Here is a 54151-nt window from a genome sequence, read left to right on the forward strand (position 1 = left end):
ACGGCGCGGAAATTCAGCAGGCAGTGGACAAGGTCGGTTCTCTCGACATCTTGATCAACAATGCCGGTCTGGCGCTTTACGATGATTTGAGCGATCCTTCCGCGCTGCAACGGCACCTTGAGCTGAATCTCTTCGGCACGTACGCCGTGATCCAGGCATTCCTGCCGGCGCTGGCTCACTCCGGGGGATCGATCGTCAACAACCTGTCGGTAAATGCGTTGGCCCCCTTGCCACTTATTCCGGCCTACTCCATCTCCAAGGCTGCCGCGTTCTCCCTGACGCAGTCGTTGCGTGTCATCCTGGCCGGACAGGGTGTCCGGGTCCATGCGGTGCTGACCGGTCCCGTGGATACGGACATGACTCGCGGGCTCGAAATCCCCAAGGCCACTCCACAATCCGTGGCGCAGGGCATCTTCGACGGGGTGCAGAACGACGACGACGAAATCTTCCCCGATCCGATGTCGCGGTCCTTGGTGCAGAGCTGGCGCGATGGCGCCGCCAAGGTGCTCGAGCGCCAGTACGCGGCGCTACTCGCGCAGGCAGAATCCGTCGCCGGCTAGGCCTCCGTGCCGAATTCCACTCCGCCCCTTGTCAACGTCACGCGTCTTACGACACGTCAGCTCGCCAGCTGATCGCGTTGTACGAAACGGCCGTCGTGGTCGAACTCGGCGCGGTTGGCGTTGACATAGTCGGCCACGGTCATCGGTTTGTGGCCGCCGATCACCTCGACGAGATTGTTCTCACCGGAGAAGATGCCGTCTTGGTAGTCCTGGGCGACGCTGCTGATGTGTTGCACAAAGAACTCCGGCCTGCCCTGGGCGGTGAGCTCGGCGGCAAAGCTGGGGATCGTGATCGGCTCGTAGCGGACCGACATGCCGAGTGTCTCGGCGATTTCGTCCGCGATCGCGTAGTGATCGAGCTCCCGGGCGCCGACGAGCGGGTAGATCTGGCGGTCGTGGGGTGCGGGGTTTTGCAGGACGGCGGCGATCACCCGGGCCTGGTCGTGTCCGGAGATGGGGGCGTGGCGTCCATTGCCGAAGGGCAGCCGCAGCACGCCCTCGGTGTCGTCGCGCTGCCATTGCCATTTCAGCCATTCAGCGAAGAAGGTCGGGCGCAGGTGGGTGGTGCGGAACGCGTAGCGGTCCAGCAAGCGTTCGGCGATCCAATGGTGCAGTGCAGCATTACTTTTCGCCTCGCGCCGAGCCGATATCTGGGACATGTTGACCACCGCGTCGACACCGGCCTTACTCGCGGCCTGGGCGAAGATCGCGGTGGCCGGTAGCAGGGTGCCGGGCGCGATCGGGTAGCAGAAGTAGGCGGCGCTGATGCCGGTCATCGCGGAGCTGACAGCACGGAAATCCAGCAGGTCGCCCTGGACGACCTCGGCGCCGAGGGCAGCAAGTGCCTCGGAGCGGTGATCGATGCGGTGCACGAAGGCGCGTACCCGGTGGCCGGCGTCGCGCAGGATCTTGACGGTGGGCGCTCCGGTGTTGCCGGCTGGCGCGGTGATGAGAAACAGCTTGTCGGTCGACATCTCGTCTCCTTGCAGTTTGTCGGGGCGAGCATCGCTGGGCGGGACGGTGACGCCGCCTCTAGCTGACTAACGATGTCGTTAGTAAGATCAAAGCACGGTATGCTGACTAACGCAAGCGTTAGCCATAGGAGTTTGGATGGAGTTCGAGAAGCGGCTGCAGGACCGCCAGCAGTGGTCGGTCACCGATCGCTGTTCGATGTCGAGGGTGCTCGAATTGTTCAGCACCAAAACCACGTTCCAGGTCCTCCGCGAATTGTTCTTCGGCACCACCCGCTTCGAGGACTTCGTCGAGCGGATCGGGACCTCGGCGCCGGCGGTGTCGCGGGCGCTCAAGCAGCTCGAGTCGGCGCAGATCGTCACCCGCGTTCCGTATCAGGAGCCGGGAAGCCGCGCCCGGGACGAGTACCGGCTGACCGAGGCCGGGGAGGATCTGTTGCCGCTGTTCATGTCGCTGGTGCAGTGGGGCGACACCTACCTGCAGGACGGACCGGCGCCCCTGTCGTTCGTCGACGCCGACACCGGCCAAACCTTGGCGGTTCGCGTGAGCCCCGAAACCGACGCCCCGAAGAAGCGGTCGGCGGACATCCAGATACGAGGCCTTGCTGCCCCACGACGGCGTTAACCTGGCACCATGACTCTGGTGGCCGGGCGTGGTCCGCTCAGCAGCGATCCGGCCGGGCGGTTCTCTCCCGCGCTGCCCGACGACGTCGTCTATATCGAGCCACACCCGCGCCGCGTCGAGGCGTTCTTGGCCGGGCACCGGGTGATCGACACCGAGCAGGTGCTGATGGTGCATCGGCAGGGCCACCCCCTGAGTTACCTGTTCCGGGCCGACGAGGTGGGTAACTTGCCGGCCGAACCCGAGCCGGAAGCACCCGGCTTCGTCCACGTGCCGTGGGATGCCGTCGATACCTGGCTGGAGGAAGGCCGCGAACTCGTTCACTACCCACCGAATCCGTATCACCGCGTCGACTGCCGACCCACCGCGCGCCACCTGCGCGTGTCGGTGGCGGGCAGCACGCTGGTGGACTCACACGACACAGTCATACTTTTCGAGACCGCCTTGCCGCCAAGGCTTTACGTCGATCCCGCGCAGGTGCGCACCGATCTGCTGCGGCGCTCACAGACATCGAGTTATTGCAACTACAAAGGCTTCGCCACATATTGGTCCGTCGCCATCGACGACCACATTGTCGACGACATCGCCTGGAGCTATCCGGACCCGCCCCCGGAAAGCCTTCCCATCAAAGGCTTTCTGAGCTTCGACGACACCCGGGTGAACGTGCTGGCCGAACTGCCGCTCACCCGCACTAGCTAGGGCGCCCGAGCTTGTGCTGGCCGAGTTGGCGGCGTGTGGTGACGTCAAGTTTCGTGAACACCTTGCGCAAGTGGTAGGCGACCGTATTGGGGCTGATGAACAGCTGCTCGCCGATCTCGGCGTTGGTTGCCCCGCCGGCGGCGAGCGTGGCGATCTGAGCCTCGCGCGGAGTTAAGCCGGAATCCGTTCGTACTGGTGGCTTTTCGGGTACGTGTTCACCGCTGGCCTCCAGCTCGAGCCGAGCCCGCTCAGCAAAAGCCGCCATACCGATGCCGGTAAACGCTGCATAGGCTGGCCGCAGCTGGGCACGGGCATCGAGCGGCCGCCGTTCCCGACGCAACCACTCTCCGTAGACAAGCCGCGCTCGGGCGGCAGCCGGTCGCAGGTTGGTGTGATCAAGGCGCTCAATCGCCTCGCGATAGAGCCGTTCGGCGGGCTCGCCGCTGCTGACAAGCGCTCGCGAGCACGCGTAAGTCCCCAGGGCCCAATCGGTTCCAGCAGCCTGAGCGCTCCCGGCCAGCAGGCCCACCGCGTATTGCGCCTCGCCCGGTTGCCCACAATGCGTTGCCGCCTCGACCAACTCGGGTAGCAAAAAGTTCATCCACAGCTCTTGCGGGTGCTCGATGCCTTTTCGAGCCGCATCGAGGGCTTGGTCATATCGACTGAGCCCATTGCACAGCAGCGCCGTCGCCAAATCGATAGAGGCCAGACCCATTCCCTCACCCCGCGCGACCGCCCAGTGGGTGCCGGCCTGGATCAGGCGCTGCGCCTCGGCTTCCTCGCCCCGCCATGCCGCCAGCGGAAGTGCCGCGTAGGGAAATACCGTCGTCGCCGTCGCGGCAGTGATCGAGTTTGCCTCGGTGATCAGGTCGCCAGACGCCGCGAAGTCGCCGCTCCACGTCAGCGCCGCCGCCAACGAGTGCAGAGCGACCGGCAGCACCCGTTGATCCTCTGCCTCGCGAGCAAGCGCAATTTGTCGGGCGGTGAGGTGCTGCCATGCCCGATGATCCCAAGCGATGATGGCGGCGTGGCAGGCCAGCCACAACCATCGCGTCCCTTCGTCGAGACCCAGTTCACCCGCGTTGCAGAAAGCATCTACCGCTTTTCGGACACGCCCCACACCTGCGCGGCTGCCGTCGATAATCAGGGCCGTCAATCCGTCCAACAAGAGATCCGTTGGGCGTCGAGGGTGCAGCGGGGGTGCGGTTGCCGCGGCGATGGCCACTTCCAGAACGCCGCCGCCGCCGGCCAGGCGTCCGGCGAACAGGACCGTCGACAGCGCCTCCAGATACAGTTCGCGCGCCAGCTGTGGATCACCCGGCGCGTGCTCCTGGGCCAGCTGTATCAGTGCTGCTGCAGCGTCGCTGCCGCACTTCGAGGTGAACATCATCTCGCCACGCAGCGCATAAGGTAGGGCGCCGCTTCGCGCGACTGGTGACGCGTGCTCCGCGGGAACCATCAGTGCCCGCGCTGGGCGCGATCGCGCCCGCCGCAGCTCCGGGCGTAAATCATGTCGGAAGTGTATCGGCCGGACAGTACGAACCCCGCGAGTCGACTACCAGGTCTTGAGGATTCTGATTGGGGCCACGGCGAATCATCATCTAGGTGGGCCAAGTGCACAGGGCCTACCCGTCGTTCGCCGGAGCGGAAGGGGCAACGCAGATGGTGACGCCGGAAATCGCCGAATGGTTGGAGGCATTATGACCACCGTCCGCAACGCAATCCTCGATCTGCTCCGCGCCCACAATTTGACGACCTGCTTTGGCAATCCGGGTTCGTCGGAATTAGCTCTTCTGCAAGACTTTCCAGATGATTTCCGCTATCTGCTAGGACTGCAAGAGATGGTGCCCGTCGGAATGGCCGACGCATATGCGCAAATCACCCGCCGACCCGCGTTGGTCAATCTGCACACCGCCCCGGGTATGGGCAACGCTCAAGGACAGCTCTACAACGCATTCGTCAACAAAACCCCGCTGATTGTCACCGCCGGAAACCAGCGCCGCACGATGCAGAACCAGTACTGCCTGCTGACCAACATCGAGCCCACTTCGGTACCCAAGCCGTTCGTGAAATGGGCAGCCGAACCCGCCATCGCCAGTGAAGCCCCCGCCGTGCTTGCTCGCGCGATCCATCTGGCCACGACGCCACCGATGGGACCCGTGTTCGTCTCGCTACCGATGGACGACATGCCGATCGAACTCGACGATGCACAAGCCACCGATGTTGGCGCCGTGCGTGCCCGCTCAGTAACCCACGCTGCAGGCTTCCCCGCTGCACTCGCCGAACAGATCTGCGGCCGATTGGAGGCCGCGAAGTCGCCGGCGTTGATCGTCGGCGGCGACGTCGAACGCTATGGCGCATGGGAGGCGGTGATCGGATTGGCCGAACGGACCCAGTCGGCCGTGTGGACCGCACCGCTGACCGGGTGGAGCGGATTCCCCGAGAACCACGCGTTGTATCAAGGCATCTTGCCGCCCGGTGCCGGCTGGATTTCCCAGATGCTGGCCGGACACGATCTGCTGCTGGTGATCGGAGCCCCGGTCTTCCGTTACTACCCCCGAGTGCCCGGACCGTACATACCCGAAGGCGCAAGCCTGATCCACATCACCAACGATCCCGACGAAGCCGCCCGCGCGCCGGTCGGGGACGCCATCGTCGCCGACCTGGCCAGCGCCGCCGAGGCGCTGCTCACCGCCGCCAAACCAACCCAGCGGTCCACTCCCACGGCCCGGGCCCCGGTCCCCGACCTGCAACACGCGCAGGTACCTCTGAAGCCGGAAGCACTCTGGACGGCGGTCGGCCGAGCCGCACCCTCGGAAACGCTGTGGGTCAGCGAGGCCGGCAGCAACGAGGTCGCTATCACGAACAGCATTCGACCCAATCACCCGTTCTCACACCTGTCGTCGGCCGGGGGCGGACTCGGCTACGGACTGCCCGCGGCCGTCGGTGCCCAACTGGCGGCCCCAGACCGTCCGGTTGTCGCCTTGATGGGCGACGGCTCAATGCAGTACGCGATCACCGCGTTGTGGACCGCATCGCAGCACCAGATCCCGGTGACCATCGTGGTCGCGTCCAACGCCGAATACGGCGTGGTCAAGGAGTTCGGTGTGTGGGAGAAGACCCCGGGTGTTCCCGGACTCGACGTGCCCGACCTCAACATCGTGGCAACCGCTGCCAGCTACGGCGTTGACGCCCACGAAGCACACACCACCGACGAGGTGGTCGAGTTGGTAAAAGCCGGCATCGCCGATAGGCAACGCCCCACCCTCATCAACGCGCGCACCACTGCGGTCGGCACCTGAAAGCACGAAACCCTTTGCGGCGTAACGAACTGCCGCTCACCCGCCGTAACTAGGTCGCCCGAGCTTGAGCTCGTGCTGGGCGATCATGTTGCGGAAGACCTCCATGGTGCCGCCATAGATGCCGGCCGGCACGCCGTGCCGGAAGATGAACTCGACAGCGCCGTCGTCCGCGGAACCCGTTGTGTCGGTGGGCAATGCCGATGCCGCCCCCAGCATGTCCATCAATTCGGGCGAGACGTCACGCATGGTCTGAATGAGCGCCACGCGTCCATACATTCCGGGAGTCGACACCGCCGCCTCGATGCGGGCGAGGCTGCGTCCCAGCCGGTATTTCATCGACTCGTCATCAATCGGGCGCCGCCCGTCCGTATCCGGCGTGGACAGGATCGCCGCGACTCCGTCGGCCGCCTCGGCCATCAGCTGGCCGTGCTCCGACATCATCGAAATATTCTGCAGGCCTTGGTCGTCGGGATCGGTGATGCCGTGTTCGGCGTCGAGGGCGAACCGCATCACCGCCCAGCCGCCGTTGACCTCACCGATGCGGTAGCGGTCGTCGACGCGTACGTCGCTGTAGTACACGATGTTGGTGCGATCGCCGTCGAGCGTGCGGATGCCCTGGATCTCGACGCCCGGGGAATCCAGCGGCACCAGAAACATGGTCAGGTTCTTGTGTTTACGTCCGTGCGGATCGGTGTTGGTGAGCAAGAAGACATACTTGGCGTTCTGTGCGTTGGAGGTGAACATCTTGGAGCCATTAATGACCCAGCTCGATCCATCCGACTCCCGCACCGCGCGGGTCTTGCAGGTGGCGACGTCGGAGCCGCCCTCGGGCTCGGTGTAGCCCAAGCACAACCGGATTTCACCGGACAGCACACCCGGCAGTACCGCGTCGACGAGTTCCGCCGGCCCGAATTGCTGCACCAATTTCGCGACGACCGCCGTGGTGCCCCAGTGGAACCACGGCGTGTGCGCACGACCGATCTCGAGGTGGAAGATGCGCCGGCGCACCGGAGTGAATCCCCCTTCGGACTCCAGCTTGAAATCCGAGGTCAGATAACCCTCTTCACCCAACGCCAAATGCACTTGCTCACTGAAGTTTTCGCCCGTCTCACGATCACGCCTAAGGACATCCTCGGTGACGTGTTCAGCGACGAACGCCCGGGTCTGCTCGCAGAAGGCCTGATCCTCGAGAGAAAGCGCGACACGGGAAAAGTCCATTGATCGTGGCCAATCCAACTAAGCCGCGTCGACCACGAGCGTACGGAATCGGTCGAGAGTCTCCAGTGCGTGCGTCATGCTGTCGCCGGGCAGGTGCACGCTCACCCAGGTGACCCCCAGCTTGGCCAGATTGTCCAGACCTTCGAGGTAGGCGTCGGCGTTGAACGCGTCGTCGGTAGGACTGCCGCCTTCGAAGTTCGTGAAGGTGACGTCGATCGCCGACCAGTCTCTGCCCGCCGCATCGCACCGGCGCCGAAGATCCTCGATGCCGTCGGTGAGCTTCTGCACCGAGTCGATGACGGCCGTGCCGGCGGTCTGCGCCAGTTGGGGCGGGGCGGGGAAGGGACACCAGCCATCGCCGTACTGCGCCACCCGCTGGCGGGAAGCCGTGGTGTTACCGCCGATCCAGATCGGTGGATGCGGGCTGCTGACCGGCCGGGGATGCGCGGTGATACCGCGGGCGCTGAAATGCTTTCCCTCGAAGGAAATGTCGTCGCCGGTCCAGACCGCCCGAATCACCTGCAGGGCTTCCTCGAACAGCTCGGCGCGCTCGTCGTAACTGACACCCAACGCCGCGAACTCACGCTTGAGGTAGCCCACGCCCACCGCAAGCGTGAAGCGGCCGCCCGAGAGCAGGTCCAGGGTCGCGCCGGACTTGGCTACCACGAACGGGTTTCGATACGGCAGCACCACGATGTTGGGGATCAGCCGCAATGTGGACGTGGTGGCCGCCGCGAAACCCAGTGCGACGAAGGGATCTAACGCGTCATGCCCGCCGGCCTCCAGCCACCGCTGCGAGGGTGCGGGGTGATCGGTGAAGCCGAAACCATGGATGCCGGCCGCTTCGGCGGCCGCGGCCACCTTCCCGATGCCGTCCCCGCTGACCAGCTCGGGGTTGTAGGGATGGCTGTGCATCGGGTGCGTGATCGTGAAGTACATAGCTGTTAGAACCGTGCGCGCGAGTCGATCGACGTGTCGGTGGTGCGCAGCGGACGAATCAGCGCTTCCTGGGCAAAGGAGGCCAGTAGCCCGCCTTCCTCCGCGTGCACGGCGCCGCGTACATACGACATGCCGGCGCCGACCTGCGTGCTCTCATGCGTGTAGAGCAGCCATCCGGCCCAGCGCACCGGTTCGTGGAACGCCACGGAGATGCTCATCGGCGCGGTCGACACGGTCAGGTGCGCCTGGCTGGTGCCGATACCTGGGTGCGCCCGCATGGTGGTGGAAATCCCCAAGTGGCCGGTGAAGTAGGCGAGCAGCGCCTTGGCCAGATCGTCCCGGGCCGGGATCGGGTCGTAGTGCAGCCACGCGTAGAGCTCCGGCGGTCCGACCTCGTCGGGGCTGTTGACGTCGACGACGTCGACCAGGCGCAGCTCGCGCCCGATCATCGGCATCGCGGAGTGGTTGGCGTCGGCGGGCGCCGCCACGTCGGGTCGCGGCAGGTGGTGCCGAATGACATCGCCGGTCGGCACGTCGGCCAGCACCGTGATGCTCAGGCAGCGCCGCCCGTTCTGATGGACGGCGACGATCGCGGTCGCGGTGGACCGGCCCTCGGACACGACGTCGAGGACGAGTTCGATCGGCGGGCCGACGACCACGGCGCGGGAGAACACCGCGTGCGCCGAGCGCACCGACTTGTCCGGGAATCGCTTGGCCACGGCGACAATCGCCTGGGCGAGCACCTGGGTGCCTTCGACCACCTGGCGTTCGTCGTCGCCGGCGATGCCGGTGACGCCGGTGACGCCGGTGAACCGGTCGTCCCCGTCGGCCTGCACGTCAAACAGATCCAGCAGGCCCTCAACCGTCCACTCAGTCTGCTCAGATTCCGTGGTCAAAATCCGCTCCGTCTCTCGCACTAGCAGCTTCCGGCTCAGCGTGACACTTTGAGTAAGATTTGTAAAGCTTGGCTAACAAGGCTACGGCCAGCAATCCGGTCAGCTCCCGAATGGACCAATGAAAAGTGCGGAGAGGCAACGTCATTCGGCATCGATACGACCCATCAGCGACCGCCTTCGCTCAGCCCGCCGAGACCGGGTACGACTTTGTCACCACCCCGCAAAACTCCGACGCCTAGCACACGGCGGTCGCACGTGAGCTGGGCCAGATTGACACCAGTGCGGCCGTTGCATGACACTTTTGCGGTGTTTTGTAAAGGCGTGAGGCGATGATCCCCGAGCCGCTGGCCAACGGGTTCTGCTTCGGCGAGGGCCCGCGCTGGTTCGAGGGCCTGCTGTGGTTCTCCGACATGCTGGGCGAAGCGGTACACACCTCGACCCTCGGCGGGTCGCTGACCACGTTGCCGCTGCCCGGGCACTGCCCGTCGGGCCTGGGTTTCCGCCCCGACGGATCGTTGCTGATCGCCTCGACCGAAGACCGGAAGGTGCTGCGGTACGACGGAGAAACCGTCGTGGAGATCGCCGATCTCACGCCCCTGGTTCCGGCCAGCCTCGGCGATATGGTCATCGACGACGCGGGACGCGCCTACATCGGGTCCCAGGCATCCTCCGCCGGCGTCATCGTGCGCCTTGATCCGGACGACAGCGCCACCGTCGTCGCCGAGGACCTCGACTTTCCCAACGGAATGGTGATCACGCCGGATAGAAAAACCTTGATCGTCGCCGAATCGATCGGCCGGCGGCTCACCGCGTTCACCATCGACGACCATGGCGCGCTGGGTGACCGGCGGGTCTTCGCCGACGGTCTGGACGGACCGCCCGACGGCATCGCCCTGGACGCCGAAGGCGGCGTGTGGACGTCGATGACGCTGGCCCACCAATTCGAGCGGATCGTCGCGGGGGGCGCCGTGACCGACCGCATCGACATCGGCGAGCGCATCGCCGTCGCCTGCGCCCTCGGCGGTCCCGAACGCCGCATCCTGTTTCTGTTGTCGAGCACCGACGCCTATCCTCAACGCCTGGTGGGCACCCGGCTCTCGCGGCTGGACGCCGTGCAAGTTGCCACGCCCGGCGCCGGGTTGCCCTGAGACACCCGAGAGGTAGACACGTGACCGACTCCTACTACGAGCTGATCGACCCCGACGACGACTTGGGTGAGAAGTTCCGGGCGACCGACCTGGCACGCGGCACCTGGTCGGCGGCGATCCAGCACGGCGGGCCGGTGTCGGCGCTGCTGGCCCGGGCACTGGAACGGTGCGAGCAGCGTGCGGACACCCGCCTGTCCCGGGTCGTGATCGACCTGCTGGGCGGGGTGCCGGCCGAGGGAGACCTTTGGGTGCGCGCGCAGCTGCAGCGCGGCGGCAAACAGATCGAGCTGGTCAGCGCCGAGATGCTGGCCCTGGGTCCCGATGGCCAGCCCCGCCCGGTCGCCCGCGCCAGCGGTTGGCGGCTGCAGCAGCAGGACACCCAGGCGGTCGCCCACGCGGCAGCGGAGCTGCCCCGGCCGAGGACCGACGCCCGCAACCGCAACCTCAAGGCAAGGGAGTGGGACCGCAACTACGTACACAGCCTGGAATGGCTCTGGCTGACCGAACCGCTGAGCCCGGGCCCCGGCGAATCGTGGATCAAGCCGGCCGTCGACCTGGTCAAAGGCGAGAGCATGACGCCGCTGGAACGGCTGTTCGCAGTGGCCGACTGCGCCAACGGCATCGGCAGCAAGCTCGACATCACCAGGTGGACGTTTTTGAACACCGATCTGGCGGTCCATGTGTTCCGCGTCCCCGACGGTGAATGGGTCGGCATTCGGGCGGAAACCAGCTACGGGCCGGACGGTATCGGGACGACGATCGGCACGCTTTTTGATGAGCAAGGCGCAGTCGGCGCCATCCAACAGTCGGTGCTGGTGCGCCGGCGGTCCGGGTCAGCCTGACGTGGGGGCGGAAGAAACATGGCTAGTTCGGCAATACTTCGTAAAGTTTCAGACATGACCCAGCCGGCGCGGGCAATAACCATGACCGAGACTGACACCTCGACACGTCAGCGGATTCTCGTGGCGACCGCCGAGGTGCTCGGGCGAAACGGCAAAACCAAACTCAGCCTGTCCGAAGTCGCCACCCAAGCCGGAGTCTCGCGCCCCACGCTCTACCGCTGGTTCGCGTCCAAAGAGGAGTTGCTGTTGGCGTTCTCCCAATACGAGCGCCAGCTCTTCGAAAGCGGCCTGGTCAAAGCCACCGCGGGACTCAAAGGTATCGACAAGCTCGACGCCGTGCTGCGATTCATCGTGGAGTACCAGCATTCGTATTCGAGCGTGCGCATGGTCGATGTCGAACCCGAGCACACCATCGCCCAGTTCGGCCACGTCATCCCGCAGATGCGCGACGGACTGCAGAGGCACCTGCCCGGACCCAACGCCGCGGTCAAGGCGGCGACGGTGATCCGGATCGCCATCTCGCACTACATCGTCCGTAGCGACGACGCAGACCAGTTCCTGGCGCAACTGCGGCACGCGGTCGGGATCAAGCCATAGGGCTAGTTCCTTCCCGCAGAGGGCTAGTTCCTTCCCGCGAAACTGTATTCCGCTACGCATTTCCCGAGAGGACCCGTCGTGGAATACAGTTTCGCGGCGAAATAAGTCAGTCGAACAGCACCGCCGCGTTGAGGTAGCCGGTCGGGTCCAGCGCGGTTTTGACCGTTTGCATGGCGGCGATATCGGTTGCCTGCCTTGACATCCCGAGGTAGGAACGCTTGCGGCTGCCGACCCCGTGTTCGGAGCTGACGTTGCCCCCGCACTGCGCGATCAAGTCCATCATCGGCCCGTACAGCGCCTGCTCCTGCTCGAGCGGCACGCGCAGCACGTTGAGGTGCAGATTGCCCTCACCGATGTGGCCGAACAACAGGGGTAGGGCGGCGCTGACCCGCTCGCCAATCAATGCGACCGCATCCGCGGCGAACCCGGCAATCGCGGCCAGGGGCAACGACACGTCGAACTTCAGCGGCGGCCCATAGACGCCGAGCACCTCGGCCAGCGATTCTCGAACACGCCATAGTCGTTGCTGCGAAGCAGCATCCACGCCCACCGCCGGCTCGGCACACATCGGCGCGCCGTCGAGCAGCTCGGCGAGCCGATCGGTCTGATCGTGATCGGCGGCCAGCTCCACCAGCAGCAGCCAGTCCGCCTCGACCGGTGCGCCGACGCCGAGATGCTCGGCGGTGAGCCTGCCGGCGCGGCCGTCGATCAGCTCTAGGGCGGCGATCCCGTCCACGTCCCGGAACGTGCGGCCGGTGTCGATCAGCGCTTCGAGATCGGCAAAGCCGCAGACCGCGGTCACCCGATGCGACGGCGCGGGGTGCAGCCGCAGATCCAGCGCGGTGATGACACCGAGGGTGCCCTCGGCGCCGACGAACAGTGCCGGGATGTCGTATCCGGTGTTGTCGCTGCGCACCAGGCTGTGCCGGCGCAGCAGCGACCCGTCGGGCAGCGCCACGTCCAGGCCGACAACCTGCTCGCCCATATTGCCGTAGCGGACCGTGCGCAAGCCGCCGGCGTTGGTCGAGGCCATGCCGCCGACCGTCGCGGTGTCGCGGGCGGCCAGGTCCACCCCGAACACCAGGCCCGCCGCAGTCGCGGCGTGCTGCACCGCGGCCAGCGTGGCTCCGGCGCCGACGGTGATACGACGCTCGACGGTGTCGACATCGCTGAGCGCACAAAGCCGTTCGGTGGACAGCAGCACGTCGTCGTGCTCGGGAACAGTGCCGGCCACCAGCGAGGTGCGACCGCCCTGCACGGTGACGTGCGCTCCGGCGTCACGGCACAACCGCAATACCTCGGCGACCTGCTCGGCCGAACCCGGCCGCACCAGCGCGCTGGCACGGCCCCGGTACCGGCCGGTGTGGTCGACGCTGCGGCCGGCCAGTATGTCGGGATCGGTGATGACGTGCTTAGATCCGACAATATTCTTCAGGTCCGGAAGGCTGCCTGGCATGCTCGCGGTTATAGCACCCCGGACGCGCTACTGATCCAACGGTTCCGATGATCACGCGAGGAGTGCGGGTGGACAACCTCGAGAAAGTGATCCGGGAACGCCATTCCATCAGGATGTTTCTGCCTGATCGGCCGGTAGCCCGGGAATTGGTTGACGAAGCGGTCGACCTGGCGATTCGCGCACCGTCGAACTCGAACATTCAGCCATGGCACCTCGTTTTCGCATCCGGCGCGGCCAGGGACCGGCTGGTGGCAGCGCTGCTCGAGGCGGCGCAGGCGGGCCCGCCGAAAGTCCCGGAACTGCCCGAGCATTTCACGCACTTCCGCAGCGAAACGGGCAAGGTGGTCTACGGGTCGATGGGCATCGCGCGCGACGATGTCGACGGCAGACGCGCTGCGGTGCTGCGCAATTGGGAGTTCTTTCGCGCCCCGCTGGCCGGCATCGTGTGCATGGACCGCGAACTGGGACTGGTCGACAGCCTCGGTGTCGGGATGTTCCTGCAAACGCTGGTGCTGGCGCTCACCGCGCGCGGGTTGGGCACCTGTGTGCAGGTGGCGATCGCGGGCTACCCCGAGATCATCCACCGGCAGTTGGACATCCCCGAGCAGTTCACGATCCTGTGCGGCTTGTCGGTCGGTTACCCGGATCCAGAGTTTCCCGCAAACAAGGTCCGCATCGGCCGGCAACCAACCGAGAAGAACGTGGTGTTCGTCGAGAACTGAACGCCGCGCTCTAGAACTCCTTGTGGTTTACGTCGGTCACCAGCCCGCCGTCCATGACGAACTCGCTACCGGTGGCATAGGACGACTCGTCGCTGGCGAGGAACAACACAAACGTCGCGACCTCCCGCACCTCTCCGGGCCGGCCCAGCGGAATAGTGACCAAGTCTTCCGGCAGGTGCGAGGTCATCGGAGTGCGGATGAAACCCGGGTGAATCGAATTCACCCGGATGTTCAACGGCGCCAACTCCAAAGCCGCCGACTTGGCCAGGCCCCGCACGCCCCACTTGGACGCGACGTAGGGGTGCACGGCCGGCGCGCCGCGCAGTCCCTCGATCGACGACACGTTGATGATCGAGCCACTCCCGGCCGCGGTCATCGAATCGACTACCGCCCGCATGCCCAGGAACGTGCCGGTCAAGTTGACGTCAATCACCCTCTGCCACTTGGCCAGATCGAAATTCCTCAGTTGCCCGAGCGCGACGGTGCCGGCGTTGTTCACCAGTACGTTGAGCGTGCCGAATTCGCCGACGGCGGTCGCGACTGCGGCGTCCCACTGGTCGGGCTGCGTCACGTCGAGGTGCACGTAACGCGCGGATTCGCCGATCTCGTCGGCCAGCGCTTTGCCCTCGTCGTCAAGGATGTCGCCGATCACCACCTTGGCGCCTTCTTCCACGAGCAGGCGCGCGTCTTCGGCGCCCATCCCGCGGGCACCACCACTGATCAGTGCAACTTTGCCGTCTACGCGTCCCACGTGAGGGTCTCCTTCGGTTTAGGTGGTCACCAAAGTGCTTGGTGTGTAAAGGCCTTTGCCGGTTACCAGCGGCAAATCGAGTGTGGTCCGGATGCCCGGGGGCGCCGCGATCACCGCCGGGATGGCGTTGACGACGCGGCCCGCGGCGCCGGCGATGGCGGCGTGGTTGTGGTCGCCCTTGCTGCTACTCGGAATGATGTCGACGGCATAGGACGGCTCGCCGGTGATCTCGACGCGGTATGAGCCGTCGCCCGCGGCCGGCTGGGGCAGGTCGGGACGCAGGTCGGGCCGCAGCCGGGTGACGTGCTCGATGACGATGGCGGGGTGGCCGTTGACCATGCCGCGGATCTCGAACTGCAGCACCGCCAGGGTGCCCTTGGCGACTCGGCCGACCGCGATGTCGAAATCTTCGGGCGCCGGCTCGCGCTGGTAGGACTCGCTGATCTCGTCGACCTCAATGCCCAGTCCGGCCGCCAGCTGACGGATCGCGGTCCCCCACGCGATGCTGAGAATGCCCGGTTGCAGCAGCATCGGGATTTCGTCCAGGGGCTTGGCGAACCCCATGTAGTTCATCACCTCGATGCCGTTGTACGACGCGTAATCGTGAATCTCCATGCAGCGCACCTGCTCGATGCGCTGGCAGGTCCCGGCGAGTGCGAACGGGATCAGGTCGTTGGCGAACCCCGGGTCGACACCACTGATGAATATGCTCGAATTTCCTTGTTGGGCCGCGTCTTCCACGCGAGCGATGTACTTGTCGGGCATGACACCCCACGGGTACTGCAGCAGCCCCGGCGACGACCCGACGACGTTGACGCCGGCGGCCAGGATGCGCATGACGTCGGCCATCGCGTCGGGCAGCCGGGTGTCGCCCATCGCGCAATAGACGACACAATCGGGCTTGGCGGCCAGAATTGCGTCCAGGTCATTGACGGCCGCGATGCCCGTGACGGTCCTGGCGTCCAGGCCGACGCCACAGAGTTCCCCGGCGTCCTTGCCCACCTTCTCCGGTGTGGACACGCACACGCCCGTCAGGTCGAACTGCGGATTGGTGATCAGTTCGGCCAGGGCCAGCCCTCCGACATTGCCGGTGCCGACGTGCGCGACGCGGATCGCCATCTTCAGTCTCCGTTCCTTGCAGCCTGGAAAACTTTTCTAGACACTAGTCCATAACTTCCGGGGCGCCTACAGGGCCGGACCTAACTCCGGCCAGGCAGAATGGAACACCTATGACGCAACGCGAAGATGTCCAATTCACCTCCGGTGACGACCGGATCAGCGCCTGGCTCTATCGGCCGGCGGCCAGCGGCAGCTCTCCGCTGTTGGTGATGGCACACGGATTGGGCGCGGTCCGCACCATGCGACTCGACGCTTACGCCGACCGGTTCAGCGCGGCCGGCTACGCCTGCCTGGTCTTCGACTACCGCAACTTCGGCGACAGCGAGGGGCAGCCGCGCCAAGTCCTCGATATCGATCTACAGCTCGCCGACTGGGCCGCCGCCGTGGCCTATGCCCGCACCCTTGACGGCATCGATCCCGATCGAATCGGATTGTGGGGCACGTCTTTTGCGGGTGGCCATGTGATCACCACGGCAGCCCGGCTGCCGGGTATCGCCGCCGTCGTCGCCCAATGCCCGTTTACCGACGGCATCGCGTCGGGGCGCACGATCTCCAACCCGTTGGCCACTGCACGCATCGCCGCGCGTGCGATCCGCGACGTTGTCGGCGCGCGGCGGGGAAGGCCCCCGGTGATGATCGCCGCCGCGGGCAGGCCCGGGGAGATCGCGCTGATGAATAAGCCCGACTCCTACCCGGGCTACCTGCGATTGGTTCCCGACGGCGTCGAACTGCGCAACGAGATCGCTGCACGCATCGCGATGAAGGTTTTCACCTACCGGCCCGGCCTGCTCACCCCGAAAATCGGCTGCCCCATCCTGTTTTGCGTGTGCGAACACGACTCGTTGGCCCCCGCCGACGCCACCCTGCGCCACGCGGCCAACGCTCCGCGCGGTGAGGTGAAGACCTACCCCGAGGAGCATTTCGCGATCTATGTCGACGACGCGTTCGAGCGGGTGGTCGCCGACCAGCTCGCCTTCCTCGACAAGCATCTGAAATCTGAGTAGTCCTACCCTGTCCGGCGCACCGGGTGCTTTCGCATGCTGGAGCACATGGAAATTCCCAATAACATGTCGAAGAACACCGCCGCCTTTTTCATTCAGGCCGCCGTCGCGTTCGGGGTCAGTTTCGTGGCCGCGCTCGGTGGGATCTTCCTACCTTCCCCTCGACTCGTGGCAGCGGCTGTTCCTCGGCATCACCGTGTTGTTCCTCGTCTCGAGCGCCTTCACCCTGGCAAAGGTGATCCGCGATCAGCAAGAAGCCGCGACCGTGCGGGTGCGCCTGGATGAAGCACGCATGGAGAAGCTCTTCGCCGAACACAACCCGTTCTCCGCCGCGACCTGATCCGATACCCCGGCATGGGCCGCCGACCTATGCTGAGCGCGATGGCGACCAGCAACCCTGATCCGACCGCTCCGCTGTGGCGCGCGGCCCAGGTGTTTCGGCTGCTGAGCTGTGTCTACGCACTGGGCTTCCAGATCGCGATCAACCCGGATCTACGCCGGCCAGCGCTGGGCTGGGCGCTGTTCGCGGTGCTGATCGGCCTGAGCGCGGCCTGCGCGATCGCCTACTTGCGCGGGTTCGGCCGAAGGCCGGCGTGGGTGATCACCGAAATCGTGATCGTCGTCCTGCTGATGTGGTCGAACAGGTTGGTCGCCTCCGGGCAGTGGGCGTCCGAAAACCAGACCTGGCCGACGACGTTGTGGGCCAGCAACCCGACGATTTCGGCCGCGATCCAGTTCGGCCCCGTCGGCGGGATGCTCACCGGCCTGGCGGTGATGGCCACCAACTTCGCCGTCAAGAACTACTTCGACCTCAACATGAGCCACAACGCCACGATCATCATCGAGCTGGCGATCGGCATGGCGATAGGCATGGCCGCACAAACCGCGCGACGCGCCCACGAAGACTTGCAACGAGCCGCCCAACTGTCCGCCGCAGTGCAAGAGCGAGAACGGCTGTCTCGAGAGGTCCACGACGGCGCCATCCAGGTACTGGCGCTGGTCGCTAAGCGCGGCCACGAAATCGGCGGAGCCACAGCTGAATTGGCTGATCTCGCCAGTGAGCAGGAACGCGCCCTGCGACGATGGATCACCTCGGCCGGCATCGACCCGTACGGGGACGCGACGACAATCGACCTCCGCACGCTACTGCGCCGCCGGGAGTCCGATCGCGTATCGGTGAGCTTGCCCGGAACTCCGGTCGCCCTGCAGCGGTGGGCGGCCGCCGAGCTCGACGCCGCGGTGGGCAATGCCCTGGATAACGTTGCAGCGCACGCGGGAGCGGGCGCCCATGCGTACGTACTACTGGAAGATCTGGGCGACTCGGTCACGGTAAGCGTTCGCGACGATGGCGTGGGCATCGCCGGCGGCAGACTGGAGGAAGCCACCGGTCAGGGACGCCTCGGAATCTCGAAGTCGATTGTGGGAAGACTGAACTCGCTGGGCGGCACCGCCCAGCTGCACAGCGGCCCCGGTGAGGGCACCGAGTGGGAGCTGTGCGTTCCGCGCCGAGGAGGACGCGATGGCTGATGACGCCGCGACAACGGTGATGGTTGTCGACGACCATCCGATCTGGCGCGACGCGGTTGCCCGCGACCTCGCCGAAGACGGGTTCAACGTGATCGCCACCGCCGACGGGGTGGCCGCCGCGCGGCGCCGGGCGGCCGTGGTCAAGCCGGACGTGGTGCTGATGGACATGCACCTGGCCGACGGCGACGGCGCGCAGGCGACGGCGGAGGTGCTCGCCGTCTCACCCTCGTCCCGGGTGTTGGTGCTGTCGGCCTCAGACGAACGCGACGACGTCCTGGAAGCCGTCAAGGCCGGGGCCAGCGGATACCTGGTCAAAAGCGCCTCGAAAGCGGAACTGGCGCAAGCCGTCGAGGCCACCGCGGCCGGGCGGGCCGTGTTCACCCCAAGCCTGGCCGGACTCGTGTTGGGCGAATACCGCCGCATCGCCCAGAATAAGGACTCGGGGCCGGCCGGCCCCAGCCTGACCGAGCGCGAGACCGAGGTGTTGCGCTATGTCGCAAAAGGACTGTCCGCCAAGCAGATTGCCGAAAGGCTCTCGTTGAGCCACCGCACCGTCGAAAATCACATCCAAGCGACATTCCGTAAGCTGCAGGTCGCCAATCGCGTGGAGTTAACCCGCTACGCCATCGAGCACGGTCTGGACGACGACCCTTAACCGGCGCGGGCCGGACCAGGCTGCCGCGTCGGCCGCGACACCGCAAGTGCCAACGTCGCTAGCTGCGTGATGAGGGTGCAGACAAAGACGGTCCAGGCCAATGGTTGGGTGGGAAAACCGGCCATCGTTTTGCCGAAAACCAAGGGAGCGGGCACGATCTCGGTCACCAGCAGCAGGGGGGCCAAAATCCCAAGGTCGCCCACCAGTTTGGCCAACTCAAGGTCAGTGGCGAAGAAGCCCAGGCCGTTCACCGCGGAGCCGACCAGGCCGAGTAGTGCGACCACGATGGTGGCGGCGGTAAGCGGCTGCGGGGATTTCACGGCAGATCCCGACCGGCCGCGGCGAGCACCCGAGCGGCCACGAGTGCGGCCACCATCGTCGCCACGCAGATCAGCCCGTCGTCTTTGAGTCCCCACTTGATCGCGGCCAGGGTCGCGACCCCCGCGACGCACAGCAGCGTGCCGGTTGCCACACCCCGGCCGACCGAGCTGATCGTCGGGACGCCGTCCCAGCCGGCCAGCGGGTTGTTCTCCAGCGGCCGCAACACCACGAACAGCACTCCCACCGCGACGACCATGAGCAGCAGTTGCATCACACTGATGGCGAGGAAATCCGGCTGGCCGGGAAAGCGAGGGTGGCCCAGGTAGTCGAAGAGCAGATGCATGCCGAGCAGCGCGGGCATGTGCCACAGGTACAGGGTCATCGCCCCAGAGTTGCCGACCGCGGTCCACCACCACACACGTGGCCGCTGCGCCCATCGGGCGATCGCGGGCATCGCCGCGATTGCCAGTGCGCTCAGGATGATTGCGTGCCCGGCGAGCAGCAGCGACGGCGGGCTCGTGTTGGACAGCCGGTGATCCCCGGTGCCGACCATGCTGATTTCATACGGCCCCCACCGCACCAGGGCGACGTTGACGACCAGCACGGCCGCGGCCGTGCCCAGCGCGGCACGCCCGGTGAGCAACCCGCGGCGGTAAGCGACACCGAACATGGCCGGGATGAGCCAGACCGCGAGGTTGAGGTAGCCCAAGGCCGACGCGGCATGCCAGTGCAGCCGGATGGCGTCGACAGCGGCAATGCTCGCGTAGACCACGCCCACCCCGGCGGCGAGACGGGTTCGGGTGGTGATCCGGGCCAAAACCGGCATCGCGGCCAACACCAGCACGTAGGCACCCAGGAACCAAAGCAGCTGGATACTGACACCGGCGACGGGCTCGTAAATATGTTGGGGCAGAACCGGATACAGCACGGTGAGCGCGACCGCCCAGAAGCCGAGGTAGTAGAACACCGGCCGGAACAGCCTGGTGCAGCGTTTCATCAGCCAGCCGCCCCAGTTGCTGCCGGGCTGCCAGGACGACAAGCACGCCGCGGCGCCCGCGAAGAAAAACAGCGGCATGATCTGCAAAATCCAGGTGAGGGCCTGAAACACCACCGAGGTGGTCAGCAGGTTGTCCCAGATGAGCACGTGGTTGCGGATGACGCTGACGGCCATCACGGTGTGGCCGGCCACGACCCCGATCAGAGACACGATGCGAATCACATCGAGGGCGCGGTCTCGGTCGGCCGGCGTGCGCGCGGCCAGCTCGGTGGGGCTGGGCATACCCAGTGGAGTTGTCATGGCGAAAGCATCGCCGAACAGCAGGCGCCAAGACCCGCGCAGATCTACGCGTCAGGGCTGAGTAGTACTACTCAAAAGACGGGCGCACTAGGGCCCGAGCGGCGATGCCGTGCGGATCGACTCGTCACGGATGAGCCCCCGCAGCAGTGCGGTGCTGAACTCGGCGGCGATTTCCTTGGCGCTGCGCCGTCCGCTCGGCCGCAGCCAGCGATAGCTGCCCAAGGTCATGCCGATGTAGCCCAGCGCCAGCACATGGGAGTCGCACTGGTAGAACTCGCCGCTGGCGATCCCGCGGTCGATGAGGCCGTGCACGTGGTGGTAGACCTGGGCTTCCTTCTCGCGGACCTCGGCAACCTGTTCTTCGGTGAACCACTCGGTGATGTAGGGCTGCTCCTGGAAGTACACCGCGGCCCGCTCGGGATCGCTCGCGATCCCGGTCAGCAGCCGGATGGTGTATTGGTAGAGCGCCTCGCGCGCCGTCCAGGAGGGGTCGTCGTGCACGGCGGCCAGCGTGCCCTCGGCGGCCTGACGGTAGATGTCGAACAGGATCAGCGACTTGCTGGCGTAGTAGTGGTAGACCGTCGCCTTGTTCAGACCGATGACGTCGGCGACGTCGTCCATCCGGGTGCCGTGGTAACCGCGGGCGGCGAACAGCTTGGTGGCAACAGCCAGCAACTCCTCACGGCGTGTCAACCCGTTGCGGGTGATGCTGTCGGATGACATCTCTACTCACTATCGTCGCTGCCAGCGGGCCCGGATGGGCTTGCTATCGGGCCGGTCTAGGCAAAGTACCAATCAACTGGTTGGACAGTTTAAGGCCTCGGTAGCTTTCGGCCGCCTGTCGCACCGGCGCGGATGGGACTAGACTTCAACAATTGACCTAGTCGCGAGTACAGAGGTGGGGCGATGGATCCGAGTCCGGATTACGACGGCAGCGACGAAATCGAATTCTTCATGAAATATCTCACCTGGGGCCTCCGCGGGGTTCAGGACGGGAACGGATACCCGCCGCCCGCCTACCCGCCCGTCTAAGCAACTCCCGAACGGACTTTTTCGCGTCCCGAACAAATCGCGGTTCCGACTGCTCCGACGGTTCCCACGCGGGGACGATTCCGATGGATATTTTCCGTGTCCTGCCCTGCGCCGCAATCGAATTCGGCCCCGGCTCGCTGCCCGCCACCTCATTCCGGTAGCGCTGGCCGCACGCCACAGACCAAGCGGTCATGGCAACAGCCCACACGTCGCACGGCGTGGCCGAAACTAGGCTGGACCGAGTGGATCCGAGTCCGGACTACGACGCGAGCGACGAGGTCGAGTTCTTCTTCAATTACCTCACCTAGACACCTGTGGCCGCGCTGCGGTAGGCGACGTCGAGGCGCTTGACTCCGTTGATCCAACCCGAGCGCAGTCGTTGCGGTTCGGCGAGTCTAGTGATGTCGGGCAGCTGCTCGGCGAGCTCGTCGAAGATCAATTTGATCTCCATTCGGGCCAGGTTGGCGCCGATACAGTAATGGGCCCCATTGCCGCCGAAACTCAGGTGCGGGTTCGGATTGCGCAAAATATCGAATTGGAACGGGCTTTCGAAGACTTCCTGGTCGAAATTGGCCGAACTGTAAAACAGGCCCACACGCTGGCCTTCCCGGACGGTGACACCGCCCAGTTCGACGTCGGCAAGCGCCGTGCGCTGGAAGCAATGCACGGGGCTGGCCCACCGGATGATCTCGTCGACGGCGGTGGCAGGCCGCTCCCGCTTGAACAGTTCCCATTGTTCGGGGTTGTCGAAGAACGCGTTCATCCCATGCGTCATGGCGTTACGGGTGGTTTCGTTGCCGGCGACGGCCAGCAGGATGACGAAGAACGCGAATTCGACGTCGCCCAGCGCATCCCCATCGATGTCGGCCTGGATCAGGCGCGTAACGATGTCGTCGGCCGGGCAGCGGCGGCGCTCGTCGGCCATGTTGTAGGCGTAGGCCATCAGTTCCGCGTTGGCGACGGTGGGATCGCTGGCGAAGTCGGGATCGTCGGTGTTCATGATCGCGTTCGTCCAGTCGAACAGCTTCGCGCGGTCCGCCTCCGGCACGCCGATCAGGTCGGCGATCGCCAGCAGCGGCAGGTTCATCGCGATGTCGTCGACGAAGTTGCCGTCCTCTTTGAGTGAGGCACTGCGCACGATTTCGGCCGCCGCCCCGCCGAGTTTCTCTTCGAGCTGGGCAATCGCGCGCGGGGTGAAGAGCCGAGATACCAGCTTGCGCAGCCGGGTGTGCTCGGGCGCGTCATGGTTGACCAGCAGGGCCTTGGTCAACTCGAGCTGATCGGCGGTGACGCCGTCGGGAAGGCGCATGACCGCGCCCTTGCGGTTGGTCGACCAGAGTTCGCTGTTCCGGGAGATGTCTCGGACGTCCTCGTGGCGGCTGATCACCCAGTAGCCGCCATCTCCGAAGATCGATTCGGGCTGCTCGTTCCACCAGACCGGGGATGTGCGGCGCAGCTCGGCGAATTGGGTCACCGGAAGGCCGGCCAACAGAACGTCGGGGTCGGTGAAATCGAAATTCTTTCCGAACGGACACGTCGTCGTGTTCATGCCATCTCCTTTGATCGCCCCCATCGATCATACAGATGATTACAAGACGTATGACCTGGCGACGGCACCCGCGTCGGCTATCGTCGCGATGTGCGGACTCGCGGATGGGGCGGCAGTGTTCCGGCCAGCGACGAGGAGGCGGTGACCCGCATCCTGTCGGCGACCCGCCGCACCATCGACGAGCGCGGCGACCAGATCACGTTGGCCGATGTCGCGCGCACGCTGAACGTGACACGGCAGACGATCTATCACTATTTCGCTTCGACCGAAGAGCTGCTTCAGGCGACTGCTCTAGACGCGACTGCCGACTTCATGGACCAGCTGGCGACGGCGCTGCACGGGATGGCCGACCCGGCGGCGGCCGTAATCGAGGGAATCTGCCTGACCCTGGAGCGCCTGCCGAAAGACCCCTATATCGGCCTCTTGCTGCGGACGTCGCGCACCGCGGCGTTCGCCGAACAAGTCACGGTGACAAACGAGACCGCCCGCGTGCTGGGGCGCTCGATTCTGGACCGCCTCGACGTCGACTGGTCGGCGTTTCCCCCGTCGGCGATCGACGACATCCTGCAGATTGTGCTGCGCACATTGCAGTCGTTCATCATGTCGCCGCCGACTGGAGGGGGCACAGAATTACGCCGCCTGCTCAGCGTGTGGATCGGTCCCGTCGTTGCCGAACTACAGGCGGAGGTCCGGCCTAAAGGGCCTTGAGTTCCTCCGCGACCGCGCTCACCGACTTCTTCGCGTCGCCGAACAGCATGCTGGTGCCGTCGGCGTAGAACAGCGGGTTGTCGATCCCGGCGAACCCGGAGTTCATCGACCGTTTGAGCACGATCACCGACCTGGCCTTGTCCACATTGAGGATCGGCATGCCATAGATCGGGCTGGAGGCGTCGTTGCGGGCCGCCGGGTTGGTGACGTCGTTGGCGCCGATGACGATCGCGACGTCGGTGCGAGCGAACTCGTCGTTGATGTCGTCCATGTCCTTCATGGCGTCGTAGTCCACCTCGGCCTCGGCCAGCAACACATTCATGTGGCCAGGCATCCGGCCCGCCACCGGGTGGATCGCGTACTTGACCGTCACACCCTTGTTCTCCAGCAGAGCCGCCATGTCCTTGACGGCATGTTGTGCCTGCGCGACCGCCAAGCCGTAGCCCGGCACCACGATCACCTGATTGGCGTAGGCCATCTGGATCGCGGCATCGGCGGCCGAGGTGGCTTTGACGGTCTTGTCGCCGTCGTCGCCGCCGCTGGGCGCCACGCCGCCGCCACCGAAACCGCCAGCGACGATCGCGGGGATGGAGCGGTTCATCGCCTTGGCCATCAGGTTGGTCAGGATGGAGCCGGACGCGCCGACGATCATGCCCGCCACGATCATCGCGGTGTTGTTCAGCGCCAGACCCGCCGCCGCGGCCGACAGCCCGGTCATCGCGTTGAGCAGTGAGATCACCACCGGCATGTCCGCACCACCGATGGGCAGCACCACCATCAGGCCCAGCACGCCGGCCGCGGCCAGCAGGCCGACCATCCACCACAGCGACGCTCCGCCGCTACCGGGATGGGCGTGCAGGCCGACGATCACCGCTGAGGCCACCGCTGCGATCAGCAGCAGCAGGTTGATCGGCTGCTGGGCCCGGCCGAATCCGATCGGCTTGCTGTCGATGATCTCCTGCAGCTTGCCGAACGCGATGATCGATCCCCAGAACGAGATCGAGCCGATGATCGCGGCGAACAACGAGGCCACCACGATGTGCACGGTCGGAGATTCGCCGTGCTGGAACGCCGAAAAGCCTTTGGTGTCCATGAATTCCGCAAGCGCGATCAGCGCGACCGTTCCACCGCCCACGCCATTGAAGAAGGCCACCAGCTGTGGCATGGCGGTCATCTTGGTCATCCGCGCCGGCGGAACACCCAGCACCACACCGACGACCAGGCCGGCGATGATCAGCACCCAGGATTCCGTGTGCCGGATCTTGAACAGGGTGGTCGCCACGGCCAGCGCCATGCCGACCGCCGCGATCAGGTTGCCGCGCACCGCGGTCTTGGGGCCGGTCAGGCCCATCAATCCGTAGATGAACATCCCGAACGAAATGATGTAGAGGCCGATCACCAAGTAGTTCATTTGGCGGCGGGCTCCTCGGTCTTGGCGGGCACCGGCTTCTTCTTGCCCTTGAACATGCCCAGCATCCGGTCGGTGACGATGAATCCACCGATGACGTTCAGCGTGCCGAACACCACCGCGACGAACAGCACGATCTGCACCGCCAACGACGGGTGCTCGACCTCGCCGAACACCACCAGCGCACCCAGCACCACGATGCCGTGGATGGCGTTGGTGCCCGACATCAACGGGGTGTGCAACGTGTTGGGCACCTTGGAGATCACCGCAAACCCGACGAAACCCGACAACACCAGGATCGCAAGGTTCGCCAAAAGTTCGTCGTACATCTAGGAGTCCTCTCGAGTGACGCACGAGTCCGCGATTACTTCGTCGTCGAAATCCGGGGCGAGCTTGCCGTCGGTGATCAACAGGTCCAGCAGGGCCGTGATGTTCTTGCTGTAGAGCTCGCTGGCATGTTCGGGCATCGTCGCCGGCAGATTCAAGGGCGAGGCGATGGTGACGTCGTGTTTGACAACCGTCTGTCCCGGCTCGGTGAGCTCGCAGTTGCCGCCGGTCTCGCCGGCCAGGTCGACCACCACGCTGCCGGGCTTCATCGCTTGCACCGCTGCGGCGGTCACCAGACGCGGCGCGGGCCGGCCCGGAACCAGAGCCGTGGTGATCACGACGTCGAATCCGCTGATGGCCTTTTCCAATGCCTGCTGCTGCTGGGCGCGTTCCTCGTCGGTGAGCTCGCGGGCGTATCCGCCTTCACCGGATGCGTCGATGCCGACATCCAGCCACTGCGCCCCCACCGAACGCACCTGGTCGGCCACCTCGGGACGGACGTCGTAGCCCGACGTGCGGCCGCCCAGCCGCTTGGCCGTGGCCAGCGCCTGCAGCCCGGCCACGCCCACGCCGAGCACCAGCACCGTGGCCGGCTTCACCGTTCCCGCCGCCGTCGTCAGCATCGGGAAAAACCGGGTGGACTCCGACGCCGCCAGCAGCACGGCCTTATAGCCGGAGACGTTGGCCTGTGACGACAGTGCATCCATCGCCTGCGCCCGCGAGATGCGCGGGATGGCCTCGAGCGCGAAGGCCTGCACACCGGCTTGCTTGAGCGCGTCGATCGAGTTGTCGGCATTGCGGGGCGCCAGGAAGCCGATCAGGGTCTGACCGCTGCGCAGCTTGCCCACCTCGTCGGCGGTCGGCGGCGCCACCTTGACGACGACATCGGCAGACCACGCATCTCCGATAGTGGCGCCGGCCTCGGTGTAGAGCTCGTCGGGGAGCAGCGCCCGTTCGCCCGCCCCGGCCTCGACCACTACCGCCACGCCGGTGTTCACCAGCGAGGCGACCGCCTTCGGTACCAGCGCAACACGCCGCTCTTCGGTGCCGGACTCAGCGACCACCCCGACCCTGACGGTGTTGGCCTGCGGATCTGTCATGGCGCGTACATCTACTTTCCTTAGGTTCTGTCCAGGCGATTGCCCCAGACACCCTATCGGCCGCTACCAGAGCGGAAAGTCTTGGCCGTGTTCTGACACCGGGCGTGGTCCGAAGTAGCGTCGCTCGGATTCGTCGATCGGCACGTCGTTGATGCTGGCTTCGCGACGCGCCATCAGTCCCGACTCCGTGAACTCCCACAGTTCGTTGCCGTAGCTGCGGTGCCACTGGCCGGAGACATCGCGGCACTCGTACTGAAACCGCACGGCGATCCGGTTCTCGCGGAAGCCCCACAGGCCCTTGCGCAACGAATAGTCGAGTTCGCGCTGCCACTTGCGGGTCAGGAACGCCACAATCTCGTCCCGGCCGACGATGTGTTCGCCGCGGTTTCGCCATTGCGAGTCGACCGTGTAAGCCTTGCTGACGCGCTCGGGGTCGCAGGTGTTCCAGCCATCCTCAGCGGCCTGCACCTTCTGCAGCGCAGTCTCCATGGTGAACGGCGGGAACGGGGGCAGGGATTCGGAAGTCTCGGTCATGGGATCCATCGTGCTCCACTCCCAGCGCGTGCATTTCGCCGAGACTGCAACCTCGCATACCCGCCACGGCGTGTCATCTGCGTGGTTTCAGTGTCGCGTCGGTGACCCGGAAGCGAAGCGTTTGTCCCGCCAGCACCGCCTTCACGCACGTGTCCTATCGTGACGGTCATGGACTTCGCGATGTCGGCCAAGGCCACCGACTACCACAAGCGGTTGTCCGACTTCATGACTGAATTTGTCTTTCCGGCTGAGGCCGCCTACGACAACTTCCGCCACGAGGCCGGCCCCAACAACCACGCCGTGCCGCCAGTCATCGAGGAACTCAAGACCAAGGCCAAAGAGCGCGGCCTGTGGAACCTGTTCCTGCCGGCCGAGTCGGGCCTGAGCAACCTGGAATACGCTCCGCTGGCCGAGCTGACCGGGTGGAGCCTGGAACTCGCCCCCGAGGCGGTCAACTGCGCGGCGCCGGACACCGGGAACATGGAGACCCTGCACCTGTTCGCCACCGAAGAGCAGCGCAAGCAGTGGCTGGAACCGTTGCTGGCCGGCGAGATCCGCAGCGCCTTCTCGATGACCGAACCGGCGGTCGCCAGCAGCGACGCCCGCAACATCCAAACGTCCATCGAGCGCGACGGCGGCGACTACGTCATCAACGGCCGCAAGTGGTGGACCTCGGGCGCGGCCGACCCGCGCTGCAAGATCCTGATCGTAATGGGCCGCACCAATCCCGACGCGGCCAGCCACCAGCAGCAGTCGATGGTGCTGGTGCCGATGGACACCCCCGGTGTGACGGTGCTGCGCTCCACTCCGGTGTTCGGCTGGCAGGACCAGCACGGGCACTGCGAAATCACCTACGACAACGTCCGGGTGCCGGTCACCAACCTGCTCGGCGAAGAGGGCGGCGGCTTCGCGATCGCCCAGGCCCGGCTCGGACCGGGCCGCATCCACCACTGCATGCGCGCGCTCGGCGGGGCCGAACGCGCCCTGGCCCTGATGGTCCACCGGGCCAACAACCGCATCGCGTTCGGCCGTCCGCTGGCCGATCAGGGGCTGGTGCAACAGGCAATCGCCAAGTCCCGCAACGAAATCGACCAATCCAGACTGCTCTGCGAAAAGGCGGCGTGGACGATCGACCAACACGGCAACAGGGCCGCCCACCTACTGGTCTCGCAGATCAAAGCCGTCGCGCCGCAAGTGGCCTGCGACGTCATTGACCGCGCGATCCAGGTGCATGGGGCCGCCGGGGTCAGCGACGACACGGTGCTGTCCCGGCTCTACGGCTGGCATCGCGCCATGCGGATCTTCGACGGACCCGACGAGGTGCACATGCGAACGATCGCGCGCTCCGAAATCGGACGGGAACAGTCCGCCTTCGCCGCAGCGGTGACCCCGCATGACTGAGGCTTTGCGAGAACTGTCCGGCGCGTGGAACTTTCGCGATGTCGCCGACGGCGCGGTCGCGGTTCGGCCCGGACGGCTGTTCCGGTCCGGCGAGCTGAGCCGGCTCGATGACGACGGCCGCGCAACGCTGAGCCAGTTGGGCATCACCGATGTAGCCGACCTGCGCGCCACCCGGGAAGTTGCCCGCCGCGGTCCGGGCCTGGTGCCCGACGGCGTCGAGATCCACCTGCTGCCCTTCCCCGATCTGGGCGCCGAAGAATCCGACACCGACGGCCAGGCCCCGCACGAAGTTGCATTCCAGAAACTGCTGACCGGCGACGGCGAATCCGGCGAGTCGGAGCTATCGGTCAACGAGGCCGCCACCCGCTACATGATCGACGAATACCGGGAATTCCCAACGCGTAACGGAGCGCAGCGCGCGCTGCACCGCGTCGTCACGCTACTGGCAGCCGGGCGTCCGGTGCTGACGCACTGCTTCGCGGGCAAGGACCGCACCGGCTTCGTGGTGGCGACGGTGCTGGAGACGATCGGTGTCGATCACGACACCATCGTCGCCGACTTCCTGCGCAGCAACGACGCCGCACCGCAGCTACGCGCGCGGATCTCCGAGATGATCGCGCAGCGCACCGACACCGAATTGACCCCGGAGGTAGTGACTTTCACCGAGGCACGGCTGTCCGACGGGGTCCTCGGCGTTCGCCCGGAGTACCTGGCCGCCGCACGCCAAACCATCGACCAAGAGTTCGGGTCGCTGGACGGCTATCTGCGCGACTCCGGTGTCACCGAAGCCGAGGTGGACCAGCTGCGCGACGCGCTGCTGGTCTGAACCGCCGGCCTCGACCCAGAGGGCCTCACCCCAGCTTGAAATCAGCCTGCTTTGCCGCGGACAGGTCGGTGATCTCGTCCCAGTGCGAGGCGATGTCGTCGACTGTCGGCGGGTTGTCGAAGTTGACACCGTCGGTCTGGAACAGCGCGACGCGCTGCACCTTGCCGCCGCCAACCACGAAAACCGAAGCGCTGTTAGGGTTTTCCTCGGTGCACAGGTAGGCCACCACCGGCGCGACATACTCGGGTGTGAGCTTCTCCAGCACTTCCTTGGGCAAGATGTCCTCGGTCATTCTGGTGGCCGCGATCGGGGCGACCGCGTTCGCGTGGATGTTGTACTTCGCCCCCTCCAGCGCCAGGCTGTTGATCAGACCGACCAGCCCGAGCTTGGCCGCTCCGTAGTTGGTCTGGCCGAAGTTGCCGAACAGCCCGCTGGTGGAGGTGGCGACTACCACCCGGCCATAGCTCTGCTCCCGGAAATGCGGCCAAGCGGCCCGAATGACGTTGTACCCGCCGTACAGGTGCACCTTGAGCACGGCGTCCCAGTTCTCGAACGACATCTTGTGGAAAGTGCCGTCGCGCAGGATCCCGGCGTTGCTCACCACACCGTGAATCGCGCCGAACTCGTCGAGCGCAGTCTTGATGATGTTCTCGGCGCCCTCGGGCTCGGCGACGCTGTCGTAGTTGGCGGCCGCCCGGCCACCGGCGTCCTTGATCTCCTTGACCACGTCGTCGGCCATGTTGTGGCCAGCGCCCGTGCCGTCACGGGATCCACCGAGGTCATTGACGATGACGCTGGCGCCCTCCTTGGCGAGGCTGAGAGCGTATTCGCGCCCCAGTCCTCCACCGGCTCCGGTAACGACGATGACGCGATCCTGCACTCCGGGCATCAGCTTCCTCTCTGCGATGAGAAATCAAGGGTTGGGGTCGGCACCGGCATCGGCCGGGCCGGTGTCAGAACATTCTGCGAGCCATCTTGAAGGCGCGCTCCGTGTACGGCGGGTAGATAAAGCTGGATAGGTCGGGCCGGGTCGGCTTGGTCAGCACCGACTTGCGGTGGCTGAACTCCTCGAACCCGGATTTGCCATGGTAGGCACCCATACCGGAAGCGCCCACGCCACCGAACGGCAACTTGGTCGTCGACACCTGGAAGGCGAGGTGGTTGACCACTATTCCCCCGGCGGCCACCTCTTTGATGATCCGTTCGCGGGTCTCGCGCGCTTTGGTGAACAGATACGCGGACAGTGGCTTGGGTCGCGAATTGACGAAACGTATTGCCTCATCAAGGTTTTGCACGGTGATCACCGGCAGCACCGGTCCGAAGATTTCGTTCTGCATCAGTGGCCCATCCGGATTGGGGTCGACGACCACTGCCGGTTTGATGCGCAGGCTCGACGCGTCGCAGTCGCCGCCGACGATGACCTTGCCGTCCTCATCGGACAGGTAGCCACTGATCCGGTCGAATTGACGCTGATTGACAATGCGTATTCCGTCGGGCTTATCCGAGGTGAACTTCGTGATGGCGGCGCCGATCTTGTCCACGAGTTCGTCGCGAATCTTCGCGTCCGCCAGCACGTAGTCGGGCGCCACGCAGGTTTGCCCGCCGTTGAGCAGTTTGATCCAGGCGATCCGCTTGGCCGCGACGTCCACGTCGGCATCCGCCGCGACGATCACCGGGCTCTTGCCACCAAGCTCGAGCGTGACCGGAGTCAAGTGCTTCGCGGCGCCTTCGTAGACCTTGCGTCCGATCTCGGTACTGCCGGTGAACATCACCCGGTCCAGACCTTGCGCGATCAGCTCCTGGCTCACCGCGCCGTCGCCTTCGATGACCGCGATCGCGTCGTTGTCGAGGTAGCGAGGCACCAACTCGGCCATCAACCGTGAGGACGCGGGCGCAATTTCCGAGGGCTTGAGCAGCACGGTGTTTCCGGCGGCGATCGCTCCGACAGCCGGACCCAGCGTCAGGTAGAACGGGTAATTCCAGGCGCCGATCACCAGCACGGTGCCGTAGGGCTCGTACTCCACCCAGCCCCGGCCAGGCAGCTGCGGCACCTCGAGCAATTGGTATTTGCGGCGCGTCCACTTACGCACCTTCTTGGCCGCGTACTTCGCTTCGCCGGAGGTGAGTGCGATATCGGCGATGAAGGCCTCGAACGGGCTACGGTCCAGGTCCGCGGCGAGCGCGGCGGTGAGCGCAGCGTCGTTCTCGTCGACCATCTTTTGCAGCTGCAACAGCTGCCGCTTACGCCACTCGATGTCGCGGGTGCGCCCGCTGGCGAAGGTTTTACGAAGCCGAGCCACCGTCGATGCGATATCGACTGGCTGCGGCGCCGCCCCGTTGGTGGATCCCGCTGTCTTTGGTGCAACCGATTCGGTGGTCATCATCGTCCCTTCCCTTGTGCACCTTCCCAGGGTTGCCCACCGTGGTAGCTGTGGGCACTCATGGGTGATACCGCGATCCTAACCATCCGGTTGGGAGGGCAGTGAGGAAGATCCGGTGGGACCTGGTCAGGCCTTGGTTGCCGTCACAAAGCTGTTCGTGAACGGCCGCTCGTCGGATTGCGGCTCGCGACCCAAGCGTGCGGCCTCTTCGCGTGCGTTCACCGTGCGGACGGTCCAGCCGTGCGCGGCGAACCAGTCACCGCAGTCCGGCCGGTCCCCGTCCTCGAACCACAGGTCGAACGGGTTGAACGAGGTGTCCTGGCCGCGGGCTTCGCGCTTGGCCTTGAGCTCGGCCCACCTGGCCTCGGCCTCCCGGCGCTTGTCCGCGTCGACTCCGAAATTCTCGACGGCGATCCGGCTGCCCGGCCCGCTCAACGCGTCGATCGAGGCAAACAGGGCCTCCTGCGCCGCTGCCGGCAGAAAGGGCAACAGCCCCTCGGCCAGCCACGCCGTCGGCTGGCTCGCATCAAAGCTGTTGTCGTGCAAAGCTTGTGGCCAATCATGGCGCAGGTCCACGGGCACCGGGCGCCGGTCGGCGGTCGGCGCAGCGCCATGGCCGGCCAAAGTCTGCGCCTTGTACTCGAGCACCTTGGGCAGATCGATCTCGTAAACAGCGACGCCGGCCGGCCAGTCCAGGCGGTAGGCGCGCGAGTCCAGCCCGGCCGCCAGGATCACGACCTGGCGGATACCGGCGGCAGCGGCTTCGGCGAAGTACGCATCGAAGAAGTGCGTGCGCACCGCCTGGTAGTTGATCATCTCCTGGGCGCGAACCGCACCGTCCGGATCATCTTCGTCAGCGCCGGACCACCACGCGGTCACCTGCTCGCGAACGCCCTCGAGTTCGGGCGTGGAGACCAGCGGCTCGGCGAACTGGTCGCGGATCAGCGGATCAGCACTGGCGGTCTCGGCGGCACGGGCCAGCGCGACCATCACCGCGGTCGCCCCGACGCTGGTGGCGATGTCCCAGGAGTCGTCCGCGGTGCGCGGCATTACCGGCGCTCCCCGACCACGAAGTCGGAGAAGGCGTCCTTGTCATCGTCCAGCTCGACGCTGGCCACCCGGCGGCCCACGCGGTCCATCTCGTCCAGCGAGTTTTGCGCCGTGGCGCGCCAGCCGTGGTTGTTGAGCCAGTCCGCGACGTCCGCCCGATTGTCGTCGCGATACATCAGCTCGCCGACGTCGACACTTTGCTCGATGCCGATCTCGTCGGCCACCTTGTTGAACCGCTCCCGCATCTGCTCACGCCGCTCGTCGGAGTGCGTGGGTGCGGTTTCGGCCGAGACGCGGCTGCCTGCCGGGCTCAGTTCGCCGATCTGGGTGAACAACTTGTCCTGCGCCTCGGCGGGCAGATACATCAACAATCCCTCTGCCAGCCACGCGGTGCGCTGAGCCGGGTCGAAGCCGGCGGCACGCAGCGCGGCCGGCCAGTCCTCACGCAGGTCGATGGCTACCTCGCGACGATCGGCGGAAGGAGTGACGCCGCTTTCGGCCAGTGTGGAGGACTTGTAGTCCAGCACCTGGGGCTGGTCGATCTCGTAGACGGTGGTGCCGGCCGGCCAGTCCAGGCGGTACGCGCGTGAATCCAGACCCGACGCGAGGATGACGATCTGGCGGATCCCCGCGGCGACCGCGTCGGCGAAGTACGCGTCGAAGAAGTGGGTCCGCACCGCCTGGTAGCCGCGCATGTGGTGGATGCGAGCGGCGGATTCTTCGTCGATGGCTTCGATCTTGGCCACGACCTCCGGGTCGAGCATGGCTTCCCAGATGATCTCGGCGCCGGCGTTGTTCACCAGCAGCCTGGCGTAGGGGTCGTGGATCAACGCGTCGGGCTGCTCGGTCTCGATGGCCCGGGCGGCGGCCACCATGACCGCGGTGCTGCCCACGCTCGTCTTTATGTCCCAGGTGTCGTCATGTGTGCGCAGTGAACTCATCGCGTGCTCCGGTCTCGTGGTGTTCGGTTGGGTCAGTGGGATGGTCCGGCGAAACGCGCCCGCAGCAGCGCGCTGCGTACGGCATCGTCGGCCAGGTCTTCGGGAACCGCGCGGCCCAGCCGGGCCAATTCCTCGCGGTTGTTCACGACGTTCACCTGCCAGCCGTGGTCGGTCAGCCACTCGGCGGCATCGGATCGGTCGGGCTCGTGGTAGGTCAGCGCCTGGACATTGACGTCCAGCCCGAGCCGGTCCCGCATCCGCTGCCAGCGGTGGGTGTTGCTGCTCGAGTTCATGCCGAACACCTCGATGGCGACCTGGCTGCCCGGCGCGCTGAGCGCGGTGAACATCTCGAAAAGCCGGTCCTGGGCGTCACTGGGCAGATACGGCAACAGGCCCTCGGCCAGCCACGCCGTCGGTTGGGTGCGGTCGAATCCGGAGGCCGTCAGCGCCGCGGGCCAGTCGTCGCGCAGATCCACGGCGACCGTGCGCCGGTCGGCGGTGGGCACCGCGCCGTGCGATTCCAGAATTCTGGTTTTGTACTCCAGTACCTGGGGCTGGTCGATTTCGTAGACCGCGGTCTCGGCGGGCCAATCCAGCCGGTAGGCCCGGGAGTCCAGGCCGGCGGCCAGAATCACCACCTGCCGGATCCCGGAGCCGGCGGTCCCGACAGCATCCGCGAAGTACTCGTCGAAGAAGTGCGTGCGTACCGCCTGGTAGTCGATGCCGAGGCGATGCGCGCGCTGCCCCTGCTCATCGCCGTCCAGCCAGGCCAGCTCGGGGTCGGTCAGCCGGGCCCACGCCGCTCCCGCGGGAGAGACCAGCTTCGAGGCGAAATCGTCACGAATCAGCGGGTCGGAACCGGCTGTCTCCGCGGCGCGCGCAGCAGCGACGCCCAAAGCGGTGGCACCGACGAGTTCGGTGATGGCCCACGAATCCCCGGCGGTCCGCAGCGAGGGTGGCAACGGGGGCTGCAGCGAGGAGGAGTCGTCGAGATCAGTCATTTCGGGTCATGGTACCCGAATAAGTTAGTTAGCCTATACGCTTTGTGCGCGATCTCACTGCGCGCTTACCGGGCTACGCCTGCGACCGAAACAGCGCACCGTCCAGCAGCTGGCCCAGCATGCCGGTGACCGCCTGCATCTCCTGGTAGCTCTGCACGTAACCGGCATAGAATCCGGCGCCGCACAACACCACCAGAAGCGTCTCGACCAATGCAGTGGCATCGATGGCGGCAGCGAACTCCCCTTGCTCGATCGCGTCGTTGACGACCCGGGTCAAAAACTCTCGGCAAATCCGTACCGCGTCGTTTTCGGCTTGGCTCAATTCCGGGTGACGCTGGGATTCCAGTATGGAGCTGATCAAAAACGCCGACGCCGAAGAATGCTCGGAATTGACTGCCACCGCCGCCCAGATGAATCCGGTGAGCCGCGCCATCAGCGTTGTCTCGCGGTCTGCTTGCGCAATACCGGCGCCGAACACAAGCTCGGTGGTTTGGCTCAATACTTCCCGATACAGCAGTCGTTTGCTGGAGAAGTAGTGGTTGATGGCCGGCCGGGTGAGATCGGCTCGCACAGCGATCGCCTGGAAAGTCGCTCCCTCATAGCCGCGTTCGCTGAACACAATTCGCCCGGCGCGCAAGATTCGCTTGCGCGTCTCATCAGCCTTCGCGGCAGGCGGACGCCCCGGCCTGCGTCTCGCCGTTGACGGCACCGTTAGAGTGTGCCACCGACATGATGCGGCATTAAAGCATTTGGCGGAATGTGGCCGAACTTTTGCGCTTGGTAGTCCTCCACTGCTTGGAGGACTTCCGCGCGCGAGTTCATCACGAATGGCCCGTAGTGGAAAACCGGCTCGCGAATCGGCTGTCCGCCCAGCAACAGCACATCAATTGCCGAGGTCGACGACGATTCGCCATGCGCATCGGCAGTCACCGTGATCCGGTCACCGGGTCCGAGCACAGCTAATTGGCCCTGGCGAATCGGATGACCGACCGGACCGACAGATCCACTCCCGGACAACACGTACACCAGCGCGTTGAAATCACGCCGCCACGGAATGTTGAGCTTGGCTCCGTTGTGAATCGTGGCGTGCGCCAACGTGATTGGCGTGTAAGTGGCACCGGGTCCCGAGTGACCATCGATCTCACCGGCGATGATGCGGACCAACGCACCGCCATCGTCGGAGGCGAGCAATTTGGCGTCGTTGCCTTCAATGGCCTGATACCGCGGCGGTGCGAACTTGTCTTTCTTCGGCAAGTTCACCCACAACTGAATGCCGTGGAAGACACCACCACTTTCGACCAATTCGGCGGGCGGGGTCTCTATGTGCAGGATGCCCGAACCGGCCGTCATCCACTGCGTCGCGCCGTCGGTGATCAGGCCGCCACCTCCGTGGGAATCCTGATGGGCGAACTTGCCGTCGATCATGTAGGTGACGGTTTCGAAGCCACGGTGCGGGTGCCAATCGGTACCCCGGGGCTCGCCCGGTTCGTAGTCCACCTCGCCCATCTGGTCCATGTGCACGAACGGGTCCAGCGCGGCGGTGCCGACCCCGGCGAATGCCCTGACGACGGGGAACCCCTCGCCTTCATATCCGCGGGGACCGGTGGTGATCGACCGGACCGGGCGTTCGGTCTGCTGCGGGCTGGCCCCGCCAATTCGGGGCAACGTCAACGTGTCTGCGGTGATAGCAGGCATATCAACCTCCTTCATCTAGAACTACTCCTATAACCGGACTAGAGTCCGTTTATTCCTCGCTGTCACGCGGGGCGCGCCACGAGGGTTGCCCGGGTGGAAGCCGGGAGAGTCTCGGGTCAGACTCTTACGGTGAGCGAGCCGACGGAGGGGGAGCCTGGGGTCGCCCCGGCCGCGGCTGCCGGCGGGCGGTTCGGGGCATCGATCAGGAATTCGGGCTACCTGCGCAAGTGGTTCCTGCTGGGCATCACCATCGGCGTTATCGCGGGCCTTGGTGCGGTCGTGTTCTACCTGGCCCTGAAATACGCCGGAGACTTCCTGCTCGGCTATCTGGCGGACTACCGCATCCCCACACCCGTGGGCGAGGGCGGCAGCCACGGTTCCGCCGGCTTCACACGCCCGTGGGCGATTCCGTTGGTGACGACGGTCGGGGCGCTGCTGTCGGCATTACTGGTGGCCAAGCTCGCGCCGGAGGCCACCGGGCACGGCACCGACGAAGCCATCGAGGCGGTGCATACCGATCCCCGCGCCATCCGCTTCCGCGCGGTGCTGGTCAAGATGGTCGCCAGTGCGTTGACCATCGGTTCGGGCGGTTCGGGTGGCCGCGAGGGCCCGACGGCACAGATCTCGGCCGGCTTCTGCTCGCTGCTGACGCGACGTCTCAACCTGTCCGACGAGGACGGCCGGATCGCGGTCGCGCTGGGCATCGGCGCGGGCATCGGCGCGATCTTCGCCGCGCCCCTGGGCGGAGCGGTGCTGGCCGCGTCGATCACCTACCGAGACGATTTCGACTACCGCTGTCTGCTGCCCGGGTTCATCACCGCGGGAACGGCGTATGCGGTGCTCGGAGCATTCCTGGGCTTCGAACCGCTGTTCGGCTACATCGACGCCGAGTACCGCTTCGAAAAGGCCTGGCCGCTGCTGTGGTTCGTGGTGATCGGTCTGGTCGCGGCGGCAATCGGCTACCTGTATGCCCAGATCTTTCACGCCTCGGTCCGGCTCACCCACCGGCTTCCGGGCGGAGCGGTGCTCAAGCCCGCGGTGGGCGGTCTTCTGGTCGGGCTGCTGGGCCTGGTCATACCCGAGATCCTGAGCAGCGGCTACGGCTGGGCCCAACTGGCGGCCGATCGCGGCTCACTGATGCACATCCCGCTGTGGATCATCCTCGTCCTGCCGCTGGCCAAGATCGTCGCGACGTCGCTGTCGATCGGCACCGGGGGCTCCGGCGGGCTGTTCGGACCCGGAATCGTCATCGGCGCCTTCGTGGGAGCCGCCATCTGGCGGCTGGGCGAGTTGTCCGGGCTGCCCGGCATCCCCGAGGGGCCGGGAATCTTCGTGGTGGTCGGCATGATGACGTGTTTCGGCAGCGTCGCCCGGGCTCCGCTGGCCATCATGATCATGGTCGCGGAGATGACCGGCTCGTTCTCGGTCGTCCCCGGAGCGATCATCGCGGTAGGCATCGCCTCGTTGCTGATGTCGCGCACCAACGTCACCATTTACGAGGCGCAGCGGCTCAATCGTGAAACCGCCCAAGCTGAGCGCGAGCGCCAAGCGGCACCCGACTAGTAGCGACTACTTAGACTTGCCGCGCGCGGTGCTCGCGGCGCTCTTTTCCGTGGACTTGCCCCCGTGGCTCAACTTGCCACCCGCGCTCTCCAGATGTGCGCGCACAAACCACTGGAACTTCTCCAGCGGGCCGGCCTGCCCGATCAACATATCCTGGGTCACCTGATCGAGTTCGTCTGTCTCGTCGATGGCCTGGCGGAGATCTTCGATCACGCCGTTGTAGACCAAATCCAGCGCAGCCAAGTGCGCCGGCACGGTGTCGCGGCCGACCGAATAGTCATCCCAGGACCGATCCCTGATAATCGCGCCGGGCGTGCCCTCTGGCGAAGCACCAAGGGCCGCAATACGTTCGGCGACATCGTCGGCAAAGGCACGCACCGCCTCGACCTGAGGGTCGATCATCTCGTGCACACCAATGAAGCTGGGTCCCACCACATTCCAGTGAATATGCTTCAGCGTCAGGTGCAGATCGTTGTAGGTGCTCAATTGCTTCTGCAACAGTTCGGCGAGCCGCGCACCCTGTTTGTCGGTCAAGCCCGGAATGGTGAACTGCGTCATCGATCGCTCCCCTGCGTGTCGTAGCCGTCAATTCTCGACGGGTACCCGATGACCCGGCTCGAAAACACATGCTGGTCAGAGCGCGTGGATTTGCTGCACCGGCAGTCGCGCGCCACGCCGCGGCTCAATTGCCAGTCCGCTGGCTTCGAGCAGGCGGACCACCCGGTGGCGGTGCGGTCGCATCGGTTCCAGCAACTCGAGCATCACCGCGTCATCGACCGGATGGCCCACGAGTGTCCAGCCGATCATCTTCGGGATGTGGTAGTCGCCCACCGAAACGGCGTCGGCGTCGCCGAGCGCACGCTGCATGGTCTCGGCGGCGGTCCACTCCCCGACTCCCGGCAGCGACATCAACGCGTCGCGAACCTGCGCCGCCGGCCGTGACACGAGCCGTTCCAGCGAGGCCGCCCGGCGCGCACAGATCACCACGGTCTGGGCTCGCCGCGGATCGATGTTGGCGCGATGAAACTCCCACGACGGGATGTTTCGCCACACCTCGGCCGGCGGCAGCACGCGCATGCCGACCGGCGCCGGACCGGGCGCCGGTACGCCGTACTTGGATACCAGCACCCGCCACGACGCGAACGCGTCGGCGCCGGGCACCCGCTGCTCGATGATCGCCGGGATCAGGGCTTCCAGTACCTGCCCGGTGCGGCCCAGCCGCAGGTGTGGGACTCGCCGGTGCGCGGCAGCAACCGTCGGGTGCGCGGGCACGAAGTCCGACGCGTCGTCGTCTGCGCCCAGGAGCGCGGGTAGCCGTTCGAGGAATTCCTGGGCGCCGCTGCCCCAGGCCTCGCACTGAGCCGCGTTGGGAGCCGCGCGGCTGATGCGCGCCGTGACGGGTCCGCTGGGCAGCAGGCTGGTCCGCCACATGGTCCCGTCACCCGGGAGGCGAAAGCACGGGTCCCGGGGACCGCGGCGAAGTGGCGCCAGGGTGTGCCCGAAGCTCACCGCCCCGGGGAACGTCACAATGCGCGCGCTCTTCGCCAAAACTCCGGATTCCGCTCTGATTGACCGTCCACTACCTGCCAAGACAATATTGCGAGGTGATGACGCCGTTCGACGCTCCCAATGCCGAGCTGGCCTGGATGTTCATCCAGAGCCTGAGCGAGGGCGGCGATCTCGACGAGGGTTTCGCACTGCTCAGCGACGACTTCACCTATTGGAGCCTGTTCACCCGCGCGTCCTACGACAAACAAACCCTGCGGCGCGCGACCGAACGACGCAAACAGGTCCTCGAGCTCACCATCGATCTGCTCCGCTGCATCAATGAGGGAGACACGGTGGTCGTGGAGGCGCATGCCACCGGCACCAACTCCGAGGGCCCGCGATACGACACCCCGTTCGTGTGCATCTTCGAGACCCGCGACGGAATCATCATTTCGATGCGCGAGTACAGCGATACCCGCACTCAGGCCACCCTGCTGGGCGAGTGAGCCCCGCGCGCCGAGCTATTCGGCGATGACGCTGATGTCGGCTTTGTCGGGGTAGAACGCGACGTGCCCGGCGATCTCGGCCACCGCGGGATACGGCTGCTCGTAGGTCCAGATCACATCCTCGACGGTGTCACCGGCTGAGGTGGTCACGGCGTAGTAGCTGGCGTCGCCTTTGAACGGGCAGTAGGTCACGGTTTCGGTGCGCGTCAGCCGTTCCTGTGCCACGTCCTCCAGCGGAATGTATTGCACCGCAGGGATAGTGGCTTCCCGTAACTCCAGGGCCGCGGTGGTGTCCGCGACCAGCTCGCCGTTCACGCGAACCTGGACCCGTCCCTTGGTCGGGGCGATGTCGATCGGGTGCCCGGCGTTGGGTTCCAGGACTTCCTTGTGAGTCATGCTTATTCCTCCTCAGACGTACGAGTGCAACACCGGCAGGCGGTCAAGACTTCCCGGCCTCGACCGGTCCGAATGCGTAGCGGTGGTATTGCGACATCGTTCGGAATGCCGGTACCGCCGCCATCGCCCTGCCGATCCAGCGCACCACCGGCGAAACCATGTCGAACGTATCGCTGTCGAAGACCGATTCCCAGACCAAGACCCGCACCCCGGGAATGGCATCGACGATGTCACTCGGCCCGTCGATGCCCCAGTGCAGCTTCGAGCCGGAGCGCCGGACGACGGCATTGATCACCTGCGATCGAATGCCGAACGTGTTGAACGCGTCGAACTGCAATTCGCCGGACCCGAACCGATCGACGACGCGGCGAAGCAGCGCCAGCCCGTCGTCTTTCGTCAGATACATGGTCAGGCCCTCGCCGAGGAACAGCACGGGACGATCGGCCGGTACCTCGGCCAGCCAGGACGGATCGGTGACGGAGGCGGGCAGCATCCGGTAGTTGGTCCGGCCCGGGTAGACCCGCTCGCGCAGACTGATGACTTCGGGGTAGTCGACGTCGTACCACCGCACGCCCGCACCCGGATCCAGCCGGTACACCCGGGCGTCCAGGCCACACCCCACATGCAGCACCGTGACTTTTTCGCAGGCCTCGTCGTGCACGGCGAGGAACTGTGGGGCCCAGTTGTCGAAGTGCGCGGTGCGTACAGCGACCGACGGAGCGCGCCGCGCATCGATAGTCGTTGCGTCCCAGTCATAGTCGATGCGCTCGACGGCGGCCTTGGCGTAGTGGTCGTTGAGGATCGAGTTGGGAGCGTCGGCGTCGAGCGCTTTGGCGTACAGCGTTGCCAGCATCGTCTGCGGCGGCCCGTTCAGATCGACGCGTATCCGGTCCATGGGGCCGAGCCTATTCGGGTTGCGCGGCCGTTCGGGGGGTGCGCATCGCGGCCCAGAACCGGGCGGCCTCGCGGATCGATTCCTCGATCGGGCGCGGCTGCCAGCCCAGCTCCCGCTTCGCCTTGCCGCTGTCCACAGGAGCTTCCGCGCGCATCATCCGCACCGACGTGAGGCTGAGTTGGGCGTCCGTGCCGGTGAGCTTGGCCTTGGCTGTGCCCGCCGCGGCCAGCGCATAGAGCATCGGGACTGAGATCGCGCGTTGCGGCGGCGGGACACCTGCCTCGTCGGCCGCGATCCGTATTGAATCGTTCAACGCCATCATCCGTTCGGAGACGAGGTACCGCTCGCCAATCCGGCCGTGCTCGGCGGCCAGGATCATGGCCCTGGCGGCGTCATCGACGCCGACGACCTCCAGCTGAATTCCGTTCATCAGGAACGGCAGCTTGCCGAAGACCGCACCCGCGATGAAGGCACCGTGCGGGGTGCCGGCCCAGTCGCCATCGCCGTACGTGGTGGACACGCACATCGCGACGGCGGGCAGGCCGGCGTCGGCAACGTAGCGCATGACCAAATTCTCGGCCTGGACCCGGGATTGGACGTAGGGCGTCAGCCCGCGGGAGGCGATCACATCGTCTTCGGTCGCCACATGGCCGTGCCGTCGGCCCACCGTCGCGTAGGTGCTGGTGAAGATGAACCGGCTCAGGTTGGGCTGCTTGACGGCGACATCAAGAACGTTGCGCAGTCCCTCCACGTTGGTGCGAAATAGCGGCGACGGGTCACGCAGCCACGCGCGGGTATCGACGACGCAGTAGTACACGTCGTCGACCCCGTCCATTGCTTCGCGCACCGTGTCGGTGTCGAAGACGTCGCCGTGAAACCGGGTGAGCTCGAGGTCGTCGATCGAGCGGGTATTGGCGCCCTCGCGCACCATCGCCCGCACTTGCGCACCTTTGGCGACGAGCTGGCGGGTCACATGTGAGCCGAGAAAACCGTTGGCGCCGATGACAAGTTTGGGTTTGCTGCTCACTGGGCGCCACCGTACTGCTCCATGAAGCGCGCAGCGTCCTCGTCCAGGGTGCCCAGTTCCTGCGCCTTACGGCACCATTTCAACGCGGCCTGCACGAAGCGCAGCGGGTTGTAGATGTCTTCTTGCTGACGCCACAGACCGTCGCCGGCGTAGGTGATGATCGAGATGTTCGTCGCGGTGATCACGCTGCCGTCACCCGGATCCTTCATCGGGTTGTCCAGTTCCATGATGATCCGCCCGGTGGGCTCGTCGATGACCGACCACAGCGACGGGAACGCGACCATATGGCTGCCCGGATAGGTGCTCATCGTCCGCTTGATCCACTCGCGCACCTCATCGCGGCCACGCATGGTGCCGGCGGCATGCTCGATGTACAAGACGTCGGGCGTGTAGTGCTCGACCCAGGCGTCCCAGTCTTGGGATTCGGCCGCCCTGGCAACCGTCTGCTCGAATTTCTCGAAGGCGGCGGCCAGTTCGCTACGCGAGAACGAAGGGGCACTCATAGCGCGGCCTGCGATTCCTGTTTTGCGGCGCCGTTGCAGCTCATCGGCGGAGTGTAACCTGGGCTGATCATGCGCCAGGTGGGAGGACAAGAAATGACAGACACCCAAAAAGCGATCCTCGCCGGCGGCTGTTTCTGGGGAATGCAGGACCTGATCCGCAAACTGCCCGGGGTGGTCTCGACGCGCGTCGGTTACACCGGTGGCGAGGTCCCCAACGCGACCTACCGCAACCACGGCACGCACGCGGAGGCCATCGAGATCGGCTACGACCCGTCGGCCACCGACTACCGCGCCCTGTTGGAGTTTTTCTTCCAGATCCACGATCCGACAACGAAAAACCGGCAGGGCAACGACCGCGGCGCCAGCTATCGGTCGGCGATCTTCTACGTCGACGACGAGCAGAAGCGAATCGCGCTGGACACCATCGCCGACGTCGAGGCCTCCGGGCTATGGCCCGGGAAAGTCGTGACCGAGGTCAGTCCCGCCGGTGACTTCTGGCAGGCCGAGCCCGAGCACCAGGACTATCTGGAGCGCTACCCCAGCGGATACACCTGCCACTACATCCGTCCCGGCTGGAAACTGCCGCGGCGGGCGTCCGCCAACCAGTAGCGGTTCAGCGCCGCCGCACCACGACCCGGCCGCCGTCCTTCGGCGTGAACGCGACCCCGCGGGAGTGCCAGGGCTCATCCGGCGCGTCAGTGGTCTCGATAGTGAAGTGGCGCAACACTGTTCGGAGCACCACGTCCAATTCCATGTTGGCGAATGCCGCCCCGACGCACCGGCGAGTCCCGCCACCGAACGGAATCCAGGACAGTGCCGACGGCTTTGTGCCGATGAACCGCTGCGGGTCGAAGCGCCCGGGATCGGGAAACACGTCGGGGTTGTCGTGCAGCTGCGCGATGCCGACGATGATGGACTGGCCGCGCGGAATCACCCACTCGCCCAGTTGATAGGTCTCCGGGTAGACGTGGCGACCGGCGAAATCGATGACGGTTCTGGCCCGTTGGACCTCCAGGATCGTTGCCTGGCGCAGCTCGTTGCCCCCTTCAGTGGCCCCGTCGGCCTCCTCGACCAGCGCGGCCAATAGCTCCGGATGCCGGCTGATCCGCTCGAATGCCCACGCCAGCGTGGACGCGGTGGTTTCGTGCCCGGCGGCTAGCAGGGCCAGGAGTTCGTCGCCAATGTCCTTGTGTGACATCGTCGAACCATCGTCGTAGCTGCTGCGCAGCAGCAGTGCGAGCACATCGTTGCGATCGGCGAAGTTCGGGTCGGCCTGCTCTGCCGCGATCAACTTCTCGATGACGTTGTCGTACTGGTCGCGCCACTTGTCGAGCCGGTGCCACGGGCTGAACCGCCCATAGTTCCGCTTCGGTTTGGGCAGCGAAGCCAGACGTGAGCCCAGAGTGACCCACGGCGGGATCAGCCGGCGCAACTCGTCGAGCTCGGCGCCGTCGGCGCCGAACACCGCGCGCAGGATCGCGCTCAGCGTGATCCGCATCATCGGCGGCAGCGTGGCGAACGGCTCACCCTGCGGCCAGTCGGCGGTCTCGCGCAACGTCTCTTCTTCGACAATGGTCTCGTAGTTCTTGATGCTCTTGCCGTGGAACGGCGGCGCCAACAACCGTCGTCGGCGGCGGTGGTCGTCGCCCTCGAGCGCGAAGACGGAACCGTAGCCGAACAGCCTGCCCAGATTGGGCTGGATGTTGCCGAGTTCGTCTGGGCTGGTGGTGAAGATCTGCTTGGCCAGCTGCGGGTCACTGACCGCGATGACGCTCCCCCACATCGGGAGCTTCAGCGCGACGACAGGTCCATAGCGACGCGACAGTCGTCGCATCATCGAGCGCCGTGACATCGCAAAGCCAAGGCCCTGCACGATCTTTGGGGCCCGGGCCCTCGGGGGCAATCTGACTGCGGGGGCCCGCGCGGCGGCGGTGGCTGCTTCGCTCATGGCGTCATTGCTCCCAACATCTGCTCCGGTCGGGTTGGTACCGCGGTGTACCACAGACCTCCTCGCGTACGGTACTCTGAAGTACCAAACCTGACAAGGGTCTCCATGGAAAGGACCACCGACGATGCCATCCGCGACAACGGCGATAGCAGCGGTTGATGTCGCGGTTGTCCAAGATCCTTTCCGGCTCCGGTTGCTCGACGGCCTCGCCACCTCGATCGGCGAACGTGGCTACCGCGCCAGCACCGTCGCCGACGTCGTGCGCCACGCGCGCACGTCCAAGCGGACGTTTTACGACCAATTCGCCAGCAGGGAAGAGTGCTTCCTCGAGCTACTGGCCACCGACATAGAAAAGCTCGGCGAGAGCATCACCGCCGCTGTTGATCCCCAAGCCGACTGGCACCGGCAGATCCGTCAGGCCGTCGAGGCCTACGTCGCCTACATCGAAGCCCGGCCGGCCATCACGTTGAGCTGGATTCGCGAGCTCCCCTCACTGGGAGCCATCGCGCGCCCCGTCCAGCGCCGCGGGCTGCAGCTGTTGTCCAACCTGCTGATCGACCTCAGCGCCAACCCGGGATTCCGGCGCGCCGACCTGCCGCCGTTGACCGCGCCGCTGGCCGTGATCCTGCTGGGCGGGCTGCGGGAACTGACCGCGCTTGCCGTCGAGGACGGCCGGCCCGTCCGCGACATCGTCGAACCGGCCGTGGATGCGTCCATCGCACTGCTCGGTCCTCGCGGCTAGCCCAAGGGTTAGGCTCAACGCAGCCCTAGACACGGAGGACTGCAATGCGGCTATCCACTCGAAACCAGCTCAAAGGGACCATCACCGAGGTTGACCTCGGGACCGTGATGGCAGTAGTCAAGATCAAGCTCGACGGTGGCGACCAGGTCGTCACGTCGTCGGTCACCAAGGATGCGGCACTCGACCTGGGCCTGGCGGTCGGCCAGCCCGCGACGGTGTTCATCAAGTCCACCGAAGTCACCATCGGGGTCGAGTAGCGCCACCCATGACCTCGACCATGCGCGCCGAGCGTTTCTACGCGGATACCAAAACGGTTGCCCTGGAAGATGTTCCAATCCCCGAGCCGGGACCGGGCGAAGTTCTGGTCAAAGTGGCGTTCTGCGGGATCTGCCACTCGGACCTCAGCCTGATCAACGGAACCTTTCCCACTCAGGCGCCGGTGGTGACCCAGGGCCACGAGGCCTCCGGCACGATCGCGCAGCTGGGACCCGGCGTGACCGACTGGGCCGAGGGCGAGCGGGTGGTGGTCGCCGCCGGCCGGCCGTGCCAGAGATGCTCGAACTGCCGCCGCGGCGACACGGTCAACTGCCTACGGATTCAGTTGATGGCCTTCGCCTACGACGGCGCCTGGGCCGAATACACCGTGGCCCAAGCGTCCGGACTGACCCGCGTGCCGGACAACGTCCCGCTGGAGCAGGCCGCAATCCTGGCCGACGCGGTGTCCACGCCGTACGGCGCGGTGGTCCGGACCGGGAAAGTGGCTGTCGGAGAAGCGGTCGGGGTGTGGGGTGTGGGAGGGGTCGGGACACACATCGTGCAGCTTGCGCGATTGATCGGTGCGGCACCCGTGATCGCCTTCGACATCAATCCGGCCGTTCTGGAACGTGCCGTCGAACTCGGCGCGGACTATGCCTTCGACTCACGCGACGACGACCTGCGGGACAAGATCGCCGAGGTTAACGGTGGTCGCAAACTGGACGTAGCGTTCGATGCTGTCGGATTGAGCGTGACGTTCGAGCAGGCTCTGGCCTGCCTGCGGCCCGGCGGCCGGCTGGTGGGTGTGGGAATGAGTGCGGAGTCACCGAGCGTCGGGCCCACGGCCATGTTCGCACTGGCCCACAAGCAAGTGCTCGGTCACCTCGGCTACCAGAACGTCGACATCGAGACCCTCGTTAAACTGGTTTCGCTTGGGCGCCTGGACCTTTCGCGCTCGATCAGCAGGATCGTATCGCTCGAAGACGTCCAGTTGGGGATCGAGATGCTGGACCGCGCCGACGGCAACCCGATCCGGATCTTGGTCAAGCCGTAAGAAACGCTCGAAGCCGGTCGAGCACCAGCTCGGGCCGCTGCGCGACGATCCAGTGGCCGACGCCGTCGACCAGCTCCACCTCGAAATCGCTTATGTGGTCCGCGTATCCGTCGGTCAATTCGGGTGTGATCACCGGATCGTCGGTGCCCGTCAGCCAGCGAACGGGGACGTCGACACGAGCGTCCGCGTACGCGCCGCGCACCCAGCGCAGCATTTCTCCGGTCTGGTAGCTGCGGTACCAGCGCGAGCCCGCCTCGGCGTGGCCGGGCTGGCGCATGCACTCGGAGTACATCCGGGCATCATCCTCGGGAATCGGGAACCCGCCACCCACCCAAGAACTCAGCATTCGGAAGAACGGCGCTTCGAGATGGCTGATCAACCGGGGACCAATAACGGGTAGCGCAAGGGGAATCTGGTACCAGAGCCGCCAGAGATTGGGTAGCGACGAAAGACTGAGCTTCACGAGGGGTGCAACGGTATTGATCCCGAAGAAGCCGGTCACCTTCTCCGGGTGGCGCAGCATCATGATGAACGCGGCAGGTCCGCCCCAGTCGTGGGCGACGAGCTTGACCTTGTCGACGCCCAAGTGGTCCAGCACGCCCGCAAGATCCTCGGCCATCTCGGTCTTCAGATACCGCGAGCGGGGCGCCGAACTCCAGCCCGCCCCCCGCAGATCCGGGCACAACACCCGGTAGCCGTCGGCGGCCAGCGGACCGATCAGTTCGTGCCACTCCCACCAGTTCTCCGGGAAGCCGTGTACCAGCATGACGGCTGGTCCGTCGGCCGGACCGGCGTCCGCGACGTGGATCGTGACACCGTCGCCGAGGTCAACGTAGCGGTGTTCCACAACGACTGCGCCATCCAAAGCGGGCATAGTGACCATGTGTTCAGAACCTATCCCAGCGCCGGGAAGGTGCGCGAGACCGAGCCAATGACGAATTGCCTCCCAGCGAGCCGAAAGCGGGAGCCCCAAACGAGCTAAGCCAGGAACCGCTCGACGTAGGGTGCGAACCGTTCGCGTAGAGCATGCTCCTGTAGCCCGAACATTTCGAACGACGTTTCGACGTTTCCCAATCGGCCGCGCTGGTGCCCCGCCAGATAGTCGGCAATTGACTTCCGCGCTTCGACGGTGAACGGTTCGCCGGCCAGGGCGTAGACCCGCTCGGCAACACCGAATTCGTCGGCCATGAAGTCATCGAAACGGATGTCGATCGAACGCTGCGGACCGATGGCGTCACGATCGCGGACGAGTGCGGTGAGCATCTGATCGAGGCGGTCGATCCAGGAGTTGGCGATCTGTTCCACCGGCACCGGTGAGCGGTGCATGCGGGCCGAGTAGGTGATCATCGCGATCATCGACAGCGCCACCGGAACCGGGTCGCGGTGGGTGAACACGACGATGCTGTCGGGGAAGACCCGATCGAGCACCCGTACCTGCTCGAGATGCTGGGGCGACTTGAGTAGCCAGCGGCTCCCTCCGCGCAGGAACTGCATCGCCTTGAGTTGAGTGGCGAGGTATTCGTAGTGGGGCGTCTGGTCGTGGGTTTGGTAATAGTCACGCCAGCGCGGCACGTCGGCCAGGGTCTCCAGCAGCATCGTGGACACGTCGTTGGCCAGCAGCTGGATCTCCTCGTGGACGTGGTCGGTGGTCATCTCGTGCATGAGCGGGAAATGCGGCATCACCATGTTGATCACCCCGACCGCGACGTCCATCCGCGCTCGCCGCGGATCAGGCTCAATTCCAACCTCATTCGGCAACGGAAACGGCTCGACGCTTTCCCAGTACGGCATGGTGCGGAAGGAAGGCGGGGCCGCCAGCAGGTTGTGCAGGTGCGTGGTGCCGGTGCGCGGCAGACCGGCAATCACCAGCGGCGACCGCAGTTCGATGTCGGTGATCTCGGGATGCCGACTCAGTAAGTCGGTCAACAGCAGCCGGTTCTTGAGCACCTGCAGCAGTTGCCCATAGAAGTTCACCACTCCGGCGCCGTGCAGCCCGTCGATCTCGCGCAGCGCGGCCAGGTAGACGTCGAGACGTTCGCGGTAATCGCCGGGCCCGAAATCGTGCAGGCCGGTGTCGGCGCCGGCCTTCTCGTGCAGCGCGTCGGCGTCCAACGGGCACAAGGGGGCCATCGTGGCCATCATGTCGAGGATCTGCTGGCCCTCGGCGCTGAATTGGGGCTGGGCTAGGTCGTCAAGGCGAACGGCGTTGGTCACGGCGACTTATGTTACTCTGAGTTTCGTAATGGTTGTAGACTTTGGTCGACCCCGCGATCCGCGAATTGACGGAGCAGTGCTGCGCGCCACCGTCGAACTTCTGGCCGAGACCGGCTATCCCGGGCTCCTGGTTTCCGCGATCGCCGAGCGCGCCGGCACCAGCAAGCCCGCGATCTACCGGCGCTGGCCGAGCAAGGCGCACCTCGTCCACGAGGCGGTGTTCCCGATCGGCGCCGCGACGGAGATTCCGGACGCCGGGTCGCTGCCCGCTGATCTGCACGAAATGGTCCGTCGCTCAATGGTTTTCCTGACCACCCCGGCCGCCCAGGCGGCACTGCCCGGCTTGGTCGGCGAGATGGCGGCGGACCCGACCCTGCACTCGGCGCTGCTGGAGCGGTTCGCCGGCGTCATCGGCGGTGGCCTCGCCGAGTTGCTGCAGCGGGCCGCGGACCGGGGCGAGGTCCGGCCCGACGTCACCGCCGCCGAATTAACCGAAGCCATCGCCGGCATCACCCTGATGGGTCTGCTCACCCGCGTCACCGAACTCGACGACACCTGGATAGACCGCACCACCACATTGCTCCTGAAAGGAATCAGCGCATGACGCACGAATCGACAGCAGCGTGGAAAGAGTTACTTGCCACCATCGGGGACGTCGATCGTTCCTTCCTGGAAGGCGACCGTGCGGTGACCGACGACCGCCACGTTGCCGACGGCTACCGCATGCTGGCCACCACCCTGGGCGTGGCCTTCGACACCTACCTGTTCGCCGAACCCGGTCGACCCCAGTTCGTCGCGGTCAACACCCCGTTCCGTCGCGATCGTCGCTGGGGGGGCGACAACACCGACGCATATTACTTCATCTGCCCAGTCGACCCGAAGCGGCGCTATCGCATAAGCGGCAATAAGGGCGACAGCGTGTATTTCTCGGTGACCGCCTACAACGAACCCTCGCCGGGCGCATGGTCGGACCGCATCGTGGCGATCGTCCGCGACACCGATCTCGACATCGACGCCGATGGCAACTTCTCCTTCGAATTCCCCGCGACACAAGATGCGGCCGTGCTGATGACCCGCGACTACCAGGCCGACCCACGGACCGGGCGCCCCGTTGTCTGGAAGATCGAGGCGCTCGAGGAGCCCGACCCGATCCGGCATGGCGACGACGAGACCGCGGCCAGCCTGCGGGCCGCCGCCGCTTGGATGCGAATGATGTTTGCCATCGTGCCGATGCCGGTCGGGACGCGTGTTGACGAAAAGCACGGGCTAGGTCACGAAACTGCTCACGCCGCAAATCAATTCGCCGACCCCTATCAGGTGCCCGACGCCAACTTCGGCTGGTCGGCCCGCGACGCCTGCTACTCCTACGGCAGTTTTGTGCTCGACGACGACGAGGCGCTGGTCATCACCCATCGGCCGCCGTCGTGCAGGTTCTGGAACCTGGTGGTGTGGAACCAATTCATGGCCAGCTACGGCGACGTGGATGCCCGTTCCTCCCTCAATAACCACAGCGCCGTCCCTAATAGCGATGGCTCGGTCACGATCGTCTTGTCCCGCGAGATAACCGCCCACCCGAATTCGCTGACGACGCTGGGCTATCCGCGTGGCAACCTTGCGTTCCGGTGGTTCCTCACCGATGCGGTGCCCGCACGCGCGGAGGTCGAACTGGTCAAGGTATCGGACGCTCCGACCGACGTGCACTAGGTCTGGCGCACCAGCTCGATCGCCCGGCCCAGCGTGGCCAGCTTGGCCTCCAACGTGTCACCGGCGGGATACAGCCGCACCGTGTTCACACCGGCGTCGCGCCATACCGCGAGCCGTGCCCGCGCCATGTCCTCGGTGCCGATGAGCGTGGTGGCCAGCACCATCTCGTCGGTCACCAGCTGCACGGCGCCCTCGCGATCGCCCTGCTGCCAGCGTTCGCGCACCGCGGCGGCGACCTCGGCCCAGCCCTGCCGGCTATAGGCCTGGTTGTAAAAGTTCGTGCTCGACGACCCCATGCCGCCCAGGCTGAAGGCGAGTTCCTTTTTGCGGCTGGCGATCATGCCACTGAGTTCGTCCTCGTCGGCCGCGAAAGCGACCTCGGCGCCCTGACAGATGTCGATGTCGGCGCGGGTGCGGCCAGCGGCGGCGACGCCGGCGTCGAGGTGGGTGAAGTACGCCTCGGCCGCGCCCTCCGGGACGAAGCTGGTGCCCAGCCAGCCGTCGGCGATCTCCCCGGTCAACCGCAGCATCGCCGGTGACAGCGCGGCCAGGTAGATCGGGATGTCGTGCTGGGGCGCGGTGGACAACCGCATCGGCACCGCCTCACCGGGGCGAGGGATCTGGAATTCCTTGCCGGAATAGGAGATCTTGCCTCCAGCGAACACCTGCCGCACGATGTCGACGGTTTCCCTGATACGGGTCAGCGGCCGACTGAACGAGACGCCGTGCAGGCCCTCGATCACCTGCGGGCCCGAGGCGCCCAGCCCGAGCAAAAACCGGCCGTTCGACAGGTTGGACAGCGTGATCGCGGTTTGAGCGACCGCGACCGGCGAGCGGATACCGACCTGCAGGATGCCGGAACCGAGCAGCATCTTCTCGGTACGCGCGGCGAGGTAGCCCAGCGCCGACGGTGCATCCGAACCCCACGCCTCGGCGACCCAGCACACGTCGAGACCCAGCTTTTCCGCCTCGACAGCCAGTGTCACCACTTGGGCGACTTCGTCGCTGCCGCCGGATAACTCGACTGTCGTCGCGGTGCGCATCAGCGCACCCCCTGTTCGGCGAGTCTCTTGATGGCCGCCAAGGTCTTGCTGATCGCCGCCTCGAACTCACGCATCCGCACGAACACGATCTTTTCTTCTTTGTCGGGCATCGAGTCGATCGCCACCGACAGCCCCGAGCGTCCCGGGCCCATCTGCATCCAGTAGCTCAGGTCGGTTCCCCCGTCTCGGGGGGTCACCCGGAATCGCCAGACCGATGAGGGGAAATCGGCATCTGCGACCGCCCAGGCGAATTCGCGCGGCGGGTCGCAGGCGACGATGTACGAGGTGGTGCTCCATTCCCCGAACGAGTCGTGCTGGCTGTGTCCGACGAAGCTCGCCCCGGCTTTGGGCCGATCGGCGCCGCCGGCCCACTCCACGGACTGCAACTCGCTGCTGAATGTCGGCATCAGCTTGATATCCGAGATCAGATTCCAGACCCGGGCCGGATCGGCGTCGATCCACGTCGAAACTTCCACCGTCGGCTTATCCGCATAACGTGCACCGGTCCATTCCACCGAACCCATTGTGCCCTTTCCGGGGCGGGAGTCACGCCGTCCCCTACCCGGGGCGGGAGTCACGCCGCGACGGACTCGCGATCGGCAGGCTTGCCGGCCTTGATCTTCGGCAGCAACGACGACAGTTTCCCCGGAACCGGGAAGGTCAGCTTGACGATCTTGCGTACGACGGTGCCGAACTGCTGAGGCAGCGGGCCCTGGTTGTACGGGATCCCGTAGCGCTCGCAGATCTCCTGCACCTGGGCTGCGATCTCCGAATACCGGCGGGCCGGCATGTCGGGGAACAAGTGGTGCTCGATCTGGTGCGACAGGTTGCCGGACAGCAGATGGAATATCTTGCCTCCGGTCAGGTTCGCCGAACCCAGCACCTGGCGGAAGTACCACTGACCGCGGGACTCATCCTTGGTCTCCTCGACGGTGAATTCCTGGGTGCCGTCCGGGAAGTGGCCGCAGAAGATGATCATGTACGACCACACGTTGCGCATCAGGTTGGCGGTGAGGTTGCCGGTGAAGACGAACGGCGCGAACGGTCCGGCCAGCAACGGGAACGCCACATAGTCTTTGAGCGCCTGCCGGCGGGTCTTTTTCCAGATCGCCTTGATCACGTCGCGCTTGTCGCGCAGCCGGATCTCACCGGAGCGGATGCGCTCGGTTTCCAGTTCGTGCAGTGCAACGCCGTATTGGAACAGCACCATCAGCAGGAATGCGTAGACGGGGTTGCCCAGGTAGTAGGGATGCCAGCGCTGGTCCTCGCTCATCCGCAAGATGCCGTAGCCGATGTCGCGGTCCATTCCCACGATGTTGGTGTGCGTGTGGTGCATGTAGTTGTGCGAGTGCCGCCATTGGTCGGCCGGGCACGCCGTGTCCCACTCGAATGAGCGGCCGGAGATGGTCGGGTCGCGCATCCAGTCGTACTGGCCGTGCATGATGTTGTGGCCGATCTCCATGTTGTCCAGGATTTTCGACACTCCCAGCATCGCGGTTCCCAGCAGCCAGGCCGGCGGCAAGAACAGCAGGGCCCGTCCGCCGACTTCCAGCGCACGCTGGGCCTTGATCACGCGGCGGATGTAGTCGGCGTCTACCTCGCCGAGTTCTGCCATCACGCGATCTCTGATGGCGTCGAGTTCACGGCCGAATTCGTCGGCCTGTTCGGGGGTAAGGGTGATCTTGTTCTGTGACATGATGTTTCCTCCCATGATCTAGAGCGATAAGTCGACGTCGCCGACCGGGACGGACACGCAGATCTGAATGTCCTCGTCCGGCACACTGGACACCGCGCCGGTGGTCAGGCTGCGTACGGTGCCGGCGTTCTTGCGTCGGGTACAGGTGTGGCAGATGCCCATTCGGCATCCGTTCGCCGGGGCCAGGCCAGCCGATTCGGCCTGTTCCAGCAGTGACCGGCCATCGTCAACGGCGTCAATGCCGCTGTCCGCGAAGGTAATCCGGCCGCCCGTTGGGTTCGCTGGCGCCTCGATGACCGGCGGCACGAAGCTCTCGGTGGACACGTTGTCGCAGTGCTCTCGCACTGCCTCCACCAAAGTGGTTGGCCCACAGACGAACACCGCGTCCGGTGCGGGCATGGCCGCGGCCAGGTGGTCGGGTCCGAAGCGGCCGGCGAGGTCACCCGAACCCGAACGGGTGAACCCATGCAGTACCCGCACACCGGGCAGCGCGGCCAGCTCGTCGCGGTAGCACGCTTCTT

General features: G+C 65.7%; 59 protein-coding genes and 1 pseudogene (2 of these 60 cut by a window edge). 24 read left to right on the plus strand and 36 right to left on the minus strand.

Annotation, left to right across the window (positions count from 1 at the left end; translation table 11 throughout):
* On the plus strand, positions 1-560 hold the 3' portion of the coding sequence (locus ACTXG5_RS04605; protein WP_445162562.1) for an SDR family NAD(P)-dependent oxidoreductase. 175 nt of this gene lie to the left of the window's left edge; only the last 560 of its 735 coding nucleotides appear in the window; its start codon lies off the left edge, out of view; it ends in the stop codon at positions 558-560.
* Between the two features lie 56 nt (positions 561-616).
* Here ACTXG5_RS04605 and ACTXG5_RS04610 read toward each other — a convergent pair whose 3' ends face one another.
* Positions 617-1534 carry an NAD(P)H-binding protein gene (locus ACTXG5_RS04610; protein WP_445162563.1) on the minus strand — a complete coding sequence of 306 codons (918 nt, stop codon included), beginning with the start codon at positions 1532-1534 and terminating at the stop codon, positions 617-619.
* 136 nt (positions 1535-1670) lie between these two features.
* Between ACTXG5_RS04610 and ACTXG5_RS04615 the strand changes: the two genes are divergently transcribed.
* Together ACTXG5_RS04615 and ACTXG5_RS04620 are read left to right on the plus strand one after the other, a co-directional pair.
* Positions 1671-2156: a winged helix-turn-helix transcriptional regulator gene (locus ACTXG5_RS04615; RefSeq protein WP_445162564.1), complete on the plus strand. Its 486-nt coding sequence runs from the start codon at positions 1671-1673 to the stop codon at positions 2154-2156.
* Positions 2157-2165: 9 nt separating this feature from the next.
* Positions 2166-2852 (plus strand): DUF427 domain-containing protein, encoded by a 687-nt coding sequence (locus tag ACTXG5_RS04620; RefSeq protein ID WP_445162565.1) that lies wholly within the window; start codon positions 2166-2168, stop codon positions 2850-2852.
* On the opposite strand, the gene ACTXG5_RS04625 is transcribed toward ACTXG5_RS04620, so the two are convergent.
* Positions 2845-4239, minus strand: a complete 1395-nt coding sequence (locus ACTXG5_RS04625) for a LuxR C-terminal-related transcriptional regulator (protein ID WP_445162566.1) — start codon at positions 4237-4239, stop codon at positions 2845-2847. The two genes, ACTXG5_RS04620 and ACTXG5_RS04625, sit on opposite strands and share 8 nt — an antisense overlap.
* Before the next feature lie 313 nt (positions 4240-4552).
* Here ACTXG5_RS04625 and mdlC point away from each other — a divergent pair, with 313 nt between their 5' ends.
* Positions 4553-6154: a benzoylformate decarboxylase gene (gene mdlC / locus ACTXG5_RS04630; RefSeq protein WP_445162567.1), complete on the plus strand. Its 1602-nt coding sequence runs from the start codon at positions 4553-4555 to the stop codon at positions 6152-6154.
* A 36-nt stretch (positions 6155-6190) separates the two neighbouring features.
* Here mdlC and ACTXG5_RS04635 read toward each other — a convergent pair whose 3' ends face one another.
* Genes ACTXG5_RS04635 through ACTXG5_RS04645 form a run of 3 tightly spaced genes read right to left on the minus strand, consistent with a single transcriptional unit; the run spans position 6191 to position 9207 of the window.
* On the minus strand, positions 6191-7372 hold the full coding sequence (locus tag ACTXG5_RS04635; protein WP_445162568.1) for an acyl-CoA dehydrogenase family protein: 1182 nt from the start codon (positions 7370-7372) through the stop codon (positions 6191-6193).
* An 18-nt stretch (positions 7373-7390) separates the two neighbouring features.
* A complete protein-coding gene (locus tag ACTXG5_RS04640; protein ID WP_445162569.1) occupies positions 7391-8311 on the minus strand; it encodes an LLM class F420-dependent oxidoreductase in 921 nt (306 codons plus the stop codon).
* Positions 8312-8316: 5 nt separating this feature from the next.
* On the minus strand, positions 8317-9207 hold the full coding sequence (locus ACTXG5_RS04645; RefSeq protein ID WP_445162570.1) for an acyl-CoA thioesterase: 891 nt from the start codon (positions 9205-9207) through the stop codon (positions 8317-8319).
* 329 nt (positions 9208-9536) lie between these two features.
* On the opposite strand from ACTXG5_RS04645, the gene ACTXG5_RS04650 reads away from it, so the two are divergent.
* Genes ACTXG5_RS04650 through ACTXG5_RS04660 form a run of 3 tightly spaced genes read left to right on the plus strand, consistent with a single transcriptional unit; the run spans position 9537 to position 11794 of the window.
* On the plus strand, positions 9537-10355 hold the full coding sequence (locus tag ACTXG5_RS04650; protein WP_445162571.1) for an SMP-30/gluconolactonase/LRE family protein: 819 nt from the start codon (positions 9537-9539) through the stop codon (positions 10353-10355).
* Positions 10356-10375: 20 nt separating this feature from the next.
* Positions 10376-11197, plus strand: a complete 822-nt coding sequence (locus ACTXG5_RS04655; protein ID WP_445162572.1) for a thioesterase family protein — start codon at positions 10376-10378, stop codon at positions 11195-11197.
* A 54-nt stretch (positions 11198-11251) separates the two neighbouring features.
* Positions 11252-11794, plus strand: a complete 543-nt coding sequence (locus ACTXG5_RS04660) for a TetR/AcrR family transcriptional regulator (protein ID WP_445162573.1) — start codon at positions 11252-11254, stop codon at positions 11792-11794.
* A 106-nt stretch (positions 11795-11900) separates the two neighbouring features.
* On the opposite strand, the gene ACTXG5_RS04665 is transcribed toward ACTXG5_RS04660, so the two are convergent.
* Positions 11901-13250 carry an FAD-binding oxidoreductase gene (locus ACTXG5_RS04665; protein ID WP_445162574.1) on the minus strand — a complete coding sequence of 450 codons (1350 nt, stop codon included), beginning with the start codon at positions 13248-13250 and terminating at the stop codon, positions 11901-11903.
* A gap of 68 nt (positions 13251-13318) precedes the next feature.
* Here ACTXG5_RS04665 and ACTXG5_RS04670 point away from each other — a divergent pair, with 68 nt between their 5' ends.
* Positions 13319-13972: a nitroreductase gene (locus ACTXG5_RS04670; protein WP_445162575.1), complete on the plus strand. Its 654-nt coding sequence runs from the start codon at positions 13319-13321 to the stop codon at positions 13970-13972.
* A gap of 10 nt (positions 13973-13982) precedes the next feature.
* Here ACTXG5_RS04670 and ACTXG5_RS04675 read toward each other — a convergent pair whose 3' ends face one another.
* The gene (locus tag ACTXG5_RS04675) at positions 13983-14723 is read right to left on the minus strand and encodes a glucose 1-dehydrogenase (protein WP_445162576.1); all 741 of its coding nucleotides are present in this window, start codon (positions 14721-14723) and stop codon (positions 13983-13985) included.
* Positions 14724-14741: 18 nt separating this feature from the next.
* Positions 14742-15842 carry an NAD(P)H-dependent amine dehydrogenase family protein gene (locus ACTXG5_RS04680; RefSeq protein WP_445162577.1) on the minus strand — a complete coding sequence of 367 codons (1101 nt, stop codon included), beginning with the start codon at positions 15840-15842 and terminating at the stop codon, positions 14742-14744.
* A 110-nt stretch (positions 15843-15952) separates the two neighbouring features.
* On the opposite strand from ACTXG5_RS04680, the gene ACTXG5_RS04685 reads away from it, so the two are divergent.
* The 4 genes and pseudogenes from ACTXG5_RS04685 (at position 15953) to ACTXG5_RS04700 (ending at position 19025) form a co-directional block, all read left to right on the plus strand.
* Positions 15953-16846, plus strand: coding sequence for an alpha/beta hydrolase (locus tag ACTXG5_RS04685; protein WP_445162578.1), 894 nt, complete (start codon positions 15953-15955; stop codon positions 16844-16846).
* A 45-nt stretch (positions 16847-16891) separates the two neighbouring features.
* Positions 16892-17183, plus strand: a pseudogene (locus ACTXG5_RS04690) (YiaA/YiaB family inner membrane protein).
* Positions 17184-17212: 29 nt separating this feature from the next.
* On the plus strand, positions 17213-18370 hold the full coding sequence (gene macS, locus ACTXG5_RS04695; RefSeq protein ID WP_445164267.1) for a MacS family sensor histidine kinase: 1158 nt from the start codon (positions 17213-17215) through the stop codon (positions 18368-18370).
* A complete protein-coding gene (locus ACTXG5_RS04700; RefSeq protein ID WP_445162579.1) occupies positions 18363-19025 on the plus strand; it encodes a response regulator in 663 nt (220 codons plus the stop codon). Before macS ends, ACTXG5_RS04700 begins: the two co-directional genes overlap by 8 nt.
* Here the strand turns inward: ACTXG5_RS04700 and ACTXG5_RS04705 are convergent.
* The 3 genes from ACTXG5_RS04705 to ACTXG5_RS04715 all read right to left on the minus strand — a co-directional run bounded on the left by ACTXG5_RS04705 (position 19022) and on the right by ACTXG5_RS04715 (position 21366).
* Positions 19022-19345: a hypothetical protein gene (locus ACTXG5_RS04705; RefSeq protein ID WP_445162580.1), complete on the minus strand. Its 324-nt coding sequence runs from the start codon at positions 19343-19345 to the stop codon at positions 19022-19024. The two genes, ACTXG5_RS04700 and ACTXG5_RS04705, sit on opposite strands and share 4 nt — an antisense overlap.
* Complete coding sequence (locus ACTXG5_RS04710) at positions 19342-20643, minus strand: acyltransferase family protein (RefSeq protein ID WP_445162581.1); 1302 nt, start codon at positions 20641-20643, stop codon at positions 19342-19344. The genes ACTXG5_RS04705 and ACTXG5_RS04710 overlap by 4 nt, the downstream gene beginning before the upstream one ends.
* 87 nt (positions 20644-20730) lie before the next feature.
* Positions 20731-21366, minus strand: a complete 636-nt coding sequence (locus ACTXG5_RS04715) for a TetR/AcrR family transcriptional regulator (protein WP_313862176.1) — start codon at positions 21364-21366, stop codon at positions 20731-20733.
* 183 nt (positions 21367-21549) lie between these two features.
* On the opposite strand from ACTXG5_RS04715, the gene ACTXG5_RS04720 reads away from it, so the two are divergent.
* Positions 21550-21675, plus strand: a complete 126-nt coding sequence (locus ACTXG5_RS04720) for a hypothetical protein (protein ID WP_139826857.1) — start codon at positions 21550-21552, stop codon at positions 21673-21675.
* 304 nt (positions 21676-21979) lie between these two features.
* On the opposite strand, the gene ACTXG5_RS04725 is transcribed toward ACTXG5_RS04720, so the two are convergent.
* Positions 21980-23224: a cytochrome P450 gene (locus ACTXG5_RS04725; protein ID WP_445162582.1), complete on the minus strand. Its 1245-nt coding sequence runs from the start codon at positions 23222-23224 to the stop codon at positions 21980-21982.
* Between the two features lie 90 nt (positions 23225-23314).
* Here ACTXG5_RS04725 and ACTXG5_RS04730 point away from each other — a divergent pair, with 90 nt between their 5' ends.
* A complete protein-coding gene (locus tag ACTXG5_RS04730) occupies positions 23315-23932 on the plus strand; it encodes a TetR/AcrR family transcriptional regulator (RefSeq protein ID WP_445162583.1) in 618 nt (205 codons plus the stop codon).
* Here ACTXG5_RS04730 and ACTXG5_RS04735 read toward each other — a convergent pair.
* From ACTXG5_RS04735 to ACTXG5_RS04750, 4 genes are all read right to left on the minus strand, one after another.
* Positions 23919-25343 (minus strand): NAD(P)(+) transhydrogenase (Re/Si-specific) subunit beta, encoded by a 1425-nt coding sequence (locus ACTXG5_RS04735; protein ID WP_445162584.1) that lies wholly within the window; start codon positions 25341-25343, stop codon positions 23919-23921. The genes ACTXG5_RS04730 and ACTXG5_RS04735 overlap by 14 nt on opposite strands.
* Entirely contained in the window at positions 25340-25669 is a 330-nt protein-coding gene (locus ACTXG5_RS04740; RefSeq protein WP_445162585.1) for an NAD(P) transhydrogenase subunit alpha, read from the minus strand. Before ACTXG5_RS04740 ends, ACTXG5_RS04735 begins: the two co-directional genes overlap by 4 nt.
* Positions 25670-26767, minus strand: coding sequence for a Re/Si-specific NAD(P)(+) transhydrogenase subunit alpha (locus tag ACTXG5_RS04745; RefSeq protein ID WP_445162586.1), 1098 nt, complete (start codon positions 26765-26767; stop codon positions 25670-25672).
* A 63-nt stretch (positions 26768-26830) separates the two neighbouring features.
* Positions 26831-27310, minus strand: a complete 480-nt coding sequence (locus ACTXG5_RS04750) for a nuclear transport factor 2 family protein (protein WP_445162587.1) — start codon at positions 27308-27310, stop codon at positions 26831-26833.
* A gap of 171 nt (positions 27311-27481) precedes the next feature.
* Here ACTXG5_RS04750 and ACTXG5_RS04755 point away from each other — a divergent pair, with 171 nt between their 5' ends.
* A complete protein-coding gene (locus tag ACTXG5_RS04755; protein ID WP_445164268.1) occupies positions 27482-28702 on the plus strand; it encodes an acyl-CoA dehydrogenase family protein in 1221 nt (406 codons plus the stop codon).
* The gene (locus ACTXG5_RS04760) at positions 28695-29528 is read left to right on the plus strand and encodes a tyrosine-protein phosphatase (protein ID WP_445162588.1); all 834 of its coding nucleotides are present in this window, start codon (positions 28695-28697) and stop codon (positions 29526-29528) included. The genes ACTXG5_RS04755 and ACTXG5_RS04760 overlap by 8 nt, the downstream gene beginning before the upstream one ends.
* A gap of 25 nt (positions 29529-29553) precedes the next feature.
* On the opposite strand, the gene ACTXG5_RS04765 is transcribed toward ACTXG5_RS04760, so the two are convergent.
* From ACTXG5_RS04765 to ACTXG5_RS04795, 7 genes are all read right to left on the minus strand, one after another.
* Positions 29554-30417, minus strand: a complete 864-nt coding sequence (locus tag ACTXG5_RS04765) for an SDR family oxidoreductase (protein WP_445162589.1) — start codon at positions 30415-30417, stop codon at positions 29554-29556.
* Positions 30418-30481: 64 nt separating this feature from the next.
* Entirely contained in the window at positions 30482-31912 is a 1431-nt protein-coding gene (locus ACTXG5_RS04770; RefSeq protein WP_445162590.1) for an aldehyde dehydrogenase family protein, read from the minus strand.
* A 123-nt stretch (positions 31913-32035) separates the two neighbouring features.
* Positions 32036-32959 carry an SAM-dependent methyltransferase gene (locus tag ACTXG5_RS04775; RefSeq protein ID WP_445162591.1) on the minus strand — a complete coding sequence of 308 codons (924 nt, stop codon included), beginning with the start codon at positions 32957-32959 and terminating at the stop codon, positions 32036-32038.
* Positions 32959-33900 (minus strand): class I SAM-dependent methyltransferase, encoded by a 942-nt coding sequence (locus tag ACTXG5_RS04780; RefSeq protein ID WP_445162592.1) that lies wholly within the window; start codon positions 33898-33900, stop codon positions 32959-32961. Before ACTXG5_RS04780 ends, ACTXG5_RS04775 begins: the two co-directional genes overlap by 1 nt.
* 32 nt (positions 33901-33932) lie before the next feature.
* A complete protein-coding gene (locus ACTXG5_RS04785; protein WP_445162593.1) occupies positions 33933-34901 on the minus strand; it encodes a class I SAM-dependent methyltransferase in 969 nt (322 codons plus the stop codon).
* 73 nt (positions 34902-34974) lie between these two features.
* A complete protein-coding gene (locus ACTXG5_RS04790; protein ID WP_445162594.1) occupies positions 34975-35610 on the minus strand; it encodes a TetR/AcrR family transcriptional regulator in 636 nt (211 codons plus the stop codon).
* Positions 35611-35612: 2 nt separating this feature from the next.
* Positions 35613-36596 (minus strand): pirin family protein, encoded by a 984-nt coding sequence (locus ACTXG5_RS04795; RefSeq protein WP_445162595.1) that lies wholly within the window; start codon positions 36594-36596, stop codon positions 35613-35615.
* A 129-nt stretch (positions 36597-36725) separates the two neighbouring features.
* Here ACTXG5_RS04795 and ACTXG5_RS04800 point away from each other — a divergent pair, with 129 nt between their 5' ends.
* Entirely contained in the window at positions 36726-38159 is a 1434-nt protein-coding gene (locus ACTXG5_RS04800; RefSeq protein WP_445162596.1) for a chloride channel protein, read from the plus strand.
* Positions 38160-38165: 6 nt separating this feature from the next.
* On the opposite strand, the gene ACTXG5_RS04805 is transcribed toward ACTXG5_RS04800, so the two are convergent.
* Together ACTXG5_RS04805 and ACTXG5_RS04810 are read right to left on the minus strand one after the other, a co-directional pair.
* Entirely contained in the window at positions 38166-38717 is a 552-nt protein-coding gene (locus ACTXG5_RS04805; RefSeq protein ID WP_445162597.1) for a Dps family protein, read from the minus strand.
* Positions 38718-38792: 75 nt separating this feature from the next.
* Positions 38793-39707 carry a DNA-3-methyladenine glycosylase family protein gene (locus ACTXG5_RS04810; RefSeq protein ID WP_445162598.1) on the minus strand — a complete coding sequence of 305 codons (915 nt, stop codon included), beginning with the start codon at positions 39705-39707 and terminating at the stop codon, positions 38793-38795.
* A 59-nt stretch (positions 39708-39766) separates the two neighbouring features.
* On the opposite strand from ACTXG5_RS04810, the gene ACTXG5_RS04815 reads away from it, so the two are divergent.
* Positions 39767-40153: a nuclear transport factor 2 family protein gene (locus ACTXG5_RS04815; protein WP_445162599.1), complete on the plus strand. Its 387-nt coding sequence runs from the start codon at positions 39767-39769 to the stop codon at positions 40151-40153.
* 15 nt (positions 40154-40168) lie between these two features.
* On the opposite strand, the gene ACTXG5_RS04820 is transcribed toward ACTXG5_RS04815, so the two are convergent.
* Genes ACTXG5_RS04820 through ACTXG5_RS04835 form a run of 4 tightly spaced genes read right to left on the minus strand, consistent with a single transcriptional unit; the run spans position 40169 to position 42974 of the window.
* The gene (locus ACTXG5_RS04820; protein WP_445162600.1) at positions 40169-40549 is read right to left on the minus strand and encodes a DUF427 domain-containing protein; all 381 of its coding nucleotides are present in this window, start codon (positions 40547-40549) and stop codon (positions 40169-40171) included.
* A gap of 43 nt (positions 40550-40592) precedes the next feature.
* Positions 40593-41444, minus strand: a complete 852-nt coding sequence (locus ACTXG5_RS04825; RefSeq protein ID WP_445162601.1) for a class I SAM-dependent methyltransferase — start codon at positions 41442-41444, stop codon at positions 40593-40595.
* A gap of 10 nt (positions 41445-41454) precedes the next feature.
* Positions 41455-42471, minus strand: coding sequence for an NAD-dependent epimerase/dehydratase family protein (locus ACTXG5_RS04830; protein WP_445162602.1), 1017 nt, complete (start codon positions 42469-42471; stop codon positions 41455-41457).
* Entirely contained in the window at positions 42468-42974 is a 507-nt protein-coding gene (locus ACTXG5_RS04835) for a nuclear transport factor 2 family protein (protein WP_445162603.1), read from the minus strand. The genes ACTXG5_RS04830 and ACTXG5_RS04835 overlap by 4 nt, the downstream gene beginning before the upstream one ends.
* Before the next feature lie 93 nt (positions 42975-43067).
* Here ACTXG5_RS04835 and msrA point away from each other — a divergent pair, with 93 nt between their 5' ends.
* Positions 43068-43583 carry a peptide-methionine (S)-S-oxide reductase MsrA gene (gene msrA, locus ACTXG5_RS04840; RefSeq protein ID WP_445162604.1) on the plus strand — a complete coding sequence of 172 codons (516 nt, stop codon included), beginning with the start codon at positions 43068-43070 and terminating at the stop codon, positions 43581-43583.
* A gap of 4 nt (positions 43584-43587) precedes the next feature.
* Here the strand turns inward: msrA and ACTXG5_RS04845 are convergent, their stop codons facing one another.
* Positions 43588-44922, minus strand: coding sequence for a cytochrome P450 (locus ACTXG5_RS04845; RefSeq protein ID WP_445162605.1), 1335 nt, complete (start codon positions 44920-44922; stop codon positions 43588-43590).
* A 124-nt stretch (positions 44923-45046) separates the two neighbouring features.
* Between ACTXG5_RS04845 and ACTXG5_RS04850 the strand changes: the two genes are divergently transcribed.
* Genes ACTXG5_RS04850 through ACTXG5_RS04860 form a run of 3 tightly spaced genes read left to right on the plus strand, consistent with a single transcriptional unit; the run spans position 45047 to position 46973 of the window.
* Complete coding sequence (locus tag ACTXG5_RS04850; protein WP_445162606.1) at positions 45047-45664, plus strand: TetR/AcrR family transcriptional regulator; 618 nt, start codon at positions 45047-45049, stop codon at positions 45662-45664.
* A gap of 44 nt (positions 45665-45708) precedes the next feature.
* Complete coding sequence (locus tag ACTXG5_RS04855) at positions 45709-45921, plus strand: TOBE domain-containing protein (RefSeq protein ID WP_445162607.1); 213 nt, start codon at positions 45709-45711, stop codon at positions 45919-45921.
* An 8-nt stretch (positions 45922-45929) separates the two neighbouring features.
* Positions 45930-46973 (plus strand): zinc-binding dehydrogenase, encoded by a 1044-nt coding sequence (locus ACTXG5_RS04860; RefSeq protein ID WP_445162608.1) that lies wholly within the window; start codon positions 45930-45932, stop codon positions 46971-46973.
* Here the strand turns inward: ACTXG5_RS04860 and ACTXG5_RS04865 are convergent.
* On the minus strand, positions 46963-47856 hold the full coding sequence (locus tag ACTXG5_RS04865) for an alpha/beta fold hydrolase (RefSeq protein WP_445162609.1): 894 nt from the start codon (positions 47854-47856) through the stop codon (positions 46963-46965). The two genes, ACTXG5_RS04860 and ACTXG5_RS04865, sit on opposite strands and share 11 nt — an antisense overlap.
* Before the next feature lie 95 nt (positions 47857-47951).
* The gene (locus ACTXG5_RS04870) at positions 47952-49187 is read right to left on the minus strand and encodes a sulfotransferase family protein (RefSeq protein WP_445162610.1); all 1236 of its coding nucleotides are present in this window, start codon (positions 49185-49187) and stop codon (positions 47952-47954) included.
* 28 nt (positions 49188-49215) lie between these two features.
* Between ACTXG5_RS04870 and ACTXG5_RS04875 the strand changes: the two genes are divergently transcribed.
* Both ACTXG5_RS04875 and ACTXG5_RS04880 read left to right on the plus strand, forming a co-directional pair.
* Positions 49216-49791: a TetR/AcrR family transcriptional regulator gene (locus ACTXG5_RS04875; protein WP_445162611.1), complete on the plus strand. Its 576-nt coding sequence runs from the start codon at positions 49216-49218 to the stop codon at positions 49789-49791.
* On the plus strand, positions 49788-50891 hold the full coding sequence (locus ACTXG5_RS04880; protein ID WP_445162612.1) for a DUF1214 domain-containing protein: 1104 nt from the start codon (positions 49788-49790) through the stop codon (positions 50889-50891). Before ACTXG5_RS04875 ends, ACTXG5_RS04880 begins: the two co-directional genes overlap by 4 nt.
* Here ACTXG5_RS04880 and ACTXG5_RS04885 read toward each other — a convergent pair.
* The 4 genes in view from ACTXG5_RS04885 to ACTXG5_RS04900 are tightly spaced (at most 50 nt apart) and all read right to left on the minus strand, a layout consistent with a single transcriptional unit that may run on beyond the window.
* A complete protein-coding gene (locus ACTXG5_RS04885; RefSeq protein WP_445162613.1) occupies positions 50888-51934 on the minus strand; it encodes an LLM class flavin-dependent oxidoreductase in 1047 nt (348 codons plus the stop codon). The two genes, ACTXG5_RS04880 and ACTXG5_RS04885, sit on opposite strands and share 4 nt — an antisense overlap.
* A complete protein-coding gene (locus tag ACTXG5_RS04890; protein WP_445162614.1) occupies positions 51934-52458 on the minus strand; it encodes an SRPBCC family protein in 525 nt (174 codons plus the stop codon). The genes ACTXG5_RS04885 and ACTXG5_RS04890 overlap by 1 nt, the downstream gene beginning before the upstream one ends.
* Before the next feature lie 50 nt (positions 52459-52508).
* Positions 52509-53630: a fatty acid desaturase family protein gene (locus tag ACTXG5_RS04895; protein ID WP_445162615.1), complete on the minus strand. Its 1122-nt coding sequence runs from the start codon at positions 53628-53630 to the stop codon at positions 52509-52511.
* 18 nt (positions 53631-53648) lie between these two features.
* Positions 53649-54151, minus strand: the end of a protein-coding gene (locus ACTXG5_RS04900; RefSeq protein ID WP_445162616.1) for a ferredoxin reductase. It continues 592 nt past the right edge of the window; only the last 503 of its 1095 coding nucleotides appear in the window; the start codon falls outside the window, past its right edge — the gene reads right to left on this strand; the stop codon is at positions 53649-53651.

The organism is Mycobacterium sp. Dal123C01 (assembly GCF_052566995.1).

Bases quoted from the DNA above. Each gene is read 5' to 3' on its own strand.
- ACTXG5_RS04820 (WP_445162600.1), bottom strand. From the start codon at position 40,549: ATGACTCACAAGGAAGTCCTGGAACCCAACGCCGGGCACCCGATCGAC.
- macS (WP_445164267.1), top strand. From the start codon at position 17,213: ATGCTGAGCGCGATGGCGACCAGCAACCCTGATCCGACCGCTCCGCTG.
- ACTXG5_RS04785 (WP_445162593.1), bottom strand. From the start codon at position 34,901: ATGACTGATCTCGACGACTCCTCCTCGCTGCAGCCCCCGTTGCCACCC.
- ACTXG5_RS04745 (WP_445162586.1), bottom strand. From the start codon at position 26,767: ATGACAGATCCGCAGGCCAACACCGTCAGGGTCGGGGTGGTCGCTGAG.
- ACTXG5_RS04715 (WP_313862176.1), bottom strand. From the start codon at position 21,366: ATGTCATCCGACAGCATCACCCGCAACGGGTTGACACGCCGTGAGGAG.
- ACTXG5_RS04635 (WP_445162568.1), bottom strand. From the start codon at position 7,372: ATGGACTTTTCCCGTGTCGCGCTTTCTCTCGAGGATCAGGCCTTCTGC.
- mdlC (WP_445162567.1), top strand. From the start codon at position 4,553: ATGACCACCGTCCGCAACGCAATCCTCGATCTGCTCCGCGCCCACAAT.
- ACTXG5_RS04660 (WP_445162573.1), top strand. From the start codon at position 11,252: ATGACCCAGCCGGCGCGGGCAATAACCATGACCGAGACTGACACCTCG.
- ACTXG5_RS04775 (WP_445162591.1), bottom strand. From the start codon at position 32,959: ATGCCGCGCACCGCGGACGACTCCTGGGACATCGCCACCAGCGTCGGG.
- ACTXG5_RS04855 (WP_445162607.1), top strand. From the start codon at position 45,709: ATGCGGCTATCCACTCGAAACCAGCTCAAAGGGACCATCACCGAGGTT.
- ACTXG5_RS04640 (WP_445162569.1), bottom strand. From the start codon at position 8,311: ATGTACTTCACGATCACGCACCCGATGCACAGCCATCCCTACAACCCC.
- ACTXG5_RS04610 (WP_445162563.1), bottom strand. From the start codon at position 1,534: ATGTCGACCGACAAGCTGTTTCTCATCACCGCGCCAGCCGGCAACACC.
- ACTXG5_RS04815 (WP_445162599.1), top strand. From the start codon at position 39,767: ATGACGCCGTTCGACGCTCCCAATGCCGAGCTGGCCTGGATGTTCATC.
- ACTXG5_RS04895 (WP_445162615.1), bottom strand. From the start codon at position 53,630: ATGTCACAGAACAAGATCACCCTTACCCCCGAACAGGCCGACGAATTC.
- ACTXG5_RS04720 (WP_139826857.1), top strand. From the start codon at position 21,550: ATGGATCCGAGTCCGGATTACGACGGCAGCGACGAAATCGAATTCTTC.
- ACTXG5_RS04795 (WP_445162595.1), bottom strand. From the start codon at position 36,596: ATGCCTGCTATCACCGCAGACACGTTGACGTTGCCCCGAATTGGCGGG.
- ACTXG5_RS04750 (WP_445162587.1), bottom strand. From the start codon at position 27,310: ATGGATCCCATGACCGAGACTTCCGAATCCCTGCCCCCGTTCCCGCCG.
- msrA (WP_445162604.1), top strand. From the start codon at position 43,068: ATGACAGACACCCAAAAAGCGATCCTCGCCGGCGGCTGTTTCTGGGGA.
- ACTXG5_RS04725 (WP_445162582.1), bottom strand. From the start codon at position 23,224: ATGAACACGACGACGTGTCCGTTCGGAAAGAATTTCGATTTCACCGAC.
- ACTXG5_RS04805 (WP_445162597.1), bottom strand. From the start codon at position 38,717: ATGACGCAGTTCACCATTCCGGGCTTGACCGACAAACAGGGTGCGCGG.
- ACTXG5_RS04740 (WP_445162585.1), bottom strand. From the start codon at position 25,669: ATGTACGACGAACTTTTGGCGAACCTTGCGATCCTGGTGTTGTCGGGT.
- ACTXG5_RS04735 (WP_445162584.1), bottom strand. From the start codon at position 25,343: ATGAACTACTTGGTGATCGGCCTCTACATCATTTCGTTCGGGATGTTC.
- ACTXG5_RS04760 (WP_445162588.1), top strand. From the start codon at position 28,695: ATGACTGAGGCTTTGCGAGAACTGTCCGGCGCGTGGAACTTTCGCGAT.
- ACTXG5_RS04770 (WP_445162590.1), bottom strand. From the start codon at position 31,912: ATGATGACCACCGAATCGGTTGCACCAAAGACAGCGGGATCCACCAAC.
- ACTXG5_RS04620 (WP_445162565.1), top strand. From the start codon at position 2,166: ATGACTCTGGTGGCCGGGCGTGGTCCGCTCAGCAGCGATCCGGCCGGG.
- ACTXG5_RS04700 (WP_445162579.1), top strand. From the start codon at position 18,363: ATGGCTGATGACGCCGCGACAACGGTGATGGTTGTCGACGACCATCCG.
- ACTXG5_RS04880 (WP_445162612.1), top strand. From the start codon at position 49,788: ATGACGCACGAATCGACAGCAGCGTGGAAAGAGTTACTTGCCACCATC.
- ACTXG5_RS04765 (WP_445162589.1), bottom strand. From the start codon at position 30,417: ATGCCCGGAGTGCAGGATCGCGTCATCGTCGTTACCGGAGCCGGTGGA.
- ACTXG5_RS04710 (WP_445162581.1), bottom strand. From the start codon at position 20,643: ATGACAACTCCACTGGGTATGCCCAGCCCCACCGAGCTGGCCGCGCGC.
- ACTXG5_RS04650 (WP_445162571.1), top strand. From the start codon at position 9,537: ATGATCCCCGAGCCGCTGGCCAACGGGTTCTGCTTCGGCGAGGGCCCG.
- ACTXG5_RS04665 (WP_445162574.1), bottom strand. From the start codon at position 13,250: ATGCCAGGCAGCCTTCCGGACCTGAAGAATATTGTCGGATCTAAGCAC.
- ACTXG5_RS04615 (WP_445162564.1), top strand. From the start codon at position 1,671: ATGGAGTTCGAGAAGCGGCTGCAGGACCGCCAGCAGTGGTCGGTCACC.
- ACTXG5_RS04850 (WP_445162606.1), top strand. From the start codon at position 45,047: ATGCCATCCGCGACAACGGCGATAGCAGCGGTTGATGTCGCGGTTGTC.
- ACTXG5_RS04860 (WP_445162608.1), top strand. From the start codon at position 45,930: ATGACCTCGACCATGCGCGCCGAGCGTTTCTACGCGGATACCAAAACG.
- ACTXG5_RS04875 (WP_445162611.1), top strand. From the start codon at position 49,216: ATGGTTGTAGACTTTGGTCGACCCCGCGATCCGCGAATTGACGGAGCA.
- ACTXG5_RS04680 (WP_445162577.1), bottom strand. From the start codon at position 15,842: ATGGCGATCCGCGTCGCGCACGTCGGCACCGGCAATGTCGGAGGGCTG.
- ACTXG5_RS04885 (WP_445162613.1), bottom strand. From the start codon at position 51,934: ATGCGCACCGCGACGACAGTCGAGTTATCCGGCGGCAGCGACGAAGTC.
- ACTXG5_RS04755 (WP_445164268.1), top strand. From the start codon at position 27,482: ATGTCGGCCAAGGCCACCGACTACCACAAGCGGTTGTCCGACTTCATG.
- ACTXG5_RS04845 (WP_445162605.1), bottom strand. From the start codon at position 44,922: ATGAGCGAAGCAGCCACCGCCGCCGCGCGGGCCCCCGCAGTCAGATTG.
- ACTXG5_RS04780 (WP_445162592.1), bottom strand. From the start codon at position 33,900: ATGAGTTCACTGCGCACACATGACGACACCTGGGACATAAAGACGAGC.
- ACTXG5_RS04865 (WP_445162609.1), bottom strand. From the start codon at position 47,856: ATGGTCACTATGCCCGCTTTGGATGGCGCAGTCGTTGTGGAACACCGC.
- ACTXG5_RS04625 (WP_445162566.1), bottom strand. From the start codon at position 4,239: ATGTTCACCTCGAAGTGCGGCAGCGACGCTGCAGCAGCACTGATACAG.
- ACTXG5_RS04685 (WP_445162578.1), top strand. From the start codon at position 15,953: ATGACGCAACGCGAAGATGTCCAATTCACCTCCGGTGACGACCGGATC.
- ACTXG5_RS04890 (WP_445162614.1), bottom strand. From the start codon at position 52,458: ATGGGTTCGGTGGAATGGACCGGTGCACGTTATGCGGATAAGCCGACG.
- ACTXG5_RS04835 (WP_445162603.1), bottom strand. From the start codon at position 42,974: ATGAGTGCCCCTTCGTTCTCGCGTAGCGAACTGGCCGCCGCCTTCGAG.
- ACTXG5_RS04825 (WP_445162601.1), bottom strand. From the start codon at position 41,444: ATGGACCGGATACGCGTCGATCTGAACGGGCCGCCGCAGACGATGCTG.